Annotated in this window: 40 protein-coding genes, 2 tRNA genes and 1 pseudogene; 24 read left to right on the top strand and 19 right to left on the bottom strand. The window is 53.1% G+C overall.

All coding sequences use genetic code 11. The annotated features are described in order from the left end of the window. Positions 1 to 72: 72 nt before the first annotated feature. The gene (locus QZ280_RS00840) at positions 73 to 804 is read left to right on the top strand and encodes a hypothetical protein (protein ID WP_293440218.1); all 732 of its coding nucleotides are present in this window, start codon (positions 73 to 75) and stop codon (positions 802 to 804) included. 94 nt (positions 805 to 898) lie between these two features. Here QZ280_RS00840 and QZ280_RS00835 read toward each other — a convergent pair. Together QZ280_RS00835 and QZ280_RS00830 are read right to left on the bottom strand one after the other, a co-directional pair. Continuing rightward, a tRNA-Ser gene (locus QZ280_RS00835) sits at positions 899 to 988 on the bottom strand. A 72-nt stretch (positions 989 to 1,060) separates the two neighbouring features. Further along, entirely contained in the window at positions 1,061 to 1,990 is a 930-nt protein-coding gene (locus tag QZ280_RS00830; protein WP_293440217.1) for a nucleoside hydrolase, read from the bottom strand. A gap of 134 nt (positions 1,991 to 2,124) precedes the next feature. Between QZ280_RS00830 and QZ280_RS00825 the strand changes: the two genes are divergently transcribed. Beyond that, a complete protein-coding gene (locus QZ280_RS00825) occupies positions 2,125 to 4,014 on the top strand; it encodes an SLC13 family permease (protein ID WP_293440215.1) in 1,890 nt (629 codons plus the stop codon). Between the two features lie 73 nt (positions 4,015 to 4,087). Here the strand turns inward: QZ280_RS00825 and QZ280_RS00820 are convergent, their stop codons facing one another. Continuing rightward, on the bottom strand, positions 4,088 to 4,570 hold the full coding sequence (locus tag QZ280_RS00820; protein ID WP_293440213.1) for a hypothetical protein: 483 nt from the start codon (positions 4,568 to 4,570) through the stop codon (positions 4,088 to 4,090). A 576-nt stretch (positions 4,571 to 5,146) separates the two neighbouring features. On the opposite strand from QZ280_RS00820, the gene QZ280_RS00815 reads away from it, so the two are divergent. After that, positions 5,147 to 5,506 carry a hypothetical protein gene (locus QZ280_RS00815; RefSeq protein ID WP_293440211.1) on the top strand — a complete coding sequence of 120 codons (360 nt, stop codon included), beginning with the start codon at positions 5,147 to 5,149 and terminating at the stop codon, positions 5,504 to 5,506. Positions 5,507 to 5,542: 36 nt separating this feature from the next. Then, complete coding sequence (locus QZ280_RS00810) at positions 5,543 to 6,115, top strand: hypothetical protein (protein WP_293440210.1); 573 nt, start codon at positions 5,543 to 5,545, stop codon at positions 6,113 to 6,115. Positions 6,116 to 6,189: 74 nt separating this feature from the next. Here QZ280_RS00810 and ychF read toward each other — a convergent pair whose 3' ends face one another. Then, positions 6,190 to 7,287, bottom strand: coding sequence for a redox-regulated ATPase YchF (gene ychF / locus QZ280_RS00805; protein WP_293440209.1), 1,098 nt, complete (start codon positions 7,285 to 7,287; stop codon positions 6,190 to 6,192). 100 nt (positions 7,288 to 7,387) lie between these two features. Between ychF and QZ280_RS00800 the strand changes: the two genes are divergently transcribed. From QZ280_RS00800 to QZ280_RS00770, 7 genes are all read left to right on the top strand, one after another. Then, positions 7,388 to 7,798 carry a VOC family protein gene (locus QZ280_RS00800; RefSeq protein WP_293440207.1) on the top strand — a complete coding sequence of 137 codons (411 nt, stop codon included), beginning with the start codon at positions 7,388 to 7,390 and terminating at the stop codon, positions 7,796 to 7,798. Between the two features lie 195 nt (positions 7,799 to 7,993). Next, on the top strand, positions 7,994 to 8,785 hold the full coding sequence (trpA, locus tag QZ280_RS00795; protein ID WP_293440205.1) for a tryptophan synthase subunit alpha: 792 nt from the start codon (positions 7,994 to 7,996) through the stop codon (positions 8,783 to 8,785). Positions 8,786 to 8,906: 121 nt separating this feature from the next. Continuing rightward, complete coding sequence (locus QZ280_RS00790) at positions 8,907 to 10,070, top strand: alpha-hydroxy acid oxidase (RefSeq protein ID WP_293440203.1); 1,164 nt, start codon at positions 8,907 to 8,909, stop codon at positions 10,068 to 10,070. 277 nt (positions 10,071 to 10,347) lie between these two features. Then, complete coding sequence (gene aceE / locus QZ280_RS00785; protein WP_293440201.1) at positions 10,348 to 13,005, top strand: pyruvate dehydrogenase (acetyl-transferring), homodimeric type; 2,658 nt, start codon at positions 10,348 to 10,350, stop codon at positions 13,003 to 13,005. Positions 13,006 to 13,026: 21 nt separating this feature from the next. Next, complete coding sequence (locus QZ280_RS00780) at positions 13,027 to 14,280, top strand: 2-oxo acid dehydrogenase subunit E2 (protein WP_293440199.1); 1,254 nt, start codon at positions 13,027 to 13,029, stop codon at positions 14,278 to 14,280. 13 nt (positions 14,281 to 14,293) lie between these two features. Beyond that, positions 14,294 to 16,039 carry a dihydrolipoyl dehydrogenase gene (lpdA, locus tag QZ280_RS00775; protein ID WP_293440198.1) on the top strand — a complete coding sequence of 582 codons (1,746 nt, stop codon included), beginning with the start codon at positions 14,294 to 14,296 and terminating at the stop codon, positions 16,037 to 16,039. Between the two features lie 395 nt (positions 16,040 to 16,434). Continuing rightward, positions 16,435 to 16,731, top strand: coding sequence for a L,D-transpeptidase (locus QZ280_RS00770; RefSeq protein WP_293440196.1), 297 nt, complete (start codon positions 16,435 to 16,437; stop codon positions 16,729 to 16,731). Here QZ280_RS00770 and dacB read toward each other — a convergent pair whose 3' ends face one another. Further along, positions 16,732 to 18,243 carry a D-alanyl-D-alanine carboxypeptidase/D-alanyl-D-alanine-endopeptidase gene (gene dacB, locus QZ280_RS00765; protein WP_293440194.1) on the bottom strand — a complete coding sequence of 504 codons (1,512 nt, stop codon included), beginning with the start codon at positions 18,241 to 18,243 and terminating at the stop codon, positions 16,732 to 16,734. Positions 18,244 to 18,389: 146 nt separating this feature from the next. Here dacB and QZ280_RS00760 point away from each other — a divergent pair, with 146 nt between their 5' ends. Then, a complete protein-coding gene (locus tag QZ280_RS00760) occupies positions 18,390 to 19,241 on the top strand; it encodes a DMT family transporter (RefSeq protein WP_293440192.1) in 852 nt (283 codons plus the stop codon). Here QZ280_RS00760 and QZ280_RS00755 read toward each other — a convergent pair. Continuing rightward, positions 19,212 to 19,811: a nicotinate-nucleotide adenylyltransferase gene (locus tag QZ280_RS00755; protein WP_293440190.1), complete on the bottom strand. Its 600-nt coding sequence runs from the start codon at positions 19,809 to 19,811 to the stop codon at positions 19,212 to 19,214. The two genes, QZ280_RS00760 and QZ280_RS00755, sit on opposite strands and share 30 nt — an antisense overlap. Before the next feature lie 365 nt (positions 19,812 to 20,176). Continuing rightward, positions 20,177 to 20,407 carry a hypothetical protein gene (locus QZ280_RS00750; protein ID WP_293440188.1) on the bottom strand — a complete coding sequence of 77 codons (231 nt, stop codon included), beginning with the start codon at positions 20,405 to 20,407 and terminating at the stop codon, positions 20,177 to 20,179. Between the two features lie 63 nt (positions 20,408 to 20,470). On the opposite strand from QZ280_RS00750, the gene ettA reads away from it, so the two are divergent. Further along, positions 20,471 to 22,126, top strand: a complete 1,656-nt coding sequence (gene ettA, locus QZ280_RS00745) for an energy-dependent translational throttle protein EttA (RefSeq protein WP_293440186.1) — start codon at positions 20,471 to 20,473, stop codon at positions 22,124 to 22,126. A gap of 520 nt (positions 22,127 to 22,646) precedes the next feature. Here ettA and trxC read toward each other — a convergent pair. Further along, positions 22,647 to 23,075 (bottom strand): thioredoxin TrxC, encoded by a 429-nt coding sequence (trxC, locus tag QZ280_RS00740; RefSeq protein WP_293440184.1) that lies wholly within the window; start codon positions 23,073 to 23,075, stop codon positions 22,647 to 22,649. 9 nt (positions 23,076 to 23,084) lie between these two features. Beyond that, a complete protein-coding gene (locus QZ280_RS00735; protein WP_293440182.1) occupies positions 23,085 to 23,711 on the bottom strand; it encodes a hemolysin III family protein in 627 nt (208 codons plus the stop codon). A 142-nt stretch (positions 23,712 to 23,853) separates the two neighbouring features. Here QZ280_RS00735 and QZ280_RS00730 point away from each other — a divergent pair. Beyond that, a pseudogene (locus tag QZ280_RS00730) lies at positions 23,854 to 24,420 on the top strand (L,D-transpeptidase). Positions 24,421 to 24,429: 9 nt separating this feature from the next. On the opposite strand, the gene QZ280_RS00725 reads toward QZ280_RS00730, so the two are convergent. Beyond that, a complete protein-coding gene (locus tag QZ280_RS00725) occupies positions 24,430 to 24,852 on the bottom strand; it encodes a tellurite resistance TerB family protein (RefSeq protein ID WP_293440180.1) in 423 nt (140 codons plus the stop codon). A 127-nt stretch (positions 24,853 to 24,979) separates the two neighbouring features. Between QZ280_RS00725 and QZ280_RS00720 the strand changes: the two genes are divergently transcribed. From QZ280_RS00720 to QZ280_RS16165, 4 genes are all read left to right on the top strand, one after another. After that, the gene (locus tag QZ280_RS00720) at positions 24,980 to 26,554 is read left to right on the top strand and encodes a lysine--tRNA ligase (RefSeq protein ID WP_293440178.1); all 1,575 of its coding nucleotides are present in this window, start codon (positions 24,980 to 24,982) and stop codon (positions 26,552 to 26,554) included. Positions 26,555 to 26,614: 60 nt separating this feature from the next. Beyond that, positions 26,615 to 27,034, top strand: a complete 420-nt coding sequence (locus QZ280_RS00715; protein WP_293440176.1) for a DUF4864 domain-containing protein — start codon at positions 26,615 to 26,617, stop codon at positions 27,032 to 27,034. Positions 27,035 to 27,313: 279 nt separating this feature from the next. Continuing rightward, entirely contained in the window at positions 27,314 to 28,072 is a 759-nt protein-coding gene (locus QZ280_RS16170; protein WP_365733991.1) for a glycosyl hydrolase family 28-related protein, read from the top strand. Then, positions 28,014 to 29,102 carry a hypothetical protein gene (locus tag QZ280_RS16165; protein WP_365733989.1) on the top strand — a complete coding sequence of 363 codons (1,089 nt, stop codon included), beginning with the start codon at positions 28,014 to 28,016 and terminating at the stop codon, positions 29,100 to 29,102. The genes QZ280_RS16170 and QZ280_RS16165 overlap by 59 nt, the downstream gene beginning before the upstream one ends. 14 nt (positions 29,103 to 29,116) lie before the next feature. Here QZ280_RS16165 and QZ280_RS00705 read toward each other — a convergent pair whose 3' ends face one another. Beyond that, on the bottom strand, positions 29,117 to 29,782 hold the full coding sequence (locus QZ280_RS00705) for a hypothetical protein (protein ID WP_293440174.1): 666 nt from the start codon (positions 29,780 to 29,782) through the stop codon (positions 29,117 to 29,119). 118 nt (positions 29,783 to 29,900) lie between these two features. Here QZ280_RS00705 and QZ280_RS00700 point away from each other — a divergent pair, with 118 nt between their 5' ends. Together QZ280_RS00700 and QZ280_RS16160 are read left to right on the top strand one after the other, a co-directional pair. Beyond that, a complete protein-coding gene (locus QZ280_RS00700) occupies positions 29,901 to 30,743 on the top strand; it encodes a DUF6206 family protein (RefSeq protein WP_293440172.1) in 843 nt (280 codons plus the stop codon). Between the two features lie 123 nt (positions 30,744 to 30,866). Next, the gene (locus tag QZ280_RS16160; RefSeq protein WP_365733986.1) at positions 30,867 to 31,019 is read left to right on the top strand and encodes an I78 family peptidase inhibitor; all 153 of its coding nucleotides are present in this window, start codon (positions 30,867 to 30,869) and stop codon (positions 31,017 to 31,019) included. A 426-nt stretch (positions 31,020 to 31,445) separates the two neighbouring features. Here the strand turns inward: QZ280_RS16160 and uvrB are convergent, their stop codons facing one another. The 3 genes from uvrB to QZ280_RS00680 all read right to left on the bottom strand — a co-directional run bounded on the left by uvrB (position 31,446) and on the right by QZ280_RS00680 (position 34,653). After that, positions 31,446 to 33,644 (bottom strand): excinuclease ABC subunit UvrB, encoded by a 2,199-nt coding sequence (uvrB, locus tag QZ280_RS00690; protein ID WP_293440168.1) that lies wholly within the window; start codon positions 33,642 to 33,644, stop codon positions 31,446 to 31,448. 76 nt (positions 33,645 to 33,720) lie between these two features. Beyond that, complete coding sequence (locus tag QZ280_RS00685; protein ID WP_293440166.1) at positions 33,721 to 34,041, bottom strand: hypothetical protein; 321 nt, start codon at positions 34,039 to 34,041, stop codon at positions 33,721 to 33,723. 186 nt (positions 34,042 to 34,227) lie between these two features. Next, positions 34,228 to 34,653, bottom strand: coding sequence for a hypothetical protein (locus QZ280_RS00680; RefSeq protein ID WP_293440164.1), 426 nt, complete (start codon positions 34,651 to 34,653; stop codon positions 34,228 to 34,230). 217 nt (positions 34,654 to 34,870) lie between these two features. On the opposite strand from QZ280_RS00680, the gene QZ280_RS00675 reads away from it, so the two are divergent. Next, complete coding sequence (locus QZ280_RS00675) at positions 34,871 to 35,182, top strand: ETC complex I subunit (RefSeq protein WP_293440162.1); 312 nt, start codon at positions 34,871 to 34,873, stop codon at positions 35,180 to 35,182. Between the two features lie 133 nt (positions 35,183 to 35,315). Here the strand turns inward: QZ280_RS00675 and QZ280_RS00670 are convergent. From QZ280_RS00670 to QZ280_RS00650, 5 genes are all read right to left on the bottom strand, one after another. Further along, positions 35,316 to 35,390, bottom strand: a tRNA-Gly gene (locus QZ280_RS00670). Positions 35,391 to 35,487: 97 nt separating this feature from the next. Next, complete coding sequence (locus tag QZ280_RS00665) at positions 35,488 to 35,739, bottom strand: MAPEG family protein (protein WP_293440160.1); 252 nt, start codon at positions 35,737 to 35,739, stop codon at positions 35,488 to 35,490. Further along, the gene (locus tag QZ280_RS00660) at positions 35,694 to 35,873 is read right to left on the bottom strand and encodes a hypothetical protein (protein ID WP_293440219.1); all 180 of its coding nucleotides are present in this window, start codon (positions 35,871 to 35,873) and stop codon (positions 35,694 to 35,696) included. Before QZ280_RS00660 ends, QZ280_RS00665 begins: the two co-directional genes overlap by 46 nt. A gap of 131 nt (positions 35,874 to 36,004) precedes the next feature. Next, positions 36,005 to 39,448, bottom strand: a complete 3,444-nt coding sequence (locus tag QZ280_RS00655) for a pyruvate carboxylase (protein WP_293440158.1) — start codon at positions 39,446 to 39,448, stop codon at positions 36,005 to 36,007. Between the two features lie 132 nt (positions 39,449 to 39,580). Further along, on the bottom strand, positions 39,581 to 40,735 hold the full coding sequence (locus tag QZ280_RS00650) for an alpha-hydroxy acid oxidase (protein WP_293440156.1): 1,155 nt from the start codon (positions 40,733 to 40,735) through the stop codon (positions 39,581 to 39,583). A 104-nt stretch (positions 40,736 to 40,839) separates the two neighbouring features. On the opposite strand from QZ280_RS00650, the gene QZ280_RS00645 reads away from it, so the two are divergent. The 3 genes from QZ280_RS00645 (at position 40,840) to QZ280_RS00635 (ending at position 44,175) form a co-directional block, all read left to right on the top strand. Beyond that, positions 40,840 to 43,293, top strand: coding sequence for a UvrD-helicase domain-containing protein (locus QZ280_RS00645; RefSeq protein ID WP_293440154.1), 2,454 nt, complete (start codon positions 40,840 to 40,842; stop codon positions 43,291 to 43,293). Between the two features lie 12 nt (positions 43,294 to 43,305). After that, entirely contained in the window at positions 43,306 to 43,446 is a 141-nt protein-coding gene (locus tag QZ280_RS00640) for an ACT domain-containing protein (RefSeq protein WP_293440152.1), read from the top strand. 507 nt (positions 43,447 to 43,953) lie between these two features. Next, on the top strand, positions 43,954 to 44,175 hold the full coding sequence (locus QZ280_RS00635) for a hypothetical protein (RefSeq protein ID WP_293440151.1): 222 nt from the start codon (positions 43,954 to 43,956) through the stop codon (positions 44,173 to 44,175). The last annotated feature ends 99 nt before the right edge of the window (positions 44,176 to 44,274 follow it).

Genomic DNA, 44,274 nt, shown 5'->3' with positions numbered 1-44,274 from the left:
GGTGACTCCTAAAAGTCAAAACGCTCTCTGTCTCAAACTGTATGATGACGGACAGGTGAACGGATGCGTGATTTGTATCCTGATCAGCGGTCCTTGTTTTGGATGCAGGAGTTTAGCGGCTTCAAAGTAAAGGTAGATCGTAGCCCTAGAACAAAGGACGCTTGGGTAGCTAACGACATAGGAACGATAGGGCCAGACGAGGAGCTAGACACGCTTGAGAAGGTCTACGCGCACATAGAGGCCCAGTTAAAACCAAAACTTAGAGGGAAAGCCCTCACGGACGCTAAACGTGCGACAGTCCAGCGCGATTACCAGCGAGAAGCACTGGGCGAGGGCTTTGTAGATAACCCTCCCCTCGTGAATGCAGCTAAGACAGCTTGTAAGGCCATAGCAAAGGAAGGCGGCTCGTCAGAAGCCGTCCAAGCGCTGATTGACCAAGAGGCCAGCAGACTTGAAGAGATGCACTGTGAGGAGGCCCTGAACGACGCTCAGCAGGTAACGCTACGCGATACTATCATGCGATCTATTGTAGACGCGCTAATGGCCGCGGGTGTGGTGGAGCGCCTTCTGTTAGAGCGCAAAGAGAAGCAAGCCTACTTTCTGTGGGGCCACATCAAGGCCAACTGCATTGTGGGTGATCAGCTTGAGCTAGGTCAGAGCACGTACAAGAACTGGTGTGGCGGTGATAGCAAAGCGCATAAGGCGAGCCTTGATGTATTGGCAAAGCTAGGCGCAGTGCGTGTTACATGGGGCAAGAAGGGCTTGGCGACAGGTAAGGCTACGTTAGTTAAGCGGCTACTTTGAGAGGTAGATCAATCAATAAAGCTGGGTACAAACTGGGTACAAATCCAATTAAATCAGCCCTTAAGGGCTTGAAATTAAACAATAATATGGTGTATGGCGGAGACGAAGGGATTCGAACCCTCGAGACCCTTCCGGGCCTACTCCCTTAGCAGGGGAGCGCCTTCGACCACTCGGCCACGTCTCCGCTGGTGGGAATAGCCTTGAAGGGCATCAGGATACAAGTCGGAAAATGCATGGGTCCGCTAAAATTTTAAGGCTAGGGCAGTTTTGACATTTCGGCGATGAATTGTCGTTTCACATCCTCCGATCGCACTGACATCAGAACGTTCACATCTGCGCGGCCATCGTGCGCACGCTGCGTGGCACCGGCGGTGTCGCTATCACAGGATACGGCTACGGACACGCTTTGGGCGGTAAACAGATCGGGGTGTGTACAGGCAATAACTGCTGCGGGATCGTGCAGGGAACAGCCGTCGTGTTTGCCGACTGTCGTGTAGAAATGCAGATAGAAGCGGCTCATCTCGTTGATCATCCCGCCAAGGCGGGGGCTGGCGGCCTCGATCGCGTCGAAATCTTCTGCTGTGCAGAGAATGCGGTGCGTCACATCAAGGCCGACCATGGTGATGTTTGCGCCGGACGCAAAAACCCGTTCCGCGGCGTGGGGATCATGGTAGATGTTGGCCTCTGCGTGCGGGGTGATGTTGCCGCCTTCCTCTAATGAACCGCCCATGAGTACGATGCGTGCGACATTACTGGCAAAGTCGGGATCCAGATCGAGCGCATCCGCGATGTTTGTCAAAGGCCCAATTGGGCAGACGACAATTTCGCCTTTGTACTCGCGGGCCATGCGCGCGAGGAAGGCCGCGGCGCTTTCGTCACATGCTTGGCCCTTTGGTGTCTCTGCGGGCAACGTGCCAAAGCCCTCATCGCCATGCACGTTATGCGACGGCGGGAACGCGGGCAGGGAGCGAGGTTTGTTGGCACCTTCGGCCACGGGCACGTCAGGTAAGTCTGCCCATTCTAGAAGGTGCAGGGCGTTACGCGTCGCCTGTTCTGTCGTGACATTGCCGAAGATTGAGGTGAGGCCGACCAACTCAATGTCTGGTGCGGCTGCCGCGTAAAAGATCGCCATCGCGTCGTCGATGCCGGGATCTGTGTCGATGATGAGTTTGATTGGTTGTGTCATGTGTTCTGCCTCTTGCTTGGTGGGTATGCTGCGGCTTTGCGTGGCAAGGTGCAATGACGATTTTATGACCTGCGAGACTGACATTAACAATTGCATCATTAAGTTCAGACGTTACCATTTCGCGTGGGAGCGAGATGCAAATGACTGTTTTAACTTTGGAAATGATGGTGGTGCTTGGACTGCTGACCTTCACCGTGTTTTTGTTCGTCTCTGAAATCATCCGCATCGATCTGGCTGCGATCTTAGTGATGGTGATACTCGGCGGCCTGAGCACTTTGCCGGGTCTTGAAAATCTCGCAGAGCGGAGCGAATTGTTTTCTGGCTTTTCGTCCAATGCTGTGATGTCGATTATTGCGGTAATGATTATCGGGGCCGGCTTGGACAAGACGGGCTTGATGTCGAAAGTCGCCGCTCTGATCTTGAAGCGGGGCGGCACGACGGAGCGGCGCATCATCCCGATTGTCTCAACCACGGTTGGTGTGATTAGTTCGTTCATGCAAAACGTTGGGGCGGCGGCGCTGTTCCTGCCTGTCATCAGCCGGATTTCTGCTCGCACGGAGATCCCGATGAGTCGTCTCGCAATGCCCATGGGGTTTTGTGCGATCCTTGGAGGTACGATCACCATGGTTGGATCGTCGCCGTTAATTTTGCTCAATGATTTGCTGATTTCAGCGAACGTGACCCTGCCTGCGGATCAACAAATGAAACCGTTCGGTTTGTTTTCTGTGACGCCTGTTGGCGTCATGCTGGTTCTGACTGGGGTTTTGTATTTTGTGCTGCTTGGCAAGTGGATTTTACCCGTCACGCGGGGACGTGGTGCGGATGCGGGGGCCGGGCGCTCTATGCAGACCTTCGTGGAAAACACCTATGGCCTGCGCGCGGATATGTTTGAGGTGCGCGTGCCTGAAGGGTCGATCCTGATTGGTCAAAAGCTCTCTGATATTATGGTCGCGCATCACCTTTATATTTTGGGAACGTCCTATAAAGGTCACAAGGTGATTGCACCCATGGCCGACACCTTGATCGAAGCGCCCGCTCGACTGGCGATCTTGGGCTTGCGGCGCGTGCTTGAGGATGAGTTTGCAGACCCCTACGGGTTAGAGATTTTGCCAGCATTGGACGTTTTCTCAGACGATTTTGCAGCCACGCAGTCTGGGGTGGCGGAGGTAGTTATTCCGCCTGGTTCAACCGTGATTGGGCAATCCCCGATTGAGCTGCGTTTGCGTCAAACCCATGGCTTGTCTATCCTGGCGATCCATCGCGGCGAAGAGACGTTGAGTCATGTGGAGACTGAAGATCATATTGCGACACACATTGGGGGGGTGAACCTCCAAGCGGGCGACACCTTGGTCGTGCATGTGCAATGGGATCGTTTGACCCGACTGAAGTCCGATCAGGACTTTGTGGTTGTGACGTCCGATTTCCCGCAAGAGGAGTTGCGCCCGCACAAAGTGAATTGGGCGCTCGGGTTTTTCTTGATGACGCTCAGTTTGATCTTGTTCACGGATCTTTTGTTGTCGCTTGCCTTGCTCGCGGGGGCGGTTGGCATGATCCTGTCGCGTGTGCTGTCTATTGATGAAGCCTATGAGGCGGTGAGTTGGAGCACTGTGTTCCTGCTCGCCTCGTTGATACCATTGGGACAAGCGGTGCAAAATACCGGGACGGCCACGTGGATCGCGGAGCAAATTCTGACGCTCCTAGACGGCTGGCCGCTGTGGTCTTTGCAGCTAGGTGTTGCGGTGTTGGCGACAATCTTCACTTTGGTGATGTCGAACGTAGGGGCCACGGTTTTACTGGTGCCTTTGGCTATCTCGATTGCGATTTCAGCGGGGGGCGATCCGGCGATCTTTGCCCTGACAGTCGCAATCTCAACGTCGAATTCGTTCTTGATCCCAACACATCAGGTCAACGCATTGATCATGGGTCCTGCGGGTTATCGCGTTATCGATTTCGTGCGCTCAGGCGGGATCATGACGGTTCTATTTTTGATCGTGTCGATGACTGGGCTATCGCTGTTCTTTTAATAACTGTTAGGGTGAACACAGCGTTGGTGCAGCGCTACGTCGACACTGTCAGATGATGCAGAAAACAGGCCGCTTACTGAGCCTCAAGGAAGTGATATCCATCAAGAAGCGTTGCGCAAAGCCTCTCAGAGAAGCGATGAGACGTGACATCGATCAAGCTCGGGCTGTGCGGTTTAATATCGCCGATTTCTGCCGATCTGACGGCTATCAATGGGTGTGACAAGGCAAGCAGCTTGCGATGGCTCGCGCCTTTGCCGTGCTTTAACACGTTGATCGCCAGATAGAATTGGTAGAGCTTGTCAGCAAGGTCGGTTTGACCCGCATCGATCAATCGCGTTTTCAATTTTCGCGAAAAAGGACCACGTTTGAAATGATGCTGCAGGCGCGCTTCAAACGTCGAGAAAAGATCAACCATCATCTCCTCCAAAGACTTGGTTGCCGCCTGCGCCCCTTCAGGGTCATTTGCACCGTGCAATTCGACGATACGCGCTTCGATGGTTTTCGCGGTGTCCTGCGCCAGAGCGATGCGTTCTGGTAGGCTTTGAGAACTTTCCATTAATCTTCTTTCTAAAGTTTGGCTCGTCCATACGCTATCGGTTAAAGAATGATATCCTAAACTGAGCGTTGGGCAGGATCGTTTTGTTATAAACGGCCCGAGTGTTGCTCGAACCATTGGAACTTAAAGAAATGCGAGAGCCAAATGAATCAAACAGGCTGCTCTGGCGCAGAGCCTTGGAGAAATTCCAAAGACGGTGAAGAGGCATAAAATTGCGAAAGCCAAGTTGATTAGGTTTAGGGTGAATACCCAGACAAGTAAGAGTTGAAATAGCCACAAAATAAGGAAATTACCTTAGATTAGCGGCGGGCCCACCTTGGGTTAAGATGTTGTCGACAATAGTAATTTATAAGGAAAAGGGATCATCTTTTGGCGATCGGATAACATGGAATGACAGCCTAAATGACATCATGTGACGCCGAATGATCCAAGGTTACATCCTATGACATCTCACCCGATTGTTGAGTTTGGCAACGCTGTGAAAAGGGCACGGCTTGATTTGGAAATGTTGCGAAGTTGAATGAAGAGTTGCGGTTTGACGAGGTTGACGCGTTGTTTGAAGTTGAAGAAATATGAATGCGAGAAGCAAATGTTCCGACAGAAGAACGGCAGGCTGAAGAAGCACGACAGCTTTTACAACAACGCGTAGATCAAGACCGCATTCGAAACCGGCCTGATCTGGCAGCTAATTGCCTTATCGCGGACTTGGGCAAGCAATCATATCCCAAAGGTCTCTTTTCTGCTCGGAATTCATATTGTTTTGATCGGATGCAAAAGGCGGATGCGTCGGGGGACATGTTTGCACCGCGCGTTGCTTTAGAAATGGCAAAAGCAAATTACGAGAAGGTAAAGGGCAAGCAAGCATTAGAAGGCAATAGCTTAAACACTTTGGGAAATGACTATTTCGAAGTAGTGAAGCGTTTATTGTACTCTTGAAGTTTGGTCATCGCACGCAATGCTCTCGAAGGTGCTTTGAAAAAAACGAGCAAGTCGAAACAGCTTCTTCAATGGGTATCCTCTCAGAAATCTTTTGGTGTCGTCTCGATCGAAATCGGCGAACGAGAGAAGGATGAAGGGCTTTTGCAGGAAGTAGTGCGGGCGCTTCAGGGGGCCTTAGCAGTGTGGCAGGCCCATGAAAGCGAAAATCAGAAATTCACTTGGAGCAATCTTGGGAATATTCTGCAAACTCTAGGTGAATTGACGCTCGATGTAGATGTTTTGAAGCGTGTGATCGACGCAAAAGAAAACACGCTGGATTTGAAAGGCGGAAAGCGGGACGTTTTGGATCGGGTGTTGACCGAGAATAACCTTGGCTTAGCGCAGCGCTGGTTAGGCGCGGTTAGCGGCGATCTAGAAATGCTGGAAACAGCGCGCGCCAGCTATAAAGCTTGTGAAGATGTCGATCTGCAGGGTCATGCAAGTTTTAATTGGGTGCGTCTCCAGTGGAACATTGCCGACTTAGCGCTGGCGCGGTTTTTGCTTGAGCCGGATGTGGCACTACTGATTGTAGCGCGCGCATGTTTGCAAGGCGCGCGAGATTTTTGAGGACGGCATGGACTGGACTAACAAACCCAACGCTGTGATAAATTGCTTGTGCAGATTGAGGCGGCGGAAGCCGCTTAGTTGTTAAACAAGAAATGCAGCACGTCGCCGTCTTTGACGGTGTAGCCCTTGCCCTCCGCGCGCATTTTCCCGGCTTCTTTGCTGCCTTGTTCGCCATTATGTTCGATGTAGTCGTCATAGGCGATGGTTTCGGCGCGGATGAAGCCTTTTTCGAAGTCACCGTGGATGACGCCTGCGGCTTTGGGGGCGGAGGTGCCTTCGCGGATGGTCCATGCGCGGGCCTCTTTCGGGCCGACCGTGAAGTAGGTTTCCAAGTGCAGAAGATCGTAGCCTGCGCGAATCAAGCGATCTAGGCCTGCTTCCTCTAGGCCCATTTCTTCGAGGAACATTTGCGCTTCTTCAGCGTCGAGCTGGCTGATTTCCTCTTCGATTTGCGCGGAGATGATGACGTGGCTGTTGCCTTGAGCCGCGGCCATAGCGGCGACGGCTTCGGAGTGGGCGTTGCCTGCCGCACTCTCAGATTCGCCAACGTTGCAAACATAAAGCACGGGTTTGGATGTGAGCAGTTGTAGGAGTTTCCATGCACGTAGGTCGTCTTCGTCAACGTCTACGGTGCGGGCGGGCTTACCATCTTCCAGAGCGTTTTGGGCTGCTTCGAGAAGGCGGTCTTGTTGGATGGCTTCTTTGTCGCCACCGCGTGTTTTGCGGGTCAGGCCTTCGCGGCGCTTCTCGACGCTTTCCAAATCGGCGAGCATTAGTTCGGTCTCGATGGTTTCTGCGTCTTCCACAGGATTTACGCGGCCATCGACGTGGGTCACATCGCCATCTTCAAAGCAGCGCAGCACGTGCGCGATGGCGTCTGTTTCACGGATATTGGCGAGGAATTGATTGCCGAGACCTTCGCCCTTGGAAGCACCTTTCACGAGACCCGCGATGTCTACGAATGTCATGCGTGTTGGGATGATTTGCTTGGAGCCTGCGATGTCTGCGAGTGTGTCGAGGCGCGCATCTGGTACGGCGACGTCGCCCACATTTGGTTCAATCGTGCAGAAGGGAAAGTTTGCGGCTTGCGCGGCAGCGGTCTTGGTCAAAGCGTTAAAGAGCGTGGATTTACCAACGTTTGGCAGTCCGACGATACCCATTTTGAAACCCATGATGCTCTCCTTTTTGCGCGCTGCGCTTCCATATGGCAGGTTTTTTGCGTCGTGCAAGGTGATGCTGTGGTTAGGTTGTCTGAAAAAGGGAGGAAGATCGATGAAAGTAACACCATATTTAACATCTGCGGGTGACTGCGCAGAAGCGATGACGTATTATGAGAGTGCTCTTGGTGGCAAACTGAGCATGGTTATGACCTTTGTGGATATAATGGGTGAGGGCGCGCCTGAGGACTTGGGCGATAAGATGGCGCACATGACGTTGGAGTTGAGTGATGGTAGCCAGTTGTTCGCATCTGACGTGTTTGAGGAGGTGGAGTACAAGGGCGTTGAGGGCGTCGCGATGAGTGTGACCTGCGCTGATGCGGCAGACGCAGAGCGGCTGTTTGGTGTCATGTCCGAAGGTGGTACGGTGACCATGCCACTGAGCAAGACCGATTGGGCCGCGCTGTTTGGCATGTGTCGCGATCAGTTCGGTGTTGGCTGGATGATCGACGCTGATGCTGGCTAAATGTGCTCTGCGCGCGCTTGTTTGAGCATGCCTAAGGGGCGTGCCGGATGCCTTCGGCGGCGATATTTTTGGAAATGAGAAGCGCGTCTTAGACGAGTTGTAGCGATTTTTGCCGGGTTTCGGCGCTCAAGCACTTGCGCAAGGGCGCGCTTTCGCGGCAGATGCGAGGGACGTGTTTTTGACAAGGATTGCCCCATGACCCGGATCGATGCGAAATTTGAGAGCTTGCGTGCGCGCGGGAAAAAAGCGTTCGTGTCCTATATCATGGCGGGTGATCCGAACCCTGAAGTATCTTTAGAAATTATGCGTGGTCTGCCGGACGCGGGTGTCGATATTATCGAGCTTGGTTTGCCATTTACCGATCCGATGGCGGATGGCGCAACTATTCAATTGGCGGGGCAACGCGCGCTTGAAAGCGACATGACCTTGCAAAAGACGCTGGATATGGCACGCACGTTTCGCGAGGACGACGATACGACGCCCATCGTTTTGATGGGCTATTACAATCCGATCTATTCCCACGGTGTGGATGCGTTTTTGCGCGACGCCAAAGATGCGGGGATTGATGGGCTGATCGTGGTTGATTTGCCACCCGAAGAAGATGCTGAGCTATGCATACCTGCTCAAGAAGCTGGTTTGAATTTTATCCGCCTCGCGACGCCTACAACCGACGACGCGCGTTTGCCGCGTGTTCTGGAGAATACGTCGGGTTTTGTGTATTACGTTTCGATCACAGGAATCACCGGTGCGGCGAATGCTGAAGGTGCGGATGTTGGACCGGAGGTCGCGCGGATCAAGTCGCAAACGGATCTGCCTGTCATCGTGGGTTTTGGCATCAAAACGCCTGAGAAATCACGTGAGATTGCAGGTATTTCGGATGGGGCGGTTGTCGGCTCTGCGATTGTTGAAAAGATTGGAGCGGGTAACAGTCCTGCGGATGTGCTGGCCTTTGTAAAATCCCTTTCTGACGGTGCGCACAGTAGCTAGCGGATTGATCCGCAGTAACGATATTCTAGAAATGTGAGGGCGTGCCAAAATGGGGCGCCCTTTTTGTTTGCTCATTTACGGAAAAACTGGTAAAAAAAAGTTACCAATTTGGAGTTTTAGCATGACTGTTATCACAGAAATCAACGATCTTAAGCGCATTTATGAGCGTCGTGTTCCGCGTATGTTCTTTGACTACACGGAAAGCGGCAGTTGGACAGAGCAAACGTTTCGCGAAAATAGCTCTGATTTTGACCAGCTTCGACTACGCCAGAGAGTAGCTGTTGATATGACGGGACGCTCGACCGCGAGCCAAATGATTGGCGAGGATGTGGCGATGCCCGTCGCGCTTGCCCCAGTTGGGTTGACCGGAATGCAACATGCGGATGGGGAAATCAAAGCCGCGAAAGCGGCAGAGGCGTTTGGAGTGCCTTTCACTTTGTCGACGATGTCGATTTGCTCGATTGAGGCGGTGGCGGAGCAAACGGACAAGCCGTTTTGGTTCCAGCTTTATGCAATGAAAGACGAGGATTATGTGCGCCGCTTGGTCGAGCGCGCGAAGGCGGCGAAGTGTTCTGCGTTGGTTATCACGCTGGATCTGCAAATTCTGGGTCAGCGACATAAAGATGTGAAAAATGGCCTGTCTGCCCCACCCAAGTTGACGCCAAAAACAATTGCGAACCTGATGACCAAATGGACTTGGGGTTTGCAAATGTTGGGCACCAAAAACCGCGAATTTGGTAATATTGTTGGCCATGTGGAGGGAATTTCTGACACATCTCAGTTAAGCTCTTGGACCGCGGAGCAGTTTGATCCCGCCTTGGATTGGGATAAGATAGCCAAGATCAAAGAGATGTGGGGCGGTAAAGTTATCCTGAAGGGGGTTTTGGACGCGGAAGATGCGAAAATGGCGCTGAAAGTCGGGGCTGATGCGATTGTCGTGTCTAATCACGGTGGGCGTCAGCTGGATGGGGCGATGAGTTCCATCAAGATGCTACAGCCCATTTTGGATGCGGTTGGTGATCAGATCGAAGTGCATATGGATGGCGGTATTCGATCCGGTCAGGATGTTTTGAAAGCTTTGGCGATGGGGGCAAAAGGCACCTATATCGGGCGCGCCTTTATCTATGGCCTTGGCGCGATGGGGCAGGAGGGTGTTACGAAAGCCCTAGAGGTTATTCACAAGGAGCTTGATACTTCGATGGCGCTTTGTGGGAAGCGTAATGTTGGCGAGCTGACGAATGACGTTATCATGGTCCCAAAAGATTTTTCGGGCGATTGGGTGTGAATTCGTAGAGATTTGGTTTGTTTTTTAGCCTTTTTCGATAAACGCGTGAATTTTATTTAGTATTAAACTAAACGCTATGCGCTGTGCGCATAGCGCTACCCGCAGTAAGGTCTACCTGAGGTAATCTTTATTGAGTACCAAGATCACAACTTGATTTGCTGTCATGCGAACTGACTTGATGCAGCGAATAAGCTATGAATTTTGCGACGGATGTAGCTTGGTTTAGTATTAAATTAAACTAAAATATCATGCAGCGCTGTTTAGGGAAGAGGGACACATGACCGATCATCATCAAGATATTGACCCAACTGAATCGCAAGAATGGCAAGATGCCATATCGGATGTGATCGAACGTGATGGCGCGGATCGCGCGCATTATTTGCTCGACAAAGCGGTTCAGCAGGCCCGTGCGGCTGGCGCTCAGCTGCCGTTTTCGGCGACGACGCCGTATCAGAATACGATTCCGGTGGATGATGAATTGGACGTCCCGGGTGATCTGGACATGGAGTGGCGCATTCGCACGATTAATCGCTGGAACGCGATGGCGACGGTTGTGCGTCGCAATAAGGTCAGCAGTGAATACGGCGGGCATATCGCGTCCTTCGCAAGTTCTGCGGTGATGTATGACATCGGTTTGAACCATTTTTGGCGCTCAAAGTCCGCGATCCACGGCGGCGATCTGGTGTTCTTTCAAGGCCATGTGATCCCTGGTATTTACGCACGCTCTTTCATGGAGGGACGTCTGACTGAAGAGCAGATGGACAACTTCCGATCTGAAGTGAATGGTGGTGGTTTGAGCTCTTATCCGCATCCTTGGTTGATGCCGGATTATTGGCAGTTCCCCACTGTTTCTATGGGTTTAGGCCCGCTTATGGCAATCTATCAAGCGCGCTTTATGAAATATATGCACAATCGTGGGCATATCGATATGGCGGACCGTAAAGTCTGGGTTTTCCTCGGTGATGGTGAGATGGATGAGCCTGAATCGCGCGGCGCAATTGATCTGGCGGCGCGTGAAGGTCTCGACAACCTGATCTTTGTGGTGAACTGCAACTTGCAGCGTCTTGACGGACCTGTGCGCGGCAACGGTAAAATCGTGCAAGAGCTTGAAGGCGGCTTCCGCGGAGCAGGTTGGAACGTCATCAAATTGCTCTGGGGCAAGGGCTGGGATGCTTTGCTTGAGAAGGATACGACGGGTCGTTTGCGCCAGCTGATGGATGAAACGGTGGACGGTGACTATCAGACTTTCAAATCGAAAGATGGGGCCTACATTCGCAAACACTTCTTCGGAAAATACCCTGAAACAGCGGCGTTGGTTGAGGATTGGTCGGACGAGCAAATTTGGGCGTTGCGCCGTGGCGGGCATGAGCCGAAAAAGGTTTATACAGCCTTTAAGCGTGCGACTGAGACCAAAGGTCAGCCGACTTGTTTGTTGGTGAAAACCGTTAAGGGCTATGGTATGGGTACAGCAGGCGAGGGGCAAAACACTACGCATCAGCAAAAGAAAATGGCCGAAGATCAGCTTCGTGCATTTCGTGATCGTTTTCAGATCCCAATTTCAGACGAAGATCTGCCGGAGGCGCCGTTTGTATCGCTCAACAATCAGCAGAAAGCCTATTTGCTGGAAAAGCGCAAAGACCTTGGCGGGGAATTCCCGAAACGTGAATGGCGTGATGCGCCATCTTTACAAATCCCACCACTCGAAAAGTTTGATGCTCAACTAAAGAGCACGGGAGATCGCGAAATCTCCACGACTATGGCGTTTGTGCGCATCCTGACAACGCTTCTGCGTGACAAGAATATGGGTAAGCAAGTGGTACCAATCGTGCCGGACGAAAGCCGTACGTTTGGTATGGAAGGCTTGTTCCGTTCGGTCGGGATTTATAACCCGAAAGGGCAGAACTACACCCCGGAAGACCGCGATCAGATGTCCTATTATAAGGAATCCACCGACGGTCAGGTGCTGCAAGAAGGCATTAACGAAGCGGGCGCGATGGCAGATTGGATTGCGGCGGCGACGTCTTACTCCAACCATGGCGTACCGATGGTGCCATTCTTTATCTATTATTCCATGTTCGGTTTCCAACGCATTGGTGATCTCTGCTGGGCCGCTGGTGATAGCCGCGCGCGTGGTTTCATGCTGGGCGGTACTGCGGGTCGCACAACACTGAACGGCGAAGGTTTGCAGCATGAGGATGGGCATTCCCATATCCTCGCGGGAACGATCCCGAACTGTATTTCTTATGATCCGACGTTCAGCTTTGAGGTTGCTGTGCTGGTTCATCATGGTCTTCAGCGCATGTATGTGGATCAGGAAGATGTGTATTTCTATCTGACACTTATGAATGAGAACTACAGCCACCCAGAAATGCCGATGGGCGCGGAAGAGGGGATCATCAAAGGCCTCTATCGTCTGAGCAAAACGGCGAAACCTACGAAAAAGCATGTGAATTTGATGGGTTCTGGCACGATCCTTGTGCAAGCGATGAAAGCGGCGGAGATGCTGAAGGAAGACTTTGGCGTGACGAGCGACATTTGGTCCGCTACCAGCTTTAACGAGCTGGCGCGCGACGGGCAGGATGCGGAGCGGCACAATCGTTTGAACCCACTGGCTGACACGCAGGTGCCTTATGTGACGCAAGCGTTGAGCGGGGCCAAAGGTCCTGTGATTGTCGCGACAGATTACATGAAGAACTATGCTGAGCAGATCCGCGCATATGTGCCGCAAGAGTTGGTGGTTTTGGGCACGGATGGCTATGGCCGTTCGGATAGCCGTGTGAACCTGCGCCGTTTCTTTGAGGTGGACGCGAACCACATTGCCGCCGCCGCGATGGTACAGCTTTTCAAAGAGGGGACGGTTTCGGAGAAAGATCTGAAATCTGCGCTTTCTAAATACGACATTGACGGCGCGAAGCCGAACCCCCGTTTGGTTTAATCGGGTAGAGGAGACAAGAATATGACAATCAAAGTAACAGTCCCCGACATCGGTGATTTCACCGATATTCCCGTGGTTACAGTTTTGGTAAGCGTTGGCGATACAGTCGCGCTTGAAGACCCAATTGTTGAGTTGGAGAGTGACAAAGCAACCATGGAAGTGCCGTCCTCTGCGGCGGGTGTGGTTAAAGAAATTAAGGTGTCCGAAGGCGATAACGTCTCTATGGGCAGCTTGATTTTGATCCTTGAGGGTGAGAGCGCCGCGGCGGCTCCAGCGGAAGCGCCAGCAGCTGCTCCTGCCCCTGCAGTTTCGACACCTGCTCCAACGGCGGCGCCTGCACCAGCAGCGTCAGTCATGGACGCAGGCTTTGGCAAAGCGCACGCCAGCCCGTCCGTGCGTGCCTTTGCGCGTAATCTCGAGATCGATCTGGCGAAGGTCAACGGCACTGGTCGTAAGGGTCGCATTCTGCGCGAAGACATTACCAAAGCGTTCAAGTCTACAGGCGCCCCAGTGGCGTCTAGTAGCGCGTCTAGTGGCATGTTTATTCCACCGATCCCTGTGATTGATTTCTCCAAATTCGGCACTGTCGAAGATGTGGAAATGCCCCGCATCAAGAAGCTGTCTGGCCCTGCGCTACACCGCTCTTGGTTGAACATTCCACATGTCACGCATAACGACGAAGCGGATATTACCGATCTCGATAAATACCGCAAAGAAATGGATACGATGGCGAAAGAAAATGGCTATCGCGTCACACTTTTATCCTTTTTTATCAAGGCGTCAGTCTCTGCTTTGAAAGAACATTGGGAGTTTAACTCTTCTATCCATCCTGATGGCGACAAGCTGATCAAAAAGAATTTTTATCATATCGGTTTTGCCGCTGACACGCCGCAAGGTCTGATGGTTCCGGTGATTAAAGATGCAGACAAAAAGGGTCTGGTGCAGATCTCTAAAGAGCTGATGGAGCTTTCTGCCGCTGCACGCGAGGGCAAACTTAAAGGTCCCGATATGCAAGGCGCGACTTTCACTATCTCATCCTTGGGCGGCATTGGTGGTACCTCGTTCACACCTATCGTGAATGCACCAGAAGTAGCGATCCTTGGGCTGACGCGCTCGAAAATGGCGCCTGTCTGGAATGGTGAAGAGTTCATGCCGCGTCTGATGCAGCCTTTGTCCTTGTCCTATGATCACCGCGCAGTTGATGGCGCTTTGGCGGCGCGGTTCTGCGTGACGCTCAAAGGGTTGCTTGGCGATATGCGCAAGTTGATGTGGTAAGGAAGGTATGACGATGGATATTCAAGTTCCTGATATTGGTGAATTTACCGACATCCCTGTTGTGACTGTTCTGGTTTCGGTTGGCGACACAGTCGCTGCAGAAGATCCTCTGGTCGAGTTGGAATCTGACAAGGCGACGATGGAAGTGCCATCCCCTTCTGCGGGTGTCGTTAAAGAGATCCTTGTGAGCGAAGGCGACAAGGTTTCAATGGGCAGCGTGATCATGCGCTTTGACGGTGCTGTTGCAGAGGTGGCTGCAGAATCCACGCTTGTAGACGCGCCTGCGACTATTGAGGTTCCTGCGGCCGTTGCCGCGACGGGCACAGTCAGCGGCGCGGGTGATGTGCATGCTGAGGTGGTTGTTCTCGGCTCTGGGCCCGGTGGCTATACGGCGGCGTTCCGCGCTGCGGATCTGGGTAAAAAGGTTGTTCTTATCGAGAAAAACCCGACCCTAGGCGGTGTATGTCTGAACGTCGGCTGTATCCCGTCCAAAGCGCTGTTGCATGTGGCCAAGGTGATTACCGATGCCGAAGATATGGGCGCGCATGGTGTCAGCTTTGCCAAGCCGAAGATCGATCTCGACGAGTTGCGCAGCTTTAAAGATAGCGTTGTGGAGCAGCTTACGGGTGGTCTCACCGGGCTTGCGAAAGCACGCAAAGTGACGACTGTGAAAGGTGCTGGCACCTTTACCGGCCCAAACATGATTGAGGTGATCGAGGACGGCAAAGTCACCACGGTCAGCTTTGATCAATGCATTATTGCAGCAGGTTCCGAACCTGTGCATCTGCCTTTTCTGCCGCATGATGATGATCGTGTCATTGATTCAACAGGTGCGTTGGAGCTGAAAGATGTCCCCAAGCGGATGTTGGTTCTGGGCGGCGGTATCATCGGGCTTGAGATGGCCTGCGTGTATGATGCGTTGGGCAGCAAAGTGACTATCGTTGAACTGATGGATCAAATCATTCCAGGTGCGGATAAGGACATCGTGAAGCCTTTGCACAGCCGCATTAAGGGTCGATACGAAAACATTTTACTTAAGACCAAAGTGACCGCGATGGAGGCCCAAAAGAAGGGGCTGAAAGTTACGTTTGAAGATAGCAACGGCAAGGTCACGACCGATACCTTCGACAAGGTTCTTGTTGCTGTAGGTCGCATGCCAAATGGCAAGAAGATAGATGCGGACAAAGCGGGTGTAGCGGTCGACGAGCGCGGCTTTATCGCTGTAGACAGCCAACAGCGCACGGGGGTGCCGCATATCTTTGCGATTGGCGATCTGGTTGGACAACCTATGCTTGCCCATAAAGCCGTGCATGAGGGCAAAGTCGCTGCAGAAGTTTGCGCCGGCCACAAGCGCCACTTTGATGCGAAACTGATTCCGTCGGTGGCTTACACTGATCCAGAGGTCGCCTGGTGCGGTGTTACAGAGACGGAGGCAAAGGCCAAAGGCATCCCTTACGAGAAGGGCGTGTTTCCATGGGCGGCCTCTGGCAAGGCACTTTCCAATGGGCGCTCTGAGGGGATGACCAAGTTGCTGTTTAACCCCAAAGATCAGCGGGTTATCGGAGGCTGTATTGTGGGTGTCCACGCGGGTGACTTAATTGCCGAAGTTGGTCTTGCCATCGAGATGGGCGCGGATGCTGTGGACCTTGGTCACACAATTCATGCGCATCCGACCTTGTCCGAGACCGTGAATTGCGCAGCGGAAATGTTTGAGGGCACGATCACCGACCTGATGCCACCGAAGAAGAAAAAGCACTAAACGCGCATATTCGGTTTGTTTGGCCGCCTGTTCCGACTGGATGGGCGGCCTTTTTCGTTTCAATCGCTTCCGAAGTGCACGATTGTTTCTGTTTTGGCGACATTAAGGTAGGTGCGATGACAGTTGCGTGAGCATGGTTAACGATTGGCCCTTTCGAGTGCAAAAAAACGATTTTACGCAGGCTCGGGTAGGGCGAGATTTCTAGTCGCTCCTTTGGCCGATGGGCCGAAATGGTTTTTTTTTGATACTTATTTCGCTCGCTTTGGCGATAGCCTTTGCAGGCTTTTCCGGAGCCGAGTCTGATCGCCTTGCATGCCAATGACCGTGCACGCGGCATCGCTGGTGGCCAAAGTCGATGTGTCCAGTCAAGCCATGACGGTGATACTGCATGGTAAGTGATCTGCAGTTGGCCTGTCTCAACTGCGCGCAAAGGCAAGTATACGCCGCGCGGGAGTTATTCACCGAAAAACCTGTCGCGTTATCACAAATCCAGCCTCTACAACAACGCGCTGGTGCCCTATTCGATTTTCTTTCGCGGCGATTACATAGCGCATGGGACCAATCAAACCTTGCGGCTTGGGCGGCCTGCATTTGTGCGCTGCATGCGGCTTCCTACCTCAAACGTGGCGGTGTTGTTTTCTTTGGTGAAGAAGCACGGGTCCAAGAACACGCAGATCGTCGTGCAAAACTGATCAGCCGTACACGGTGCCCCAGCGCTCAATCAGCTTTTGCTGCAAGGCTTTTGCGCGTCTGTTCCACGCACGACCGCCCTGTGGCGCTTCTTTGTTGCTTTTTTTGATGCCACGGCGTCTGTTGGTATCCGCGCAAATCATCGCAAAGGCGAGCTGCTTGCCTTCTGGCGCGGTTATATAACCGCTGAGTGCGCTGACAAAGTTCAAGGTTCCTGTCTTGGCATTCACTTTGATCGGGTGGTTCTTGATTACCTTGCGTTTTGCATCCCGCATCTCGAAAGGTTTGAGCAATTGTGCAAAGCCAGCACGGCGACGCGCAACGAGCATGGCGTTCAACATGCCTTGGGCGGAGACTTTGCTTGCGCCACTCAAGCCTGAATGATCGGTAAAACTTGCGTTGCCCATGCTGAGCGCTGTGTTGGCCCAGCGGCTCATGTCTTTGGCGGAGGCTTTCAGCGACGTTGCGCGCCCGCCGCGTTTGCGGGTGGCAGTAAGCCCGACGACTTCGGCCGTGAGGTTGGTTGAGAATTTGAGCATATCGCGCAAAATGGTGGTCAGTGGCGCACTTGTGTGCGTGACTAAGGCGCTGGTCTTAGGCGATTTGGTGCTGCGCTCGGGGTTCTTTAGGACGATGCCTTGCGATCTTGCGAAGGTCTGAAATACGTCCGCTGCATAGAGGCCTGGTTTGCGCACGGGCAACCAGCGCGATCCGCCTCTTCCCAAAGCGCCACGCGCGACAGTCCATTGATCAAACTTGCCGCCATCTTTGTAGGTGTAGACAGGCAAGTCCCGCGCCGCGATCTGCATTTTCGAGATGTAGACATTCGGTCGATGCTTGGTAGAGCCCGCATCCATCGTGATCGCATAGCCATTACTGCCGCGGCGCCATTCGAAATGCACGCGGTTGAAATTCAGGTTCAAGCCAGAGATCGCAGGATTATAGCTGACGTGATCGGGTTGCGACGGATCGATGTCATGCAGATTTGGGAGCGTGTTGTCCACATAGAAGAATTGCCCGCGCACCTCGCGGATGCCGAGGGATTTCAGTTGGGCTGCCATGCTGGCCAGCGCATTGGCATCAAGGGTTGGATCACCACCTCCAATCAAGAAGAGATCTTCACTGATGACACCGCCCGCTATGGGTCCGTTCGTCGAAATACGTGTGGCAAAGCGATGGTTGGGGCCGAGCGCATCCAAAGCGTAGAGCGCTGTAATCGCTTTTGCAGTGCTCGCGGGGGGGAGGCCAATGGCTTTGTTGTTGGTTTCAAGCAGCTTGCCTGTGCTAAGGTCTGCAACCGCAAAACCCACGGCACCTCCAAGTTGTGCCGCATCAATCAGCGTTTTGGACGAAGACGCGGTGCGCGCGACTTGGGCAGGTGCGTCCGCACGCGTGCTGCCGCTACGTGCTTGCGGGCGTAGAGATGAGAGTGGTGCGGTTGCAAACGCCACATGTCCAATGGAGGCGGAGGCGGCAGTCGTCAGAAAAAAACGTCTTGAAAATAATTTGGCCATATAAAGGTTAATGCAAATTGTTGTGGGCTTAACAAGGCCAGAGAGGCGTAAGAGTGAGGCTTTTTACGGCAATGTGATGGCAAGGCGTGCAAGAATTGCTGTATTAGCGGCCTATTGCAGCGTTTGATCATATGTTAGGGGAAAGCATGTTGAAAGCCATGTTGATCATGTTCGTCGCGATGAGCGCAATTCCCGCAGGCGATGCTGCGAGCAAGATTTTGACCTCCGACTTGGGTGTTGCTCCCACCTACGTGGTCTGGACGCGCTTTTTGATCGGTGGCTTGGTCATCCTTCCATATACATGGCGTGCGGGCCTGTCTGTTTGGCGCGATTGGCGGGTGTGGTTTCGTGCTGCACTCATCGGACTTGGGATTAGTTGCATCACACGAGCGTTGCAATTGGCGCCCCTTGCAGATGTGTTTGGCGCGTTTTTCATAGGGCCGTTGGTGAGCTTTGTTTTATCCGTGTGGCTGCTGAAAGAGCGGGCAAACATAATACAAGCTGTATTGGTTTTGATCGGTTTTTTTGGTGTGCTCTTCATCGTGCGGCCAGGGTTTGAAGCATCGGCTGGCTTGGGGTGGGCTTTACTCGCCGGATGCACCTATGGGGCGTTTTTGACGGTGTCGCGTTGGCTTACGGGGTCCGTTGCATTGGGTGGCTTGATGATCACGCAGATGGTCGGCCCGGTGATTTTGGTCAGCCCTTTTGTGATTGGTCAATTCCCTGAATTCACGCCGAAAATCGCGAAATTGACGTTGATCAGTGCGCTGGGCTCGATGGTCGGCAACGTATTAATGCTATTTGCCTATAAAATGCATGAGGCGAGCAAACTTGCACCTTTTGTTTACTTCCAGCTTATATCGGCCGGGGTGTTGGGGTGGTTGATCTTTGGCGAATGGCCCGATGCTTGGGGCATCGCTGGGATGGCATTGATCATCGTTGCAGGGTGCACGAGCGCGGTTTTACAATCAACTCGGCCAGTCGCCGCGCGCGCGTAGCTCTGTTGAGGAGATATCGTGCATTGGCACGTTGACGAAGGCCCAAGCGGGTGCGTCTGCGTAGGACAGAATGCGCGACTGGCGACCTTTCAACAGGGCATGTCGATAGATTTGCGCAGCGGGCGCAGTGCGGCCATCGATGCGCTCGCCGGGGCGGGCGAGAACACCGATAGGAACAGTTTCGATGATTTTTTTCCAGTCTTTCCAAAGGTGGAACTGAGCGAGATTGTCCGCGCCCATGAGCCATGTAAATCGCGCAAGAGGGAATTTGTGACGCAACGCGCGAAGGGTTCCCGCAGTGTAGCGTGTATTAAGCTCGGACTCGATGCTTGAGATGTGCACGCGGGGATGCCGCATAACATCTTTGGCGCGCTCTATGCGCACGTCCATTGGCGCAGGTCTGCGCTTTTTAAGAGGGTTTCCGGTGGAAACGAGCCACCAGACCTCATCCAGATGGAACCGTTTCAACGCCTCTAGGGTGATATGAACATGGCCTTGATGCGCAGGATCAAAGGAGCCGCCCAAAAGGCCAATGCGTCTGCCGCGTGTAGTTTGTGTTGTTGGGTGCATGGGGATGCGTTTAGCGTTTGGGGTACCCCGATGCAATTAGGGGATTGGGCAGTCGTTGATCCCGTTTACTGCTTTGCGCCATGCAGGGGTGCGTCAAAAGTCTCGAGTTGCCAGTCATCGTCGGATTTACGCTGCATCATGCCATCGCGGATCATTTAGTCGGGTCTGTAGTTGTACGGGCCAAGCGCTTCGATCTCCAAGCATGTATTTTAAAAGAAAGGATGCTCAGGATCGTGTAGTTTATCGATGGAGGCGCGAACGCCTTTCATTGTCGTGCGATCAAGGAAGGCGAACATCCATTGTGACAACTCACCTAGTACCAAATGTGCACTTTCATCGCGCACGCGTTGTTGATCGTATAGCCCCTAAGAGGAGTAGGTGTAGTAGACCTTCACAGCGTCGTCATAACGTTGTTCAGTGGCACAAGCGCGCACGATGCGGGCAAGCTTGGACGGGTGCATGTCGTTGCTGAGTTCATCTCGAGCGATACAGCCGAACTCACGGGGCAAGTCGCCATTGGCCTGCGCGCCCACCAGCGTCGGTATAAGTAAAGGGGATATCAAAGCGAGCTGACGCATCTGAAACTTCCTATTCATTTGCGCCTATCCTCGCATCACACTATGTGAGTTCCAACTGAATTTAGCGTGAGGAGCGAGCATATGGCCGCGTATCAATATGTGTATCACATGCAAGGTGTATCCAAGACCTATCCCGGTGGTAAGAAATGTTTTGAAAACATCCACTTGAACTTCCTCCCCGGTGTGAAAATTGGTGTTGTGGGTGTCAACGGTGCGGGTAAATCAACGCTGCTGAAGATCATGGCAGGTTGGGATAAGGACTTCAGCGGCGAAGCATGGAAGGCTGAGGGTGCGCATGTGGGCTACCTGCCGCAAGAGCCCAAGCTTGATGAAACGCTTGATGTGCGCGGTAATGTGATGCTGGGGGTTGCGGATAAAAAGGCGACCTTGGATCGCTATAACGAACTTGCAATGAACTATTCCGACGAGACAGCGGATGAGATGGCTGAATTGCAGGATAAGATTGATGCGGAGAACCTGTGGGATCTGGACAGCCAGATCGACGTGTCCATGGAAGCGCTGCGCTGCCCGCCGGATGATGCGAATGTAACGTCGCTTTCTGGTGGTGAGGCGCGCCGCGTTGCGCTGTGCAAATTGCTTCTTGAGCAGCCCGACATGCTGCTGCTCGACGAGCCGACCAACCACTTGGATGCGGAAACAATTGCGTGGCTGCAAAAGCACTTGATTGATTACAAAGGCACGATCCTTTGCGTCACGCACGACCGTTATTTCCTTGACGATATCACGAGCTGGATCCTTGAGTTGGATCGCGGCAAGGGCATTCCTTACGAGGGCAATTATTCCGCATGGCTGGAGCAAAAGGCGAAACGTCTCTCCCAAGAAGCGCGCGAAGATAAATCAAAACAAAAGACGCTTGAGCGCGAACTTGAATGGATGCGCCAAGGTGCAAAGGCCCGCCAGGCCAAGTCTAAAGCGCGTATCAGCGCCTATAATGAGCTTGCAGGTCAGTCCGAGCGCGACAAGGTTGGCCGTGCACAGATCGTTATTCCGAACGGTCCACGTTTGGGCAACAAGGTGATTGAAGTTGAAGGTTTGAAGAAGGCGATGGGCGATAAGCTCTTGGTCGAAAACCTGTCCTTTGATCTGCCCCCCGGTGGTATTGTCGGTGTGATCGGCCCCAACGGTGCGGGTAAATCCACGCTTTTCAAGATGCTGACAGGGCAGGAAAAGCCTGACGCTGGAACGGTTGAGTATGGCGACACGGTGCAGCTGTCCTACGTTGATCAGTCTCGCGATGATCTGGGCGATGATGAGACGGTTTGGGAAGCAATTTCCGGCGGCTCCGAGATCATTGCGCTGGGCGACGCGGAAGTGAACAGCCGCGCCTATTGCTCGTCCTTCAACTTCAAAGGTGGCGATCAGCAGAAGAAAGTCGGTCTCTTGTCAGGTGGTGAGCGCAATCGCGTTCACATGGCGCGTTTGCTGAAAGAGGGCGGCAATGTGCTGCTGCTCGACGAACCGACAAACGACTTGGACGTTGAGACACTACGCGCCTTGGAAGACGCTCTGGTCGATTTCGCAGGCTGCGCCGTGGTCATCTCGCACGACCGTTTCTTCCTCGACCGCATCTGCACGCACATGCTGGCCTTTGAAGGCGACGCGCATGTGGAGTGGTTCGAGGGCAACTTCGAGGATTACGAGGAAGACAAAAAGCGCCGTTTGGGCGCGGATGCTTTGGAGCCTAAGCGGATTAAGCATAAGAAGTTTGCACGCTAAGGTTGGTGTTCCCGCCTGTTATTAAAGCTGGCTAAATTAGTCACCTTAGAGAAGGGCTAGAGGGAGAATTTCCTCTGGTCTACTTACTTCAAATTGGCACACTTTTCAGTGTGATTTCGTTGTTAGAACAAACTACTCACAGCGAGATTTTCGTCCATGCGACGCGAGATGATTTCAAAGATTTACACAACAAATTACGTCGGTCTTCGTTTGGGCAACTTGTACAAAGGCTCGCCGATAAAGGTGTCGAAGGGCGTAATTTGGAGTATTTGCGAGAGATTAATAGCTAAAGAAATAAATTTGTTCATAGCTGGCTTTGGGACCATCTCGTTCCCGGTGAAATAGAAAACAAACCAGAGGCTTCTAAATCAATAATTGGCCGATTTGAAAAAGCCCACAAACATTTTCGTTTTGCTGAAGTTCAGCTTTCGAAAATTGTTGCACACTCGGGTTCGCTTGATGTCGTCAACTTGGGAATTAATGGCACAATTTATCATCCTAAGGGTGTGTTTGATCGAGACTAACTTCGAGGCACCCACTCAACAATCTGCCCCATTTTCATAGTGCCTGCCTGCCGTTTCACCTCACGCCCATTTTGCCATGCGATCATTGTTGGGATCCCTTTGATGCGCATCTTACCGGACACCGATTGATGCTCTTGCGTGTTCACTTTTACAAGGCGGGCTTTGCCAGCTAACACTGTGGCGGCCTTGTCAAATTCCGGTCCCATCATCTTGCACGGCCCACACCACGGGGCCCAGAAATCCACGACCAAGGGCACATCGTCGCTCGCGCTAGCTTTTATGAGGATCGCGGGAGTGATCTCGACCGCTTTGGAGGGCATCAGCGCAGCACCGCAGGAGCCGCATTTGGGGCCATCACTGAGCTTGTCGAACGGCACGCGATTAAGTTGCGCACATTTGAAACAGGTGAGTTTTTTGCCAGCCATGAGAGGTCCTTAGAATAGTGCGAGCCAGATGCCTGTGAACATGAACATGCCGCCAATGGTCACCCAAGAATGCCAAATCGCGTAACGAAATGGCAAGGTTTTGCATGCATAGAAGATCGTGCCGATGGCGTAGGCCGCGCTTCCGGCGAGGATAAGTTTGGGTGTGATGCTTGGTACGTCTGTTAGGTCGGGCAGGGCGAGCAGTCCGATAGCACCCAGTGCAAGATAGGAGGCAGTGGACCATTTTGATTTGATTTCAGAATTGGTGATCTTGTTCCAGATGGCCATGATTGTCAGGACCCAGCATAGGGCGAGGATGATGTAGGTGCGTGTGGTGCCTGCTTGGACGAGGAGCGGCGTGAACATGCCTGTTATGCTGATGTAGATCGCTGCGTGATCGATGCGGCGCAGGAGCGTGCGTTTGGCGTGCCATGGTGCGAAATGGTAAAAGCAAGAGGCTTGGTTGGAGATGAGAGCACATATGACATAGGTCAGACACGCAAAGATGAGCGGTATCGAGAGCGTGTTCGACGCTTTGATCAAGAGTATGACCCCTGCGATCAAGATCGCGCTGATGCCAAGCGCGTGGACCGCCATATCTGCGCGGCGATGGGAAACGGTGGGGCTTGGGTACATGTTCTGACTTTGTGTTGCGGCTTGATTGGTGTTCGATAGGCAGCGGAGCGCGGTAAGTCGAGCGTGATTTGGCGTCACATGTTTCTGACAAATTGTTGCCAGTTTGGAAACGAAGCCATTTAGCGCTAGGAGGAACATCGACATGGTTTCACGTCGAACATTTATACAGACAGCCGCGGCGGGCACATTGATCCCGCAATTTGCACAGGCCCAATCCGCACCGTTTGTGCTACCAGAACAGTTCATCCCGCAATATTTCCGCGTGAAGGATGAGTTTGACCCAGGACAAATCCTTGCCCAGCCGCGTTCGCATCTTCGATATTGGATCGAGGATAAGAACAAATCGAACCGTTACGGGGTCAGTGTTGGCAAGGCGGGGCTTGAGTTTACGGGTGTCGCGACGATCGATGTGAAGAAAGAACGGCCCAAGTAGCGCGCCACGAATGAAATGATTGAGCGTTCGTCTAAGTTATACGGAAAATACAAAGGCAATTTGGATGCGATAGAAGGTGGATCACGCAATCCCTTGGGTGCGCGCGCACTTTATCTATTTCAAAACGGTCGCGATATGTATTTTCGTATTGATGGCACAACGCAGCCAAGTTCTATCGGGCAATCTGTGCCCAACGGCTGCATCCGTATGATCAACACCCACGTCACACATCTCTATGAAAGTGTTCCAATTGGTACGAAAGTGACAGTCGTTTAAACGAAAAAGTTACCTGATATGACGCGCACGTGCGCCGCGCTCGATCGCGGCGGCGTGGAGGCGGTCTAGGTTCAGTTCGTAACGGATCTCTTCAAGAATGCGCAGCTCGCTTTCTTGTAAGGTTCCGTCTGCGGCAGCTACATCGCAAGACAATGCATAGGCGGTTTCGAACAAACGCTCGGGCAGGTTATCGCGAATAAGTCCGAACAACGCATCAAGCCCGTCCACTTGTTCGAAGAGATCGAACACGGTTTGCGCCATAATGTTCATTCGGTCGATATCGTATTCGGCGAATACGGGTAGGTTGTTCACCGCACTCTGGATTTTGACCAGCTCGACTGTGCGAATATCCTCGTCAGAGGCGGAGACGGCAATCATCAGCGCGACGAGGCAATCCTGCGGGCTAAGCGGGTGGGGCGTTGATTGAGTCACGGCGTTCGCTTTCAGTTGGGAGGCACTTCATGATGCACCTGCAAAATATTGACGAAATCCTTCGCATTCAATAGGTAGCGCGCATATGCCTGCCCACTGGGGCAGGTTTCTTTTTTGGAGACCAGATATGTCAGATGTGCGCGACGCTGCGATGAGCTCAAAAGCCTGGCCTTTTGAAGAGGCGCGCCGCATTTTGAAACGCTACAAAAAAGCGGGTCCAGAGAAGGGCTATGTGCTGTTTGAGACGGGCTATGGTCCGTCGGGATTGCCGCATATCGGGACGTTCGGTGAGGTGTCGCGCACAAGCATGGTCATGCGCGCGTTTAAAGAAATCAGCGATTACCCTACCAAACTTGTGTGTTTTTCCGATGATCTTGACGGCATGCGTAAGGTGCCTTCCAATGTTCCCAACCCAGAGGGTCTGACGGAGCATTTGCAAAAACCGCTGACTTCTGTACCGGACCCATTCAGTGAATTCGAGAGTTTTGGCCATCATAACAATGCGATGCTGCGGCGTTTCCTTGATACCTTTGGGTTCGAGTATGATTTTTACAGTGCAACCGAATTTTACGGATCTGGTCAGTTTGACGAAGTTCTGAAGCGCGCGGTTGATAAATATGATGCGATCATGGAAGTGATGTTGGCGTCTTTGCGTGAAGAGCGGCGTCAGACCTATTCCATTTTTTTGCCGTTCCACCCCAAAACGGGGCGCGTTTTGTATGTGCCAATGAAGTCGATCAATCGCGACGATTATACCATCACTTTTGATGATGAAGAGGGCCGTGAATGGACCGTTCCGGTCACAGGCGGCAATGTGAAGTTGCAGTGGAAGCCGGATTTTGGCGCGCGCTGGGCCGCGCTTGGCGTTGATTTTGAGATGTATGGCAAGGATCACTCCACCAACACGCCGATCTATGACAAGATTTGCCGTATTCTTGGGATGCCTGCGCCCGAGCACTTCACGTACGAATTATTCTTGGATGAAAATGGGCAGAAAATTTCCAAGACCTCTGGCAATGGCGTGTCGATTGATCAGTGGTTGAGCTATGCTTCGTCCGAAAGCCTGTCATATTTCATGTATCAAAAGCCAAAGACGGCGAAGCGGATGCATTTCGATGTGATCCCGAAAGCGGTTGATGAATATCACCAGCAACTGCGGGCTTATGTTGATCAGGATACGAAAGCTCGGTTGAACAATCCGGTTTGGCATATTCATGGCGGCGATGTGCCGGAGAGCAAAATGGTTGTGCCGTTCTCAATGCTTTTGAACCTCGCCTCCGTGTCGAGTGCGGAAGATAAGGATCAGCTTTGGGGCTTTATTCAGCGTTATGCGCCGAACGCGAGTGCGGAGACGAACCCTGATATGGATCAAGCCGCAGGTTTTGCGGTGGGGTATTACAATGATTTCGTGAAGCCCGCGAAAGTGTTTCGTGCGCCAAGTGATTTGGAACGAGAGGCGTTGATTGCGCTGCGTGATGGCTTGAAAGTTTGGGGCAACGGGTTGGATGCGGAAGAACTTCAAAACTTAGTCTTCGCTTGTGGTCGCGAACGGTTTGATCCGTTGCGGGGCTGGTTCACGGCGCTTTATGAGGTGCTGCTTGGGGCCAGTCAGGGACCGCGCTTTGGCGGTTTTATTGCGCTCTACGGTGTCGCTGAAACTGTGGCCCTTATCGATCAAGCTCTTGCTGGTGACTTGGTCTGATTTGACTTGCTGAGCCTTTAAGTTAACTCTTCTCTCATCGCGCAAGAGAGGAAAGCCGTTATGTTTACTCGACTATCTGGTGCATTTGCTGTGGTTTTGGCGCTTTGTTTCGGTTCAGCACTTGCCGCGGAGCAGGCCGACAAGCCCGTCATTACCGACACGATCCAGAGTCAATTTGATGCGCTTGCGAATGATGATTTCGCTCAAGCCTTCACCTATGCCAGTCCGCTTATTCAGCAGCTCTTTGGTTCGCCCCAAAACTTTGGAATGATGGTCACGCAGAGCTATCCGATGGTGCGCCGCGCCGAGGATGTGCAGTTTTTGGACCTGCGCTCTATCGGGGGCTCACTTTATCAAAAGGTGCAGGTGCGGGATGTCAAAGGCGAGATATTCATTTTCGATTATCAGATGATCCAAAGTGAAAATGGATGGAAAATCAATGGTGTACAGCTTGTGACATCCTCTGGTGTGTCTGCCTAAACTCATCCAATAAAATGCACCGTAACGGTGCTGTCAGAGCCTCTTAAATCTTTTGAGCCAATCTTCCGCCTCCGCTTGACGCATTTTTTAGGTGTCGGGCGTTTGGAAACGTGTGTGCGCGTAGCCGACCTTGGCGCAAGAGGAAGATTTTATGAACAAGGCGATCACAGATGGTGTGGTTCTTTTGCCGCCCGCTTTTTCTAAGGGCTTGACGGTTTGGGCGCGTGGAGATGGACCCCCCGGGTCTGACACATATCAGGGGATGCGACGGCGGCTTATGTGCCGTCAGATCTGGATTTTAGTGGTTGCCTTGAGATCCAGAAAACCGATGCGACGCAAAAGCTGCGCTATATGGAGGAAACGCCTCTGCTGCCGGGGTGTTATTTGCGCATAGCGGCGAAAGTCAAAGCGATGAGCGGGTCGCTTCCAACGGTGCGTATTGCGGGTTGGGCCGGTAGATCTGGTGGCGCGTATGTGAGCGGTGTGAAGGAGACTGGAAATCCCGTCAGCCTAAGTGCTTATGGCGAAGTGATTGAGATCAGTGCGATTGTGGATTTTGGCGCGCGCACGGGTGTCGATATGGTTTGGGGCCGTGATCCGCTTTATGGGCATTTCGGTTTGGACATCACGGGGCCAAATGGCGGTGTGATCCGCATTGACGACATCGAGATTGAAGACATCACCAGTGCATTTCATCGCAACATGATGAATATCGTGGAAGTACGTGATTTTGGAGCAGTTGGCGACGGCGTCACCGATGATCACGCGGCATTTGTCACGGCAGAACAGGCGGCTGAAAGACGCAAGATTTTGCTGCCTGCTGGGACATTTTATATCGGTTCCTTGCTAACTCTAACCGAAGTGGTGGAGTTTGAAGGCAAGCTCACCCAAGATGCGGGCGATATCCTGTCGTTGGGTTTTGGACTATGGTTTGCCCAAATACATCGAGGCCTTTGGAGGGGACGAGGAACAGGGGCTTTTGAACAATGCCGATCACGAAACGCTGGATCTTGGTGGTCGGCGTGTCACGATCACTGAACAGCTTGATTTGCAGGCGATTGAAGGCTCGCGGAACAGCTTTGCGCAGCGCCGTTTTATTCGAAACGGCCAGCTGTACGTCGCCGATGGTCCCGAATGGGATGTGGATGTCACGACCTCTGTTGCGAGTTATAGTGCGTCCAACGATGATCGGCTGGCGGCTGTCACAAATATCGTCAATATTCAGGTCGGATCATTGGTGCAAGGCACGGGCGTTGGGCGTGAAGTCTATGTGCGTGAAGTGAATGTTGCGGCACAAGAAATCCGTCTGTCCGGTCCGCTTTATGATGCGGCAGGTCGTCAGAACTACGGCTTCCAGCGCTTCAAATACGTTTTGGATTTTTCTGGTTTTGATCTGTTTAGCCAGCTTGTTTTGTTGGACCTTGGGATCCTGTGTCGCGGATATGCGTCAGGCATTATGATGCCGCGCTCAGGTGTCGCGAATACGTTAAAAAGCTACTTTATCACACGCCTGAAAGATCGTGGTCTTACATCGATCGGGAGCGGACGCCAGTGCATGTTCATTGAGGAATGCCAATTCATCACCAATGAAGGGGGCACCAACGCGCAAAAACGCACCAGTATTGGGATGAACGCCAACGCGAATGATTTGAAGATTCGCAACAATTGCGTGAGCCAGTTTCGCCATTTCGCGATCCTTGGCAGGCAAAACTATGTGATTTTAGGTAATCACGTGTTTCAAGGCGATAGCGTTGTGAACGGCAATATGTTCTTGAATGTTGTGACCGGTACGGAAAATCCACTGACCTTGGATCACACGCAAAGCAACCATAACTCTACATGGTTCATTCCGTTTTCTGGTCGTCTACCGTTTGGGGCGTGCGCGATGCATGTGACGTCTTTGATCAATTGTGGCAAGATTAAGAATGTGGCGAACGTCAACCAATACACGGTGCCCTGGATTACGCCCGAGAGCGGCGGTAATGTGATGTTGTCGAGCTGGCCTGGGAGAAAGATGTGGCTGGAACGGTCACAATCACGGCCAGTATGGATGACTAGCCAGTTTTGAATCTAAAACTTCTGCTAGATCCCAATCTTCAATGTGGGGTCTGGCTTGCTGCGTATTCCAAGGACGACTCCGACTTCGAAATGCGTGCTTTTGCCAATACGATGGGCATAGGCGGGAGTGACGCTTATGCTTTGGGCGTCATCGAAGGCTTGAAACGTTGAGATTTGCCCCATGATTTTACCGTGTTTTAAAGTTATTCCATAAGTCGCATCAAGGGCATAGGCCGCGCAATCATCGGCGACAGCCTGCAATGTATGTGCATCCACCGAGATCCAGCTATCTTTCTTGAGCGTTTTGAAGCCAATCCTGTAAGACAGGCCAAAGCGCATCACATCGGTGTCGCGGTAGTGTCCGCCGCCGCCATCAACCGCAACTTGGAACAGCGCATCATTTGCGGTGAGCGTGAAACGCGAAAATGCAACGGATCTGAGACGATTATGGCGTTTTGCATCGGGTGTGGCCATATCCAGCCCCTTCGTAAGGCGCGGTGTGATCCCGTGTTCGAGATATGTGCTGCCATAGATATCAGGGAATTTTAGCTTTCTTTGATCAGGCCATGTAAAGGTGGCGGAAGACGCGCTAAAGGTTTTGCCCTTGCCGTGTGGCCAAGCCCCCGCGTGCACATGCGACGCTGCCAAGCACATCAAAAGACCTGCCAAAGAAAGGAAAATCCGGTTCATATATTCTACCACCTACGCTCAGAGTCGGCGGTTATGCTGAATAAATAGTTAACAGGTTTCCTGGCCCTAGCCGTGGAGGTGCGCGCGGGGTATTGGGGACACAACAAAAGGACCTGATATGAGCGATTTGATCGAACTGGAATGGCTGATAAAAGCCGACAGTGCGGAGCGTGGGCAAGCGGTGAGCAAGCTTGGCTATTTCTGTGCACCGTTCAGGCCTGCAAGCGGGCCTTTAGCGAACAAGGTGATCAAGGTGTACCGCGGTTTGCGCGACATGGCAGAGCTGGAGCGCCTTGCGCAATGCCACAGCGATTATGTAGCGGCGTTGGAATTGACGGGGGTCGATCTGCCTGTGACAGATTTTCATCTGCTGGATATCGACGGCACAACCGTTCCGGTGATCGTGCAAGAGGCATTGCCTAGCGACAGCATGATGCGCCTGCAAATTATTGCCGCAGAACGTGAACAAGCGGTTGAAATGATGGAAGCCGCAGGACAGGTGATCGCAACCTTTTGGAACAATGCCGATAAAGTCGAAGGGCGCGTTGGTTTTCACCCTTCCATCCGCAATTTTGCCTATCTCGATGGCAAAGCGCTGTTCTTTGATACATTCCCGCCGCTGATCCATTATTCACGTGAGGAAATGGGAAAGATGCTGCTGACCTATTCGGACAAGCGGCTGATGCGTTGGGTTGGCCCCCTTATTCAGGGCCGTGTGACGGGTATTCAGGATGAATGGTATTCCGCCTCTGAAACACTTGTTGGACTTGTTGGAAGTGCGTGCCGCCTGCGTCCAAATGATAGTGCGCGTTTCTTGGAGTGGGGGCAGGATTTCGCACGCCGCGCCATGCCGCGTTGGGCCGAAGAGGCGATCCCCGAAATGAAAGCCCCGCCAAAATTACCTGGCTATTGGACGGGTTTTCGCAAAGTGTTGGGCCTGCAAGGAGCACCAAATGTTTAAATCATCACCTCATGTGCTGCGATTCTTGCGGTGGTGGGCTGTGTGTCTACGCCCATATCCAGCGGCTCCAACAGCGTAAGCGCCGGCCCTGAGACTTGCGCAAAGTCGGAGGTTATATCGTTGATGGGCACGCAGATCAATGCTGCCGCACTGCCGCCCACATTGACCTACCGCGTTGTCTGGCTGGACGATGTAGTCACAACAGATTTCGTCGAGGGCCGTTTGGAGATCGCTGTTGATAGATCGGGTATCGTAACGGGTTTGCGGTGCGGTTAAGACAGGGCAGCGCCAGGCTTGCAATTTTATTAAGTTTTCGAAAGGGGTGTAAGCACCGCTGAGATCAATGTCGCGGACGGTTTCACCCAAGAGCACTTGAACAACCTGATTGTTTTGTAAGCCTTTCAGAACATTGCCGAACCCTGCATCTGACACGGACAGGGTTTGGCCGTCTATTTGATGCCGTGTCGTTTGAATGAACGGGCCGTTCGGTGCAAAACGGATCGCAAAGACCTCGGCGTTTTGCCAGCCCTCAAGATGTGACAGATGAAGCACATAAAGCTCACCGTCAAACGTGAGTTTCAGTGCTGTATCTGAGCCTCGATTTGTAACTGTGCAGATGGGTGATGTGGAAAAATCCCAAGCGAGAGCAGGGCTGCCAATTAGCCCCGCAACTATCAAGGCCGCGCGCAGAAACAAGCGCATTTAACGCCTCCGCCTTGGCTTCACACCGCCGCGCTGACCGGGGCGACCCGCAGTTGAACGCCCTGCCGCTTTATGCGCATTTCTGGCTGCCTCTTCAATCACCGACTGGCGCGCCATTGGGTCATCAGACACGGCCAAATCAACTGCTTCCAAGCGCTTTACCTCATCGCGCAGACGCGCAGCTTCTTCGAATTCTAGGTTCTCCGCAGCTTTGCGCATATCGACCCGCAAGCCATCCAGCACGGCCTGCAAATTCGCACCTGCCAAAGGTTTGTCAATCTTAGCGGTGACGCGGTTCATGTCCACGTCGCCCTTGTAGAGACCTGCAAGCACGTCTTCGACATTCTTTTTAACCGTCGCAGGTGTGATGCCGTGCTTAAGGTTATAGGCTTCCTGCTTGGCGCGGCGGCGATCTGTTTCGCCCAACGCTCGCTCCATGGAGCCTGTGATCTTATCAGCATACATGATCACGCGACCTTCGGCGTTACGTGCGGCGCGGCCAATGGTTTGGATCAGCGAAGTTTCAGAGCGCAAAAAGCCCTCTTTATCTGCGTCGAGAATAGCAACCAAGCCGCACTCTGGAATATCAAGACCCTCGCGCAACAGGTTAATGCCGATCAGCACATCAAACGCCCCAAGGCGCAAATCACGCAGGATTTCGATGCGCTCGATCGTATCGATATCGCTATGCATGTAGCGCACTTTGATGCCCTGTTCGTGCATGTACTCGGTCAGGTCTTCCGACATGCGCTTGGTCAATGTCGTCACTAGCGTGCGGAAACCGTTCGCAGTGACTTTGCGCACTTCATCCAATAAATCATCGACTTGCGTCTCTACGGAACGGATTTCGACTTTGGGGTCCAGCAAACCCGTGGGGCGAATGATCTGTTCTGTAAAGACACCACCTGTTGCCTCCAGCTCCCACTTAGAGGGGGTCGCACTGACGAAGACAGATTGCGGACGCATTGCGTCCCATTCCTCGAACTTCAGCGGGCGGTTGTCCATGCAAGAGGGCAGGCGGAAGCCGTGCTCGGCCAGCGTGAATTTACGACGATAGTCACCCTTATACATGCCACCGATTTGCGGCACGGAGACATGGGATTCATCGGCAAACACAATTGCATTGTCGGGGATGAATTCGAATAATGTGGGAGGCGGCTCCCCCGGTGCGCGGCCCGTTAAGTAGCGCGAATAGTTCTCGATTCCGTTGCACACGCCTGTTGCTTCCAGCATTTCGATGTCAAAATTCGTGCGCTGCTCAAGGCGTTGAGCTTCCAGCAATTTTCCTTCTGCCACCAGTTGATCAAGCCGCATACGCAGCTCTTGTTTAATCTTTTGAACCGCTTGGTTCATTGTCGGTTTCGGCGTCACATAATGCGAATTCGCATAAACCCGCACACGGTCCTTCGTGTCCTTCTTCTCACCCGTGAGGGGATCAAATTCGACAATGCTTTCCAGCTCGTCGCCGAAGAACGAAAATTTCCATGCGCGATCTTCAAGGTGGGCGGGAAAAATCTCCAGGCTATCGCCGCGCACACGGAATGATCCACGCGCAAAGGCGGCATCATTGCGTTTGTATTGCTGCGCAACCAAATCCTGCATTACGCTGCGCTGGTCGTAGTTCTTACCAACCTCTAGATCCTGCGTCATCGCGCCGTAGGTTTCGACAGACCCGATACCATAAATGCACGAGACAGAGGCGATGATGATCACGTCATCACGCTCCAACAGCGCGCGGGTGGCAGAGTGGCGCATCCGGTCAATCTGCTCGTTGATCTGGCTTTCTTTCTCGATGAAGGTGTCAGAGCGCGCGACATAAGCTTCGGGTTGATAGTAGTCATAGAAGCTGACGAAGTATTCGACAGCATTTTCGGGAAAGAACCCTTTGAATTCGCCGAACAATTGAGCGGCTAGGGTTTTGTTGGGGGCGAGAATGAGCGCGGGGCGCTGGGTCTGGTGGATCAATTTGGCCATGGTAAAGGTCTTACCCGTACCCGTCGCACCCAAGAGCACCTGATCGCGCTCGCCCGCATCAATGCCCTCGCTCAGCTCCTTGATGGCGGTGGGTTGATCGCCTGCTGGCTCAAACTCTGATTTCAGTTCAAACGCGATGCCGCCTTCGAGCTTGAGGCGCTCGCGCACATCGCCTTTGGGGGCATTCAACAGGGTATCGGATCCGTCATTTTGAACAAAAGACATGCGCTGCTCGCTCATTAAAGATGAACTGTAAGATTTGATCGCTTTTTGTTCTAATTCAAGAGTACATGCCAGCCAATCAGGCGTTAATCCCCGATAAATGACAAAATGATATTGCCATCATCCCCAATGATAAGTGCTTCGCCTGCGATTTCATCCGGTTGTGAAGCGTTCTCGCTTGTCCGCGCAATTCCATAGAACTGGCTTCAACTTGAGTCGTCGTGTTCGCCCCTGTAATAGCAACTTCGGTGCCGTTGTTGCTAGGGCGCATATCCGTTCCAGAAAAGCTTGTGCCTGAAATCGTGAAACGGTCCATGTCGATGCGATCAAACGTTCGATTAGCAACAGTTTCCCAGGTGAAAGGGTTTTGTGCGGTGCGAACTTCTATATAGGCTTGCATCTGCTGACCCTCGAAATCCACATCGGCACTGAATGTCCTAACGCCTGCAAACCCGGTCCCTGTTTGCGTCGTTTAGGCGTAGACTGAATCGCCTGAATAACTTGCCAGACCAGTTGTGGGCATGTCCTCATCACGGGTCGCAATACCGATTGCACCGACCGCCGTGTAGGTGTCGACACCAACCGTTTAGCTGGTTGAGTAGAGCGAGGCATACTCGTACCGCCCGTACGGGTTGACCAAACGAAGCGTCACCCCTTCGTTTGCGTCCTCGCCATTGGCGTCAAAACCGTTCTCATCAGCGAGCTTGTAGAGGCCATCATCAATGACAAGTTTTACACCATTGTGGCGCACACGTCCTGTGACGTTCCGCAGCTGCGCGTTTCCTGTACGGGCGGTCACTGTTGCAACGCGCAACTGGCTGATTGTGTAGCCGGAGCTGCCGATCGAAGGCTCATAGCTGGGCAGGTCTGGCACGGTCTGCTCTGAGGGCGTCGCTTCCCGGTCAGCGTCCCTTTGGTCGTTTGGTAGGCAGTCTTCTGGGGTGATGCCTTCATCCGACGCACAGGCGCATAGGCAAACAAGAAGTAACACAACAGAAAACTTGAGGCTCACGGCGGACTTCCTTTGCAACTCGTCGTTCGGATATTGGAATAGGCGGCTGAACTCAAATTAACCTTTCGCAAAACAGTGTTTCCAGATGCTCGATGTGTTGTAGGGTTTGTCATGGATCGCTTTAAATTGTTTGCAATCAAAAGCCCGCGCCACTTGCGAAACAAGGCAGTTTCCGCGATAGATAGGCCAGTTCAAATGATTGACTTGGGGCCCTCAGATGCGCGCACGTATTTATCAACCGTCCAAAACCGCCATGTCTTCCGGCACGGCGAAAACGCATGTTTGGATCTTAGAGCATGCCCCCGCGAGTGCGCGGCAGGTTGATCCTTTGATGGGCTGGACATCGTCTGATGACACGCAAGCGCAGGTAAAACTGCGCTTTGAGAGTAAGGAAGCAGCGCTTGCCTATGCAGAAGCCAACGGCATTGATGCCTCCGTGCGTGAGCCGAACAAGCGCAAAGCCAACATTCGCAAGGGTGGCTACGCAGAGAATTTCGCGACAGACCGTCGGGGCGCTTGGACGCACTAACTTCCGGCAAACTCCTTGTAGCAGCGATCAAAACCCGCCAGTTGAGCGGGTTTTTATGCTCATTGTATGCCTAGAACGACGAAAGGCCTCCCGAGGGAGGCCTTGTCATAATCACGGGGTAAGAAAGTCCAATTGGAGCGGGCGAGGCGATTCGAACGCCCGACCTAAACCTTGGCAAGGTTTCGCTCTACCCCTGAGCTACGCCCGCATCCGTTTGGATAGGGGCTATTTAGGCCTGTGATCCGACACCCGCAAGAGAAAATATCGCTCTAATGTCACTTTTTTCAAACGAAACAATATTTTCCTTAAAATAGAGTGTGTAACAAAAGCCCGAGCGCGCTGAGCAAGATCATCGTTAGGGTTAGGATCATCCCAAAGACACGTCCGTCCATCACAGGCGGTGAGGCAGAAAAGCCCCAAGCATGTAACGCGCGCCCAATCAGCAACATCAGCCCCAACAAATGCACCGCCAGCGCCGGTGCGCCAGAAAACTCTACCAGCGCCAACAAGATCAACCTGAATGGAACGTATTCGATAAAATTGCCCTGCGCGTGCATTCGCTTGAGGAGGCTGTTGTCGCCGTTGTGCCTATCGAAATCTTGTTGCCACGGCGATAGACATTCACGCGGAGACTGAGCCACAAGAAGATAAACGTCAAAAGCGCAGTATAAAGCGATGTGATTTCCAGCATAAGGCCTCCAATAGAAAACGCCCCACCAGATATGGCAGGGCGCTCTTCATCTTTCTAGCTAAACTTCGGAGTTTGAGGCTGCGCCTCAACCCTCGCGCGTCAGCGCATATCAATAGCGTGCGCAAACACGCTCATTCCAGCTCGATCAACAAGTCCTTTGCATCGATCTGTGCGCCTGCTTGCACATGCACAGCTTTGATCACCGCGTCGCGTTCGGCGTGAATGCCGGTTTCCATCTTCATCGCTTCAATCGTGAGCAAGAGATCACCCGCCGCGACCTTCGCCCCGACAGTTGCCGCGACAGACGCCACGACACCTGGCATCGGTGCGCCAATGTGGTTTTCGTTTGCGGGATCGGCTTTGGGCCGTGCAGCTGTTGCTGCTTTGACTGTCCGGTTCGGCACACGAATAACTCGGGGTTGACCGTTGAGTTCAAAGAACACTTTTACGTCGCCATCATCCAGCGTTTCACCAATGGCTTGCAGGCGAATCTCCAGCGTTTTACCTGGGTCAATCTCAGCTGAAATCTCCTCAGTCGGCTCCATCCCATAAAAGAACGTGCGCGTCGGTAGGACTCGCACGGGGCCATAGGTGCGATGGCGGTCCATGTAATCAAGGAACACCTTCGGATACATCAAGTAGCCATTGAGATCCTCATCGTCAATCTCACGCCCCTCAAGAAGGTCGCTGAGCTTCGCGCGTTCTGCGTCCAAATCGACAGGTGCAAGCGACTTGCCCGGGCGCTCAACATTGGGCGTATTACCCTTCAGAACTTTCGCGACAATCCCATCCGGGAAGCCACCAGGAGGCTGGCCCAGATTTCCGCGCATCATATCGACCACGCTGTCAGGGAAGGCCACGTCATTCTCGGGGTCTTCCACGTCAGATCGACTGAGGCCTTGGCTGACCATCATCAACGCCATGTCGCCGACAACCTTGGAGCTTGGCGTTACTTTAACGATATCACCGAACATGTCGTTCACGTCCGAATAAGTGCGTGCGACCTCTGGCCAACGTTCTTCTAGTCCAAGCGAGCGTGCTTGCGCCTTAAGGTTGGTGAACTGACCGCCGGGCATTTCGTGCAAATATACCTCAGACGATGGTGCCTGTTGTCCTGTCTCAAACGCCGCATATTGAGCACGTACCTGTTCCCAATAATCCGAAATCTGGCGTACCGATCCGATGTCGATGCCCGTGTCGCGTTCCGTGTGACGCAGGGATTCGACCACTGTGCCCAACGTCGCTTGGCTGGTGTTGCCCGAGAGCGCGTCCATCGCGCAATCCACCGCGTCCACGCCCGCGTCAGAGGCAGCAAGAATGGTCGCGCAGGCAATGCCCGCAGTGTCATGTGTGTGAAAGTGGATCGGCAGGCCAACCTCTTCTTTCAACGCCTTCACCAAGACCCGCGCAGAGGCAGGTTTCAGCAAACCCGCCATATCCTTTAGACCCAATACATGTGCGCCAGCATCGCGCAGCTCTTTGCCCATTTGCACATAGTATTTCAGATCATATTTCGCGCGATCTGCGTTCAAGATGTCGCCTGTGTAGCAAATTGTGCCTTCGCAGACTTTGTTCGCCTCGATCACAGCATCCATCGCAACGCGCATGTTTTCGGTCCAATTGAGACTGTCGAATACGCGGAATACATCAACGCCCGTTTGTGCCGCTTGGCGCACAAATTCCTGCACCACATTGTCCGGATAGTTGGTGTATCCGACCCCGTTTGCGGAACGCAGCAACATCTGTGTCATCACATTTGGCATCGCCGCGCGGATGTCACGCAGACGCTGCCATGGGCATTCTTGCAAGAAACGATAGGCCACATCAAAAGTCGCGCCACCCCAGCATTCAACCGAGAAAAGCTGCGACATTTCTGAGGCATAGGTTGGTGCCACGCGGATCATATCGATGGAGCGCATGCGCGTCGCGAGCAAGCTTTGATGGCCATCGCGCATTGTTGTGTCTGTCAAAAGAAGCTGCTTTTGCGCGCTCATCCAGTCAGCAACCGCTTGCGGGCCTTTGTCTTCAAGCAGATTGCGCGTGCCATATGGCGCGACTTCATTCGTATAGTCTGGTGCGCGCGGTGTTTTGAGGTCGCTCACAGGCAGAGGACGCCCAGCGGTTTCGGGATGGCCGTTGACGCTGATATCCGCAATATAAATCAAAATTTTCGTCGCACGATCCCGACGTTTTTTGAAATCAAACAGATCGTTTGTGTTGTCGATGAAGGTCGTCGTGTACTCGTTGTTGAGGAATGTGGGGTGTTTCAGCAGGTTCTCAACGAAGGCGATATTGGTGCTTACGCCGCGAATACGAAACTCGCGCAGCGCACGGTCCATGCGGGCAATCGCAGCCTCAGGGGTTTGCGCGTGGGCGGTCACTTTCATCAACAGACTGTCATAATAACGCGTGATGACACCACCGGAATAGGCCGTGCCGCCATCCAGACGAATACCCATACCCTGCGCTTCACGGAATGCTGTGATGCGGCCATAGTCGGGGATGAAATTATTGAGGGGATCTTCCGTTGTGATCCGTGTTTGCAACGCGTGACCATTGAGGCGCACATCGTCTTGGCATGCCTTGCCCGTGGCTTCGGCAATCGTTTTGCCCTCCGCGATTTTGATCTGCGCTTGAACAATGTCGATGCCTGTGACTTCTTCTGTCACCGTGTGCTCAACCTGCACGCGCGGGTTTACTTCGATGAAATAGAACTTGCCGCTGTTCATATCCATCAGGAATTCGACGGTGCCTGCACATTCATAATTCACATGTGCGCAAATCTTACGGCCCAGATCGCAAATCTCTGTCCGCTGCTGCTCGCTGAGGTAGGGGGCAGGTGCGCGCTCTACCACTTTTTGATTGCGCCGCTGGACGGAGCAATCGCGCTCAAACAGGTGATACATACCACCTTGGCTATCACCGAGAATTTGCACTTCCACATGACGTGCGCGCACGATCATCTTTTCGAGGTAGCCCTCGTCATTGCCAAACGCTGCTTCCGCCTCACGGCGCCCTTCGAGCACCTTCTCTTCAACTTCATCTTCAGAATAGATCGGACGCATGCCACGACCGCCGCCGCCCCATGATGCTTTTAGCATCAAAGGATAGCCAACTTCGCCTGCCTCACGCTTGACCGCATCCATATCATCGCCCAGCACTTCGGTTGCGGGCACGACAGGCACACCCGCGTCCATTGCGACGCGGCGCGCGGAGGCTTTATCACCCAGCGCGCGCATAGTGGCGGCTTTGGGTCCGATAAAGGTGATGCCATTGGCGTCGCAAGCGTCTACGAAATCAGGGTTTTCTGACAGTAAGCCGTAGCCTGGATGGATCGCATCTGCGCCGCAGTCTTTAGCGACGCGAATGATCTCTTCGATCGAGAGATAGGCCGCGACTGGCCCCATGCCTTCGCCAATGCGGTAGGCTTCATCGGCCTTGAAGCGGTGCAGGCCCAACTTATCTTCTTCCGCGTACACGGCGACGGTTTTCTTCCCCAATTCATTGGCCGCGCGCATGATGCGGATGGCAATTTCGCCGCGATTGGCGATGAGGATTTTGTTGAATTCAGTCATGTCAGGCTTCCCGAGAGTATCTTTTACCCGCTGTGTACAGGCTAAATGAGGGGTGTGGTATTCGTAGTATTGGGTGTTTTGTGCTAACAGGAGCTTATGTTAACGCTAACGGTTCATGTCAACTAGCCCGTTTCATCTGGGTGGTGGGATAATAGTTTGAGGCGCGTCGCGTAAATGAGTCAGTCCTAATTGCCCCATATTCGCGCGCAGATCAGATGTGAGGATATCAGCCAAATGCGCAGGACCTTGCTCGCCAAGTGCGCCAAGCGCGTAATGCCAAGCGCGCCCCAGCATCACAAAATCCGCACCAAGCGCGTAGGCTCGCAGGATATCCAACCCGCCCTCAATCCCGCTGTCCATGATTAGCGGCAGTTTCGTCGCAGCGCGGATCGTGGGGAGGACTTCAATCGGGGCAGGGGCCGCATCAAACTGACGACCCGCATGGTTGGAAAGCCAAAGCGCATCAATCCCTGCCGCTTCGGTTTTGGCGACATCTCGTACATCCAAGACACCCTTGAGTATGAGTTTTCCGTCCCAATTGTCGCGCAGCCAGTGCACGTACTCCCAATCGGGCGAGGTGCGGAGAAGATAGCCGATATGTGCCGTGCTAGAGCGTTCTTCGCCAGCGTCTTTCACTTGATCAATGTACTTATCCAATGTGCGCATGCGCGGCATTCCAAGAAGCGCGATGCCAATCGCCCAAGCCGGACATAGCGCGATTTGGGCCAGCAAGCGTGGGGTGATCTTGGGTGGTTGACGTAGCCCGCCGCGAATTTGGCGTTCACGGCGGGATGCAACAGGGACATCAACCGTCAGCACCAAAGTGTGAAATCCGCTCGCCTTGGCGCGCTCTAGCATATCACGGCGGATTCCTTCGTCGCGGGGCGGATAGAACTGGAACCATCCATGTTGCCCAAGGCTTGGCGCGATATCTTCGGGCGTGCGGGTCGCCACGGTCGAAAGGGTATAAGGAATGCCAAGCGCAGCGGCGTTGCTTGCGAGGATCGGTTCCGCATTCGGCCAGATCAGACCCGACATGCCAAGCGGCGCGATCCCGAAAGGCAGCGGCAGCGTGTGACCCAGTAGACCAACTGATAGATCTGGTGTGATCTCCCCATGCAAGACGGAGGGCATCATCAGTACCTCATCGAGCTTTGTGCGATTGCGCGCCTTGCTCGCTTCGAGCCCTGTGGCACTGTCGAGGTATTCCCAAACGAAATGTGGGATACGGCGTTTGGCGGCGCGGTGCAGATCCGCGAGGGCAGGGTACGGTGCGTGTAAATCCATGCGAGCAGCTTTCGCCGCAATGCGGCATTTGTCTAGTAAAAGAATGCGGAACAGATCAAGAACCTCCCTTTTCCTATCGGCTTTTGCGCGCTAGAGTTACACTCATGAGCAATTTTGACGAAATGGACGCCTTTGAAGGTGCCTCCACGCCTCTCTCCCAACGCGCGATGTCTGCGCGGCCGATGCCGTATTTGGATGGGCTGAACCCCGCGCAACGCGAAGCGGTGGAAACGCTAGACGGTCCAGTCTTGATGTTGGCGGGGGCGGGTACAGGCAAAACTAAAGCACTGACCGCGCGCATTGTGCATCTGATGAATGCTGCCAAAGCGCGTCCCAACGAAATTCTGGCGGTCACCTTCACCAACAAAGCTGCGCGCGAGATGAAAAATCGCGTGGGCGGTATGCTTGGTCAATCGATTGAGGGGATGCCGTGGCTTGGCACGTTCCATGCGATTTGTGTGAAGCTGCTGCGCCGCCACGCAGAATTGGCTGGGCTTAAGAGCAATTTCACGATCCTTGATACGGATGATCAACTTCGCCTCTTGAAACAGCTTTTACGCGCTGAAAACATAGACGATAAACGCTGGCCGGCGCGTATGCTTGCAGGCTTTATTGATGGCTGGAAGAACCGGGCGTTGACGCCTGAAAAAGTGCCAAGCGCTGATGCGGGTGCGTTCAATAATCGCGGCACCGAGCTCTATGAGATGTATCAGAAGCGTCTCTTAGAACTTAACGCAGTCGATTTCGGCGATCTGCTGATGCATGTGGTGACGATCTTCCAGACCCACGACGATGTGCTGAATCAATACCAACGCTGGTTCCGTTATATTTTGGTGGACGAGTATCAGGACACGAACGTCGCACAATATCTCTGGCTGCGCTTGCTCGCGGGGGGACACAAAAACATCTGCTGCGTTGGGGATGACGATCAATCCATCTACGGTTGGCGCGGGGCGGAAGTGGGCAATATCCTACGCTTTGAGAAGGATTTCCCGGGCGCAAAGGTGGTCCGGCTAGAGCAAAACTACCGCTCCACCCCGCATATTTTAGCGGCTGCCTCTAATGTGATTTCTGGTAATGAAGGCCGGCTTGGCAAGGATCTGTGGACTGCTTCGGAAGAGGGCGAAAAAGTCCGGCTGATAGGTCATTGGGACGGTGAAGAAGAGGCGCGCTGGATTGGCGAAGAACTGGAAGCGATGCAATCGGGCACGCGCGGCATGAACCCGATTTCGCTGAATGATATGGCTATCCTTGTGCGCGCGTCCCATCAAATGCGCGCGTTTGAGGATCGCTTTTTGACCATTGGCTTGCCCTACCGCGTCATCGGTGGTCCACGCTTTTACGAGCGCATGGAAATCCGCGATGCTATGGCCTATTTCCGTGTTGTGACCTCGTCTGATGATGATCTGGCATTCGAGCGGATCGTGAACACGCCAAAACGTGGCCTCGGTGATAAAGCGCAGCAGAAAATCCAGATGGCCGCGCGCGAGAACGGCGTCAGCCTTGTCGAGGGTGCGCGCATCATCTTGGAGAGCAAAGCGATTAGTGGCAAGGGCGGTGCGGAGCTTGCTAAACTGGTCGATGGTCTCGATCGCTGGGCGGCCCTTACGCGCGGGCCACGGGTTGTGACGATCATTGATGATGATGCGGTGCTTGATGATGGTCCGCAAATGTTGGAGCTGGAGTTCGGTCCCCCTGAGATGAGCCATGTCGAACTGGCGCAGGTGATCCTCGATGAAAGCGGCTATACCGCATATTGGCAGAACGACAAAACCCCCGAAGGGCCGGGACGGTTGGAAAACCTTAAGGAATTGGTAAAAGCGCTGGAGCAATTTGAAAACCTGCAAGGGTTTTTGGAGCACGTCAGCCTGATCATGGACAACACTCAAGAGGACGAAGCTGCTAAAGTCTCGATAATGACGTTGCACGGGGCCAAGGGTCTTGAATTCCCATCAGTGTTCTTGCCCGGATGGGAGGACGGTTTGTTTCCCTCTCAACGCTCCATGGATGAAAGCGGTCTCAAAGGTCTCGAAGAAGAGCGCCGTCTTGCCTATGTTGGCATCACCCGTGCTGAGGATATTTGCACGATTTCCTTTACCGCCAATCGCATGGTCTTTGGTCAATGGCAAAGCCAATTGCCTTCGCGTTTTATCGATGAATTGCCAGAAGATCACGTTGAGGTGCTGACCCCGCCTGGCCTTTATGGTGGCAACTACGGTGCGGCGGGCATGGGCATGGGGGGCAGTGGCCAAAGTGATCTTGAACAGCGTGTTCAGGACGCGAATGTCTACAACTCGCCTGGCTGGAAACGCCTTCAAGCTCGCAAAGACAACCGCCCAATGAGCCAACCCGCTGAGAGTAATAACATCACAATCGACATGACGGCTGTGTCGAGTTTTTCACTGGGCGAGCGCGTGTTTCACCAGAAGTTCGGCTATGGTGCGGTGATCGGAATTGAGGGCGATAAGCTTGAGATTGAATTCGAGAAAGCGGGCATCAAAAAGGTCGTCTCGCGCTTTGTGGCAGCGGCAGATGCGGCGGATGATATTCCGTTTTAATAAGATTTTTTTATGAGCGGTAAGCGCGACCTCCAAACACTTTTACGCGGCATATCGGCGCAGCTTGTTGAGGGAATCTACGTGTTAGTGACGATCCCCGAGGGAGCGATGCCACAAAATCTAAAGCCACGGATGATTTTTCGTGAAGCCTAAGGTGTCACTTTAATTGTCTTGCAGGACGAAGCCGTGGTGCATGGCTTGTCGCAGGAATTTTCGAGCCGCATGATCACCCTCAATGTGCATTCTTCGTTGGATGCGGTTGGGTTTATCGCCTTGATCGCAACAAAGCTTGCGGCAGCTGGTATGGGGGGCAATCCAGTGGCATGATTTTTTATGATCACTTCTTTATTCCCGAAGATCGAGCAGAGGATGCGTTCAAGACCTTGCCGGCCAATCTTCAGAAACAGCGAGTTTTTAGGCTACTGCACAATTCGAAATATGTGTAATTGCAATACTTCAGCTTCGGCTAACGACCACGCGAATTTGAAAGTCATGCATTTGTGTCACCCGTAAAAAGCGCGCCAAAGAGTGCGCATCTTATAAGCGCATCGTCGCTTCTAACAGGCAGAATATCGCGCGGGTTCCTGCTGAAAATTTTTTGCTAACACGTCCTTTTCGACGTGATATTGTGTGCCAATTTGCACAGCTACAGATGATTTGATGAGTGCTTTTTCAACAACCTTAAAACAACGTGAAGTGCAGTTTTCGGACAGACTTAGATCCGAACACAGCACCGCGCCCAAAGCGGGCGATGTGCTGACGGTCGAGGATGATCTGGGAGCAGGCGCTGTCGCTTTTCAATTGTCCACGAAGGGCAAGCGATTGCTGTTTCACGCGCTTGATCTTGAGCGCAAAGCAAAATTGTGCGCGGCTGACAAGTAGGGGTACGCCATGGCAACCCACACCGTAGAAGCATTTCGTTGGACTGGCACGGGCTACAACGCGCTTGATAACACTTCCTACACTTCCTACACTTCCTAC

The sequence above is a fragment of the Planktotalea sp. genome (assembly GCF_018607995.1).
Taxonomy (GTDB): domain Bacteria; phylum Pseudomonadota; class Alphaproteobacteria; order Rhodobacterales; family Rhodobacteraceae; genus Planktotalea.
This window is presented reverse-complemented; position numbering and strand designations above follow the sequence as displayed.

Coding starts and splice junctions, on each gene's coding strand:
- QZ280_RS00760 (WP_293440192.1), top strand. CDS start 18,390: ATGTTGAAAGCCATGTTGATCATGTTCGTCGCGATGAGCGCAATTCCC.
- ettA (WP_293440186.1), top strand. CDS start 20,471: ATGGCCGCGTATCAATATGTGTATCACATGCAAGGTGTATCCAAGACC.
- trpA (WP_293440205.1), top strand. CDS start 7,994: ATGACCCGGATCGATGCGAAATTTGAGAGCTTGCGTGCGCGCGGGAAA.
- lpdA (WP_293440198.1), top strand. CDS start 14,294: ATGGATATTCAAGTTCCTGATATTGGTGAATTTACCGACATCCCTGTT.
- QZ280_RS00825 (WP_293440215.1), top strand. CDS start 2,125: ATGCAAATGACTGTTTTAACTTTGGAAATGATGGTGGTGCTTGGACTG.
- trxC (WP_293440184.1), bottom strand. CDS start 23,075: ATGGCTGGCAAAAAACTCACCTGTTTCAAATGTGCGCAACTTAATCGC.
- QZ280_RS00790 (WP_293440203.1), top strand. CDS start 8,907: ATGACTGTTATCACAGAAATCAACGATCTTAAGCGCATTTATGAGCGT.
- QZ280_RS00640 (WP_293440152.1), top strand. CDS start 43,306: ATGAGCGGTAAGCGCGACCTCCAAACACTTTTACGCGGCATATCGGCG.
- QZ280_RS00705 (WP_293440174.1), bottom strand. CDS start 29,782: ATGAACCGGATTTTCCTTTCTTTGGCAGGTCTTTTGATGTGCTTGGCA.
- QZ280_RS00645 (WP_293440154.1), top strand. CDS start 40,840: ATGAGCAATTTTGACGAAATGGACGCCTTTGAAGGTGCCTCCACGCCT.
- QZ280_RS00800 (WP_293440207.1), top strand. CDS start 7,388: ATGAAAGTAACACCATATTTAACATCTGCGGGTGACTGCGCAGAAGCG.
- QZ280_RS00755 (WP_293440190.1), bottom strand. CDS start 19,811: ATGCACCCAACAACACAAACTACACGCGGCAGACGCATTGGCCTTTTG.
- QZ280_RS00650 (WP_293440156.1), bottom strand. CDS start 40,735: ATGGATTTACACGCACCGTACCCTGCCCTCGCGGATCTGCACCGCGCC.
- QZ280_RS00780 (WP_293440199.1), top strand. CDS start 13,027: ATGACAATCAAAGTAACAGTCCCCGACATCGGTGATTTCACCGATATT.
- aceE (WP_293440201.1), top strand. CDS start 10,348: ATGACCGATCATCATCAAGATATTGACCCAACTGAATCGCAAGAATGG.
- QZ280_RS00720 (WP_293440178.1), top strand. CDS start 24,980: ATGTCAGATGTGCGCGACGCTGCGATGAGCTCAAAAGCCTGGCCTTTT.
- QZ280_RS00830 (WP_293440217.1), bottom strand. CDS start 1,990: ATGACACAACCAATCAAACTCATCATCGACACAGATCCCGGCATCGAC.
- dacB (WP_293440194.1), bottom strand. CDS start 18,243: ATGGCCAAATTATTTTCAAGACGTTTTTTTCTGACGACTGCCGCCTCC.
- QZ280_RS00820 (WP_293440213.1), bottom strand. CDS start 4,570: ATGGAAAGTTCTCAAAGCCTACCAGAACGCATCGCTCTGGCGCAGGAC.
- QZ280_RS00700 (WP_293440172.1), top strand. CDS start 29,901: ATGAGCGATTTGATCGAACTGGAATGGCTGATAAAAGCCGACAGTGCG.
- ychF (WP_293440209.1), bottom strand. CDS start 7,287: ATGGGTTTCAAAATGGGTATCGTCGGACTGCCAAACGTTGGTAAATCC.
- QZ280_RS00635 (WP_293440151.1), top strand. CDS start 43,954: ATGAGTGCTTTTTCAACAACCTTAAAACAACGTGAAGTGCAGTTTTCG.
- QZ280_RS00665 (WP_293440160.1), bottom strand. CDS start 35,739: ATGCACGCGCAGGGCAATTTTATCGAATACGTTCCATTCAGGTTGATC.
- QZ280_RS00660 (WP_293440219.1), bottom strand. CDS start 35,873: ATGCTGGAAATCACATCGCTTTATACTGCGCTTTTGACGTTTATCTTC.
- uvrB (WP_293440168.1), bottom strand. CDS start 33,644: ATGTCTTTTGTTCAAAATGACGGATCCGATACCCTGTTGAATGCCCCC.
- QZ280_RS16160 (WP_365733986.1), top strand. CDS start 30,867: ATGGGCACGCAGATCAATGCTGCCGCACTGCCGCCCACATTGACCTAC.
- QZ280_RS00750 (WP_293440188.1), bottom strand. CDS start 20,407: ATGAATAGGAAGTTTCAGATGCGTCAGCTCGCTTTGATATCCCCTTTA.
- QZ280_RS00675 (WP_293440162.1), top strand. CDS start 34,871: ATGCGCGCACGTATTTATCAACCGTCCAAAACCGCCATGTCTTCCGGC.
- QZ280_RS00685 (WP_293440166.1), bottom strand. CDS start 34,041: ATGCAAGCCTATATAGAAGTTCGCACCGCACAAAACCCTTTCACCTGG.
- QZ280_RS00815 (WP_293440211.1), top strand. CDS start 5,147: ATGCGAGAAGCAAATGTTCCGACAGAAGAACGGCAGGCTGAAGAAGCA.
- QZ280_RS00735 (WP_293440182.1), bottom strand. CDS start 23,711: ATGTACCCAAGCCCCACCGTTTCCCATCGCCGCGCAGATATGGCGGTC.
- QZ280_RS00715 (WP_293440176.1), top strand. CDS start 26,615: ATGTTTACTCGACTATCTGGTGCATTTGCTGTGGTTTTGGCGCTTTGT.
- QZ280_RS00655 (WP_293440158.1), bottom strand. CDS start 39,448: ATGACTGAATTCAACAAAATCCTCATCGCCAATCGCGGCGAAATTGCC.